Origin of the sequence: Corallococcus exercitus, from assembly GCF_003611585.1 — a bacterium.
GTDB lineage: Bacteria > Myxococcota > Myxococcia > Myxococcales > Myxococcaceae > Corallococcus > Corallococcus exercitus.
Map to the genome: position 1 here is coordinate 1 of NZ_RAVW01000029.1, position 41189 is coordinate 41189.

Consider the following 41189-nt stretch of genomic DNA (forward strand, 5'->3'; position numbering starts at 1 on the left):
TCCTTCACCATGCTCAGCCCGGGCGTCGCGCCTCCCCCCCCCCCGCCCCCGCCGACCGCTCCACCGCCGCGCCCATGTCGCCTCCTCGCGTTGCGCACCCGCCACCGGTGCGCGCATGAGGCCAGTATCCGAAGCCGTCTGACACCCCAGCAGGCGGCATTCCGAGCGCGTGGGACCTGTCGCGTCGGGTGCTCCGCTCGACGGGAGGGGTCGGATCCGCGCGCGTCACTTCACGTGGCACCGGACATGACAGGTCATGTGCCACGCCAAAGAAGAAGGGCCCCGCGTCCTTCGCGGGGCCCTCCGGGTGCGGCGCGCGGATCAGCTCCGGGCTACCCGGCGCACAGCACCTTCACCTCCACCTTCGTGTCGCCCACGCGCCGCAGGCACGGGCCCAGGAAGAAGAGGCGCGCGGAGCGGCCTTCTCCGGAGGGCTCGTAGCGGAAGTCGCCGTTGGCCGCCGTGCACGTCTGCACGGAGCCGTCCGCGCGCGTGACGTACACCACCGCGAGCCGCGGATCCGGCAGGTTCACCACGTCCACGCTCTGCGCCACCGTGGCCAGGTCCGCGATGTCCAGCAGCGTCTGCCGGTAGCTCGGCTTGCAGATGGAGTCCAGGTTCGCCCGGGTCGCGTCGAACGCCTGCGCCATGGCGCTCTGCCGGTAGCCGGGCCCGTAGGACGTCGGGCAGTCGACGTTGCGCACGTAGGTCGTGCTCCCCACCAGCTCCGTCGTCAGCTCCGCGCGCTTGTCCGTCAGCGCCACCGGCCCGATGGTCGCCCACAGCACCTCGCGCGACGCGCCCGTGCCGTCATGCAGCCCCTGGAAGGCCTGGTAGTACTCCGACACCGGGGTCAGCTTGTCCCCCTGCACGGTGCAGGAGTCCACGGACGTGTCCAGCCCCAGCGTCACCGGCGGCGGCCGCTGCGTGGAGCTGCAGTCCTCCTCGTCGGACACCACCACCACCAGCAGGCGGGCGCCGTCCCGGAGGAAGCCCGCGTTGCCACCCTCCGACAGCGGCCGGGTGGCCAGGGGCGAGGCGACCGCCAGCCGCACCGCCTCGAAGGGCGTCTCCTGCCCGCTGCCGGACGTGCCCTGGTTCACCAGCCGCTGGAACTTGTCCAGGAGCAGGGGATCCGTGCCCTCGATGAAGCGCTCGGCGGTGGGCTGGCCCGCTTCGTCCTTCACCGGCTGCAGGCGGCCTTCCTGATCCGGGAAGGAGCGGATGGTGTCCGTCCCGTTCGCCAGCAGCAGGCGCTGGTACACGGAGGTGGTGATGACCCCCACGCGGAAGTCCTGGGCCACGCCGCTGCCCTCCTTCAGCGCGGTCAGGAAGGCGGGCAATTCCGTCGCGATGCCCTGCTGCTCCTCCTGCATGGAGCCGGAGTTGTCGATGACGAAGAGGATGTCCGTCTTCTGGGGCGCCACCACCGGCGGAGTGGCCTCGCAGGCGTCGGGGACGGTGGATCCCGCGTCGTCCACGGGGGAGTGGCATCCGAGCGCCAGGAGCGCGGACAGCGACAGCAGGTGGGCGCAGGTGTGGAGCTTCACATCGGCCTCCAGTGCGGGGGCGCGCGCTCGCGCACCGCATCAAGCGTGAGAGGGGGCGAGCATGCCCCACCCCTTCGCCGGACGCGAGACTTCTGGGCCGTTAATAGAGGAGCGTCGTACAGCCGACGAGGCACGGAAATAACGCACATCGCGTTTGCCATGTCCGGTTTGGTTGTTACGTTGGTTCATCCGTCGCAGAAAACAACCGGATGGTTCACCGGCCCGGCCGCTTGCTGACCGGGTTCAAGCAAGGAAGAGGCCGAACTCCCATGTCTGACGAGAAGAAGAAGGGCACCGCGGCCAGCGCCATGCCCACCGCGATGGCCCCTCCGGGGCTCATCAACAAGGAAGACATCCCGCAGGTGCTGCCCATCCTGCCGCTGCGCAACAGTGTCTTCTTCCCCGGCGGTGTGCTGCCCCTGGCCGTCGGCCGCCAGAAGACCATCGCGCTGATCAAGGACGCCGTCCGTGACGACCAGGTCATCGGCGTCGTGACGCAGCGCCGCGCCGAGGAAGAGGATCCGGGCGCGTCCGACCTGTACACGATGGGCACCGTCGCCCGCATCGTGAAACTCCTGAAGATGGGCGAGGACAACTATTCGCTCGTGGTCCAGGGCCTCGCGCGCTTCCGCGTGATGGAGCTGGTGCAGGAAGCCCCCTACCTCAAGGCCCGCGTCGACGCCGTGGAGGACAAGACCTCCAGCGAGAACGTCGAAGTGGAGGCCCTGGGCATCAACCTGAAGAAGCTGGCGCGCGAGGTCATCGAGCTGATGCCCGAGCTGCCGGCCGCCGCCACGGAGCTGGTGGAGAGCATCACGCACCCGGGCCACCTGGCGGACCTCATCGCCGCCAACGTGGACGTGCCCATCGAGGAGAAGCAGGCCGTGCTGGAGACGGTCGACCTCAAGGCGCGCATGAAGCTCGTCCTGGAGCTGCTCAACCGCAAGCGCGAGATCCTCAAGCTCTCCAACAAGATCGACTCCGCCGTGAAGGGCGAGATGTCGAAGACCCAGCGCGAGTACTACCTGCGCCAGCAGCTCAAGGCGATCAAGGAAGAGCTCGGCGAGATGGGCGAGGAAGAGGAAGAGCTCGACGAGCTCCAGGAGCGCCTGAAGAAGGCCGCCCTGCCCCCTGAGGTGGAGAAGGTCGCCCAGAAGGAGCTCAACCGCCTGAAGACGATCCCGGCGGCCTCCAGCGAGTACACCGTCGCGCGCACCTACCTGGACTGGATCGCGGACCTGCCGTGGTCGAAGATCAGCGAGGACAACCTCGACATCGAGAACGCGCGCCAGCAGCTGGACAAGGATCACTTCGGCATCAAGAAGGTGAAGAAGCGCATCCTGGAGTACCTGGCCGTCCGCAAGCTGAAGAACGACATGCGCGGGCCCATCCTGTGCCTCGTCGGTCCCCCGGGCGTCGGCAAGACGTCGCTGGGCCAGAGCGTGGCCAAGGCCACCGGCCGCAAGTTCGTGCGCCTGTCCTTGGGCGGCGTGCGTGACGAGGCGGAGATCCGTGGCCACCGCCGCACCTACGTGGGCGCGCTGCCGGGCCGCTTCATCCAGAGCATGAAGAAGGCCGGGACGAAGAACCCGGTCATGATGCTGGACGAAATCGACAAGCTGGGCGCGGACTTCCGCGGCGACCCGAGCGCGGCGCTGCTGGAGGTGCTGGACCCGGAGCAGAACAGCACGTTCAGCGACCACTACCTGGACGTGGCGTTCGACCTGTCGAAGGTCATGTTCGTCGCCACGGCGAACCAGCTCGACCCCATCCCCGGTCCCTTGCGCGACCGCATGGAGATCATCGAGCTGACGGGCTACACGTTCGAGGAGAAGCAGGCCATCGCCCGCATCCACCTCGTGCCGAAGCAGCTCAAGGAGCACGGCCTCAACGGGGACCACATCGAGGTGCAGGACGAGGCCCTCCTCATCCTGACCACGTCGTACACCCGCGAGGCGGGCGTGCGTAACCTGGAGCGCCGCATCGCGGACATCTGCCGCGCGGTGGCGGTGGAGGTGGCCGGCGGCAAGCTGGAGAAGCAGGTCATCGGCGCGGAGCGCGTGAAGGAGATCCTCGGGCCCGAGACGTTCTACTCGGAGGTCGCGGAGCGCACGGAGGTTCCCGGTGTGGCGACGGGCCTCGCGTGGACCGCGGCGGGTGGCGACCTGCTCTTCATCGAAGCGACCAAGATGGCGGGCAAGGGCGGCATGACGCTCACCGGCCAGCTGGGCGACGTGATGAAGGAGTCCGCCACGGCGGCGCTGAGCTACCTGCGCAGCAAGGCGGAGTCGCTCGGCATCAACCCGAACTTCCTCGAGAAGACGGACATCCACCTGCACTTCCCCGCGGGCTCCATCCCCAAGGATGGTCCTTCGGCCGGCGTCACCATCCTGACCGCGCTCACCAGCCTGCTGACGGGCATCCGGGTGCGGCACGACACGGCGATGACGGGCGAGGCCACGCTGCGTGGCCTGGTGCTGCCGGTGGGCGGCATCAAGGAGAAGGTCCTGGCGGCGCACCGCGCGGGCATCAAGCGGGTCATCCTGCCGGAGCGTTGCCGCAAGGACCTCATCGACGTGCCGGAGCAGGCGAAGAACGAGCTGGAGTTCATCTTCGCCACGCACATGGACGACGTCCTCAAGGCCGCCCTGGAGACGTCTCCGTTCAAGGAGGGCGCCGCGATTCCGGCGACCACCACGGACGGGCCTCCGGCGGAAGTCCGGGCGTAACGCTCGACTTCAGCAGCTGAAGTGACGCGGGCAGGTTCCTTCACGGGGACCTGCCCGTCGTCTTTGCGGGCTCCCCTGCCCTGCCCGCTTCAGTGCGGGTGCAGGACGAGCGGCAGCGTGGCGGGCCCGCGCACCACCAGCGTGCGGTGCCACGTCATGGGCTCCGGGCCGGCCTGCAGGTGGCGGAAGGCGTCCAGCAGCGCCTCCAGGGCCAGCCGCCCCTCCATGCGCGCCAGCTGCGCGCCCAGGCAGAAGTGGATGCCGTGCCCGAAGGGCAGGTTCTGCGGACCGGGGCGGGACAGGTTGAAGCGGTCGCCGTCCGGGAAGTGCGCGTCGTCATGCGCGGCGGAGCCCAGGAGCACCAGCACCGGGGCCCCCTTGGGCAGGCTCACCCCGCCCAGCTCCACCGCCTCCGTGGTGAGGCGCGGCGCGGCCTGGGCGGGCGGCTCGTAGCGCAGCACCTCCTCGATGAAGGCCGGGATGCGCGAGCGGTCCGCGCGCAGCTGGGCCCAGACCTCCGGGTGATCCCGCAGCACGACGAGCGATGCGCCCAGCAGGTGCACCACCGTCTCGATGCCGCCCACCAGCAGGAGCGCCATGAAGGCGATGAGCTCGTCCCTGGACAGGGCCTCGCCGTCCACGCGGGCCTGGAGCAGCTCGCTGACCAGGTCCGTGCCGGGCGTGCGGGCGCGGGCCTCCAGCACCTCGCCGAAGTACTGGCGCAGCTCCGCCACCGCGTCGCGGGCCCGCTGCTTGCGGTCCTCCTCGTCCGGCCGGACGGTGGTGACGCCGCCGGTGATCAGGTCCGCCCACTGCTTCAGGCGCGCGGCGCGTGAAGGATCCAGGCCCAGGAGGTCGCTGATGACGGCGGCGGGGATGCGCAGGGCGTAGGGAGGCATCAGGTCCACCGGCACGCCCCGGGGCAGCTCCGCCACGGCCTGCCGGCAGATCTCCCTCACGCGGGGCTCCAGCCGGGCCATGGCCGCCGCGCCGAAGGCCTTCTGCACCAGCACCCGCAGGCGGCCGTGCTGGGGCGGATCCATGGTGAGCATGGACTCGGAGAAGGGGTTGCCGCCCAGCCAGGGCGGGTTGGTGGCCACGCGGAAGCCCTGCGAGGAGAAGCGCTGCGGGTCCTTGAGGACGCGCAGCACGTCCTCATGGCGCGACACGGCCCACATGCCACCGGGCTCCACCTGACACACGGGGGCCTCGCGGCGCATGCGGGCGTAGGTGGGATAGGGGTTGGCCTTCACTTCCGGAGACAGGAGGTTGAAGCGCTCGCTCATGCTGGGCATACGCAAGCAGCGAACGGAGCTGGCACCACCAGACGCCCCGGCACCTTGAGGTGCCTGCCACGCGAAGGAGCGGACCATGAAGTACGCCAACCTGGGACACACGGGCCTGCGGGTCTCCCGCATCTGCCTGGGCTGCATGAGCTACGGCACCCCGAAGTGGCGCCCGTGGGTGCTGGACGAGGAAGCCGCGCAGCCCTTCTTCCGCCGTGCGGTGGAGCTGGGCGTGACGTTCTTCGACACCGCGAACATGTACTCGGACGGGGTCAGCGAGGAAGTGACGGGCCGCGCGCTGCGCAAGTACGCGAAGCTGGACGAGGTGGTGCTGGCGACGAAGGTCTACTTCCCCACCGGCAGCGGCCAGAACGAGCGCGGCCTGTCGCGCAAGGCCATCACCCAGGCATGCGAGGCGAGCCTCAAGCGGCTGGGCGTGGACACCATCGACCTCTATCAAATCCACCGGATGGATCCGAACACGCCCATCGAGGAGACGCTGTCCGCGCTGGATCAGCTCGTGCGCCAGGGCAAGGTGCGCTACCTGGGCGCCAGCTCCGCGTACGCGTGGCAGTTCATGCGCGCCCTGAGCGTGTCCGAGCGCAACGGCTGGGCGCGCTTCGTGTCCATGCAGAACCACTACAACCTCGTCTACCGCGAGGAGGAGCGGGAGATGCTGCCCCTCTGCGAGGCGGAAGGGGTGGGCGTCATCCCCTGGTCGCCACTGGCGCGGGGGCTGCTCGCGGGGTCGCGCAAGTCGCTGGACGACAAGGAGGCCACGACGCGCGCGGGCTCCGACACGCTGTCGCCCATGCTCTACAACCAGCCCGGGGACTGGGACGTGGTGGAGGCGGTGAAGCAGGTGGCGGAAGCACGCAAGGCCCCGCCCGCGCAGGTGGCCCTGGCGTGGCTGTTGTCCAAGCCCGTCGTCACCGCGCCCATCATCGGGGCGACGAAGCCGGAGCACCTGGAGGACGCGGTGAAGGCCGTGAGCCTCAAGCTCACGCCCGAGGAGGTGAAGGCGCTGGAGGCCCCCTACAAGCCGCACGCGGTGCGAGGCCTGTAGGGCCGTGAAGCGGTGGACGCGCCTCAGCGCTCCTTCACGAGCGCGTCCACCTTCTTCTCCAGCGGCTTCACGTCCTCGAAGAACGAGTCCATGGAGTGCGCCGGGGCCACGCGCAGCACCGGCGGCAGCAGCGACCGGGGGAACTCCAGCGCCTCGCTGAAGGGCTCGTTGCCCAGCATCTCCGACACGTTGGTGAGCGCCAGCACGCCCACCGACGCGATGACGAGCCCGCGCACCACGCGCTTGCCCTGCCAGCGCGTCACGTAGCGCAGGTGCCAGTAGATCCCCCACCCCACCAGCCCCAGCACGGCCAACGTGCGCACGAAGCCCAGCCACGCGCCCAGCGAGAAGCTGAAGCTGAACAGCGCGAACAAGGGCGGCGCCACCGCGAAGCCCAGCAGCATCAGCGCGCCAATGGTCGCGTGCACGCGGAAGTGGAAGCTGCGGCGCGCGATGCGGCTGGCCAGGGACCATCCTCCGGCCCACAGCAGCGCCAGCCCCAGCGGCAGCACGCTGGACAGGAGCAGGTCACCCCAGTCCGTCTTCGTGAACTGGGTCACCCGCTCGGAGATGAAGGACATGGCCACCAGCGCCTGCATCGCCAGCGCGAAGGCGCGGGGCCGCTCGAAGAACCGCTCGCGCGGGGCGGCGGGGGCTTCGTTGACGACGGTGTCCTCCACCACGAAGTTGCGCGGCCGGAAGCGCAGCACCGTGTCGCCCACGGACACGCGGGTGTCCGCGGTGAGGACCAGCTCCTTGAGCGCGGCCCAGGGCTCCACGCTGAAGGTGCCGTTGACGCTGCCCACGTCGTGCAGCACCACCGCGCCGTCCTCGCGCCGCTCCAGGCGCAGGTGCTCCGAGGAGACCTTCGGGTCGTCCAGGATGATGTCGTTGGCGTAGCCGCGCCCCACCGTCACCGGCAGCCTGTCCAGCCGGTGGCGCGCCTGGACGGCGTCCCCTTCCAGCACCTCCAGGAAGATCACTTCGTCCACGACAGGCCCTCCAGGTAGCGGCGCGCCAGCTTGCGGGCGTTCTCCGCGGAGAAGCCGCCCAGCGTGAGGCTGGTGTCCACGCCGTGCGTGGCCGCGTTGAGCGTGGCCGCGCGCAGCACCAGGTCGTAGAGGCCCGGGAAGCGGCGGTAGGCGCGCAGGCAGAGCGCCGCGCGCACCGTGAGGCCCTTCACGTCCACGAACTCCGACGTGCAGCGGAAGTTGGTGACGTCCTCGCGCGTGGCGGACACCGCGTCCGGGTCCTGCGAGAAGAGCGTGCTGTAGAGCGCGGAGAAGCGCATCGCGCCCAGCTTCTGGCTCTCCACGTGCTGGTGCAGGTAGGCCACCACGCCCGTGCGGTGGCTGGAGGACAGGAAGATGTCCTCCTCGGAGGAGCACTGGTAGCTCGTCACCGTGTAGGGCGTCTCGGGGTCGTGCGGCGTGTCGCCCCAGCACTTGAGGAACGGGTTCCAGCGGCCGGGGACGCGGTACTCGCCCAGCGCCTGCTTCGGCAGGTCCGTGGCCATCAGCCGGTCGGTGATGCGCTGCTGGTTGGCCAGCAGCTGCTCCTTCACGGACGTCAGCAGCGCGGCGGAATCCGGCGGCGCCTCCTGCGCCAGCGCCCGGTCGAGCAGCGCCCGCGCGCGCGCCACCGGCACCAGGAAGCCCACCTGGTTGCCCATGGTGGCCACGTTGACGCCCACCACGCCGCCCTCGCCGCTGAGCGTGGGCCCGCCGCTCATGCCGGGGTTGATGGCGCCGGTGAAGTGCACGCGCTCGTAGAGGGCGTCGCGCACCAGGCCGTTGTAGGTGCCCTCCACGATGGTGGTGCCCAGGTCGCGCGGGTTGCCCATGGCGAACAGGCGCGTGCCCTGCGGCGGTTCGTGCTCCTCCAGCTTGAAGTAGTCGCTGACGGGCGCATCCACCTGGATGACGGCCAGGTCGCTCACCACGTCCACCGCGAGCAGGCGCACCGGCACCGTCGCGTCGCCCCGGTCCAGCTCCGCGGTGTAGTCCTCCGGGTGGAGCACCAGGTCGGAGACGACGTGGTAGTTCGTGAGGGCGTGGCCCTTCGCGCTCACGAAGAACGCGGAGCCGATGGAGGACTTCGTGCCGGAGCGGCGCTCGATGATGCGCACCTGCGCGACGCGGCCCTGGATGCGGCGGAACAGCTCATGCGTGGCCGGGGGCAGCGAGGCCACCGGCAGGGGCGGCACCACCGCGTCCGCGACACCAGCATCCGGCACCGGAAGGACGACCGGCGGGGCCGGGGACGCCGAAGGCGCCGGAGGGGCCACGGGCCCCTGCGCCAGCACGGCGACAAGGAGGAAGGAGAACATGGGCGGCGGCACCGTATCCCACCGCGAGCCCACCGGGGGACGCCGTCGTCCTCCTGTCAGGCCCTGCTACGCGGAGGCCGGCCCCTCTCCCTGCCGGCGGCGGCGCCAGGCCGCGTACGACACCAGCAGGGCCCCGGCCAGGGTGCCCGCCAGCGCCCCCGCCAGCCGCCGGGACACGACGCCCGCCACGGGGGGCTCCATGTGGAAGGTCTCCAGCGAGGCGCGCACCCGCGGGGCCATGGCGTCCCAGCGGTCGGCCGGCGCGCTGACCGTCACCACGGCGTGGCGTCCCTCGGAAGCCAGGCCCGCCACCAGCACCGTGCGCACCTGCCCCGCCTCGCGCAGCGTGCCCAGCACCTCCACCCGGGGCACCGGCCCGCCCACGCGGTCCACCCGCTCCGGCGTCAGCGCCACGCCCAGCTCGCGCTGGAAGTGCTGCATCACGGCGGTGGAGAACGCGTCGCGCTCCGAGGGACTGGCGGAGAAGCCCCCCTCCACCACCGCGATGAGGAACGTGGCCGCGTCCGGCCCCTCCCCGTCCGCCAGCGCCGCGGACAGGGCGCGCGTGCGCACGCCGTCCTCCGACACCGCGCCCGCCTGCGAGCCGGCATAGCGCTCCCAGCGCGACATGCGGAACGTGTCCGGCGGCCGGAAGCTGTAACCGTCCCGCCGCAGCTCCGTGCCCAGCGCGCCGGACAGCGACAGCCACACACCGGTAAGGACGGGCAGGAGCACGGACGGAAGGATAGCGCGAAGCACGGGAAGTCCCGGACCCCTTCGTGGCCCTGGGGCATGCGGCCCGTCGAGCGCTCCTGTTTCCGCGTGTGACATCCCGGGCGGGCAGCAGTTACTCTGCCGCGCGAGATGACCCCTGCCGTCCGGGCCGACATGGAAGCACGTGCCGACCGCGCCCTGCGCCGGGGCGAGCTCGCGGAGGCGTTCGAGCTCTTCGAGCACCTGCTCGCCGCCTTCCCGCGCGAGGAGGCGCTGGCCCTCAAGCTGGCCCACCTGCGCGACAGCCTCCAGCCGGAGGAGCTGCAGCACCTGAAGAACCGCGTCCGGGAGCCCCAGCGCCTCCCGCTGGGCCCGGCCTCCCCCATGCAGGAGGGCGAGCGCCTCTTCACGCTGGGTGACTACGTGGGCGCCGCCGCCGCGTACCGCCGGGCGCTGCAGGAGCGCCCTGGCAACGAGCTGGTGCTGGAGCGGCTGGCGGAGCTGTACCGGATGGCCCGCGAGATGCCCGTGCAGTCCCCCACGGACCGGGCCCTTCCCGCGAAGAAGGAGGACCGGCTCCAGGCCCTCCTGGACCGGCTGGCCTCCCGGCGTCGCCTCAAGCGCGACTGAGGGGTCGCCCCCGCGTCCTTGCGAGCGCGGATCCGACGTGACAGCTGATTGATGCGTTGCACCCCCCGGGGGTGGCACCTACAATCCGCACCGACGTTGCTGTCATAGTGTCGCCCGCTCCCACTGACACCCGCGTCCGACTTTCTTCGTCCCTATGGCCCGACCTCTACGACTCGGCGTCCTCACCGGTGGTGGTGATTGCCCGGGGCTCAACGCGCTCATCCGTGGCCTCGTGCGCCGGGGCGTGTACGAGTTCGGCCATTCGTTCGTGGGCATCGAGAACGGCTACATGGGGCTGGTGGAGCCGGAGCTCGTCCGCCCGCTCGGGGTGGAGGACACGCGCGGCATCCTGCCCAAGGGCGGCACCATCCTGGGCACGTCCAACAAGGCGAACCCGTTCTCCTACCCGGTGCGTGAGGGCACGGGCTGGGTGGCGCGGGACGTGTCGGATCAGGTCCTGCGCCGCTGCCAGGAGCTGCGGCTGGACGGGCTGGTGGCCATTGGCGGGGACGGCACGCTGAGCATCGCGTCCCAGCTGGCGGCCAAGGGGCTGAAGGTCGTCGGGTGTCCGAAGACCATCGACAACGACCTGTCCGGCACGGACCAGACGTTCGGCTTCGACACCGCCCGGCTCATCGTCACGGAGGCGCTGGACCGGCTGCACTCCACGGCGGAGTCGCACGACCGCGTGATGGTGGTGGAGATCATGGGCCGGCACGCGGGCTTCCTCACGCTGGACAGCGGCATCGCGGGCGGCGCGGACCTCATCCTCATCCCGGAGATCCCGTACCGGGTGACGTCCCTGCTGGACACGCTGAAGCGGAGGGCCACGCGGCGGCGCAGCTTCTCCATCATCGCCATCTCCGAAGGCGCGTATCCGGAGGGCGGCGCGCTGTCCGTGCTCGCGGAGGCCGCGGACATCCCGGGCCGGGGCGTGGTGCGGCTGGGGGGCTCCGGCAAGGTGTGCGCGGATCTGCTCGCGAGCCACATCGACGCGGAGATCCGCGTCACCGTGCTGGGGCACCTGCAGCGCGGGGGCAGCCCGAGCGCCGCGGACCGCCTGCTGGCCACGCGCTACGGCTGCAAGGTGCTGGACCTGGTGCGGGATGGAGACTGGGGCCACATGGTGGCGCTCAGGAGCAATGAGATTGTCAGCGTGCCGCTGAGCGAGTCTCGCAAGGAGCGACGGGTGGATCCGCAAGGTGAGCTGGTGCGGTTCGCGCGGAGCATGGGCATCGGGTTCGGGGACTGAGGGGAGCGCGCGCGCTAACGCCATGACGCTCGTCGGCCGCCATATCGGTCGCTATCGCATCCTGGAGGAGCTGGGCTCCGGGGGCATGAGCGTCGTGTACAAGGGCCTGGACACGGCCCTGGACCGCGAGGTCGCGGTGAAGGTGCTGCACCCGCACCTGGCCGGCAAGGACGAGTCGCGCAGGCGGCTCGCGCGCGAGGCCCGCGCGGTGGCGAAGCTGCACCACCCCAACATCCTGGAGGTGTTCGACTTCTCCTCGGCGGAGGCGCACGACGCCTTCATCGTCACCGAGTACATCCGCGGCCGGACGCTCAAGACGTACCTGGATGAAGGCCCGCTGGAGCCGCCGGAGCTGGCGGCGATGATCATCCACGAGCTGGCGGCGGCGCTGGCGCACGCGCACGAGGCGGGCGTCATCCACCGCGACCTGAAGCCGGAGAACGTCATGGTGCGCGAGGACGGGGTCCTCAAGCTCATGGACTTCGGCATCGCGCGGCTGCTCGACATCGAGGACCGGATGACGGTGACGGGCGCGCTGGTGGGCTCGCCCGCGCACATGTCGCCGGAGATCATCGAGGGCCTGGAGGCCGGCCCGGAGGCGGACGTCTTCAGCCTGGGGATCATGTTCTACGCGCTGATGACGGGCCGGCTGCCCTTCACGGCGTCGAACACCACGGCGACGCTGAAGCGCATCCTGGACGGGGCCTATGAGGACCCGCGACGCCGCGTGCCCGCGCTGTCGGACGAACTGGCGGAGATCTGCGCGACGTGCCTCCAGCGCGACCCGGCGCGGCGCTACCCCAACGCGGGGAAGCTGCGCGACGCGCTGGCGGATGCGCTCGCGGGGCTGGGATTCTCACGCGTGGGCGAGGAGCTGATCTCGTTCTTCGCGGATCCGCCGTCGTACCAGCGGCTCGCGCGCCAGCGCATCGTGGCGGCACTGCTGGAGCGCGGGGAGCGGCAGCTGGCGGAGAAGCGGACGCCGCGCGCGCTGGCGTGCCTCAACCACGTGCTCGCGCTGGACGCGACGAACGAGCGGGCGCTGGGGTTGCTGAAGGGCCTCCAGCGTCAACAGCGGCGGCGCACGTGGCGCAGGCGTGGCATCCGCGCGGGCATCGGAGCGGGCGTGGCGCTCGCGCTGGGGCTGGGCGGCTGGCAGCTGTACCGGATGAACGCGGCCGAGCCCGAGACGCCGAAGGTGGAGACGACGGGCCCGCGAACCGAAGGCACGCAGGCCGGCGGCGCGGCCACGGGTTCGCGGCTTCCGGCTGGCACTGCTGCGGCCACTGGTACGCAAGGCACGGGCAGCCCTCAAGGCTCGCCACTCGCGGGCGCCCTGAACGGCGCTCAAGGCGCGGGTGGAACGACGGGCACGCCCAACGGCACTCAGGGCACGGACGCTCCCAACGGCGCGGGTGGCACCAACGGCGCGCAGGGCACCGGCAGCCCCAGCGGTTCGCAGGGCACTGGCAGCCCCACCGGCTCGCAGGGCACCGGCAGCCCCACCGGCTCGCAGGGCACCGGCAGCCCCAACGGTTCGCAAGGTACGGGCGATGTGCCAGGCGGCTCGCAGGTCGCGAGCGCCCCGGGCACGCCCAACGGCTCACGCCCCACCGGCGCGCAGGGCACGGGCGGCACCGGCGCGGGAACCTCGAGTCGCGACGCCATCTCCCCTCCTCCCGACACCAACCCGCGCCTCCCCTCCTCCACGGATCGCACGTCGCGGCCCACGATGGTCGCCAGCCTGGACCCGCAGGACGACCCGAAGCACGTGCGCAGCGGCCGGATCCCCGTGTCCATCCTCGTGCGCCCCTACGGCTCCATCCGCGTGGACGACGGCCCCGCCGGCACGCAGCAGCTCGCGCAGCACGACGTGCACCTGTCGCCGGGCCCGCACACCATCACCGTCTCCTGCGGCTACTGCGAGGACGCCACGGAGACCATCGACGTGAAGCCGGACGGCGAGAACGTCTTCCGCCTGCGCGCCCTGCTGAAGTCCTCGCAGCTCGCGCTGGACTACCAGCCGCCGGACGCCACCGTGCGCGTGGGCGACGCGGAGCGCACCGCGCACGACAGCCTCCAGCACCCCTTCGACATCCGCTCCCCGCGGGGCCCCGCCAGCTTCCAGCACCGCGTGGAGGTGGAGATCTCCTCCCCCGGCTACAAGACCGAGAAGCGCGTCGTCCTGCTGGAGCCCGGCAAGCCCACCACCCTGCGCGGAAGCCTGGCGCCCGAATGAGTCGCGGCCCGCTCCTGCTCGTGTCCCTCCTCCTGGCCCTCCTCGGGCCCGCGTCCGCGCGCGCCCAGGTGCCCAACACCGGCGCGGATCCGGAGGTCGCGGCCCTGCGCTCGTCCTTCGAATACGGCAAGTACGCCGAGGTGCTGGAGCGCGCCGGCCAGCGCATCGACCGGGGCGACCTGCCCGAAGAGGACCTCGTGGAGCTGCACAAGCTCGCGGGCCTGTCCGCCTTCAACCTCAACAAGACCGACGAGGCCGAACGCCACCTGCGCGCCGTGCTCCGGCTGGATCCCGACTTCAGCCTGGACCCCTTCGTCGTCCCGCCCCCGGCCGTCGCCTACTTCGATGACCTGAAGAACCAGATGTCCGGCGAGCGCGACTTCCTCCGCCAGGAGCAGCGCCTGCGCCTGGAGCGCGAGAAGGCCGAACAGGAGCGCCGTGAACAGGAGCGCGTCGCCCTGGAGACGCAGCGCCGCCGCGCGGAGGAGCTGGCCCGCCAGGTCACCGTGCGCACCGTGGAGAAGCGCAACTTCCTGGTCAACTTCGTCCCCTTCGGCGCCGGCCAGTTCCAGCAGGGCCGCAACAGCATGGGCATCGTCTTCGCCGCCACCGAAGGCGCCCTGGCCATCACCAGCATCATCGCGTTCTTCGCGTACGACTCGCTCTTCGAGGAGCGGTTCGTGAACCTGGACAACGTGCTGGACGAGGACGGCCGCGCGTCCATCCCGGTGCGCTACATCCCCACGGACCGCGCGCGGCAGGCGGACACCTGGCAGCTGCTCAAGCTCGCGTCCGCCACCGGCTTCTACACCGTCTACACCCTGGGCGTGGTGGACGCCGTCTACCACCACGAGGACCAGGTGGTGAGCAGCACCACCGTGGAGTCCCGCCCCGAACCGAAGCCCTCTCCCACCGTCTCCCAGGCCGCGCCGCCGCGCGTGCGGCTGTACTCCACCCATGGTGGGCTGGGCGCCGGCTTCTCCCTCACGTTCTAGCCCCAGAAACCCAAAGTCCGCCCATGGCCAGCCTCACCGTCCGCACCCCCGATGGAAAGGTCCGCACGGTCTCCCTGCTCAAGCGCATCACCAGTCTGGGGCGGGGATCCGACAACGATGTGCCCCTGGAGGACGCCGGCGTTCCCGCCAGCGCCCTGCACGTCACCTTCGACGGCACCCGCTACGAAGTGGGCAGCCTGGGCGCCACCTTCCACGTCAACGGCAAGCGCCGCGACAACCACGCGCTGTCCACCGGCGACGTGGTCAAGGTCGGCGGCACCGAGCTGACCTTCTCCCGCGAGGACGCCCCCCGCGAGCCCATCCGCCGCGAGGTGCCCGAGCGCGAGGTGACCCTCCCCTCCGCCTCCACGGCCTCCTCCGATTCGCACACGGCGGAGCTGCCCGGCGTGGTGGGCCGTGAGCTGGTCCTCCTCAAGCGGCTCACCGCGTTCAGCGAGCGGCTCTTCGGCAGCTACGACGTGGACCGCATCCTGGAGAGCCTGCTGGACGAGGCCATCGAGGTGACGCGCGCCGACAAGGGCTTCCTCATCCTGATGGAGAGCGGCGAGCCGCGCGTGAAGGCCGCGCGCAACGTGGCCCGGGAGAACATCGAGGACGCGGTGGAGAAGCTGTCGGACTCCATCATCTCCAAGGTGGTGAAGGACCAGAAGGCCATCATCGTCGCGGACGCGCTGGACGCGCCGGAGTTCAAGGCCAGCGAGTCCGTGGTGAACCTCAAGGTCCACTCGGTCATGTGCGTGCCCGTGATGCACAAGGGCGACCTGTTCGGCGTGCTCTACGTGGGCAACGACCGGCTGGTGAACCGCTTCGAGCCCAAGAGCCTGGACATGCTCACCGTGTTCGCGGCGCAGGCGTCCCTGCTCTTGCAGAACGCGCTGCTCGTGAACGACCTGAAGCTCGACAACACGGAGCTGCGCCGCAAGCTGGAGGACCAGCGCTACGGCGACATCGTGGGCTCGTGCCAGGGCATGCGGGACGTGTACAAGCGCCTCGACAAGATCGCCCCCACGGACATCTCCGTGCTGATTACGGGCGAGACGGGCACGGGCAAGGAGCTGATTGCCCGGGAGATCCACCGCCGCTCGCCGCGCACCAAGGGCCCGTTCATCACGGTGAACTGCGGCGCCATCCCGGAGAACCTGCTGGAGAGCGAGCTGTTCGGCCACGCCAAGGGCGCCTTCACCGGCGCGGTGGCCACGCGGCCCGGCAAGTTCCAGGCGGCCATCGGCGGCACGCTGTTCCTGGACGAGATCGGCGAGATGCCGCTCCAGCTCCAGGTGAAGCTCCTGCGCGCGCTCCAGGACAAGGTCGTCTACAAGGTCGGCGAGAACCGCGGCGAGCCGGTGGACATCCGCGTGGTGGCCGCGACGAACAAGATCCTCGAGGAGGAGGTGAAGCGGAACACCTTCCGCGAGGACCTCTACTACCGCCTCAATGTCGTCACCGTGAAGCTGCCGCCCCTGCGCGAGCGCGGCGAGGACGTCATCGTCCTGGGCCGCTTCTTCCTGCAGAAGTACGCGCGCGAGTTCAACTCCAAGGCCCGCGGCTTCACGCCCGCGGCCGCCGTGTCCATGAAGAAGTACGGCTGGCCGGGCAACATCCGCGAGCTGGAGAACCGCCTGAAGAAGGCGGTGGTGCTGGCGGACAAGCCACTGCTGGGCGCGGACGACCTGGACCTCAAGCCGGAGAACCTGGAGCCCATCATGCCGCTGCTCCAGGCGAAGGAGGAGTTCCAGAAGCGCTACATCAACGAGGTGCTGGCGCGGAACAACGGCAACCGCACCAAGACGGCCAAGGACCTGGGCGTCGACCCGCGCACCATCTTCCGCCACCTGGAGAAGCTGGAGGCGGAGAAGACGGGCGGCCCCCTTCCCCCGGACGAGAACGAGGAACTGCTATAGGGTTCCCCTGGCCACGCCATGCACCGTCACGCGCCGCGACAGTCCCGGGGCATCCTCCAGCCGCTCGTGGCGGCGCTGGGACTGGCGGCCCTCGCGGCGGGCTCCGGCTGCCTCATCCCCCAGGACGAGGCGCTCCTGGAGAGCGTGCCCCAGTTCAGGAACCGGCCGCCGCGCGTCCTGGAGGAGCAGGTGGAGCCCTCCGAGCGCATCCTCCGCGCCTTCGGCGTGGGCAGCTGCACGCAGGACTTCAACGTGGTGGTGGAGGACCTGGACGTCGACGACCGCATCACCGTGGAGTGGTACGTGGACTACAACCCGTCCAACCCCACGGGCTTCTACCGGCAGATCGTCCTCGCCAACACCGGCCAGCCCCGGCGCGATGACCGCGGCACCCTGCGCATGGACCTGCGCTCGGCCAACAACCCGCTGGCCCCGCCGGGCATCCACCTGGTGGAGGCGCTGGTCACGGACCGGCACCTCACCAACCGCCAGCCGGATCCGCCCGAGGAGGTGTTCCTCGCGGACGGCGGCGTGGTGAAGAACCCGGGCTTCGTCACCTCCTACTCGTGGGTGGTGAACACGGTGGCGGGGGACTGCCAGTGAGGCGCGCGCTCGGGGCCCTGGCGGTGGCGCTCGGGCTGACCGGGTCCGGGTGCGCGTTCCTGGAGGACGAGCCTCCACCGCCCCAGCTCGTGTGCCGCTCCGACGCGGAGTGCGCCGCGGGCCAGGTGTGCTTCGTGGACGGCTGCGGCAACCCCGGCGGCGACATCGTCGTGGAGGTGCAGCCCCTGCCCAGGGCGGGCCTGCTCGCGCAGGACTTCCCGGTGGACCGGCTGCGGCCGGAGCAGAACCTGGAGCTGTTCAGCCCCGTGCGCCTGCGGGGCGAGGTGTCGCGAGGCACCGCCGCCACGGCGGATGGCGGCACGGCCCCCGTCCCCTACCGCGCCCCCATCCACCTGCTGGCCACGGGCGAGAGCCGCCTCATCCCGGGCGTCGCGCGGCGCTATGAGACGACGCTCACCCCGGACGACGGCGCGTGGGTGATGCCCGTGGGCAGCGGCGACTACACGGTGACGCTCACGCCGCTGGACACCGCGCTGCCGCCGCTGTCGCGCACCGCCTCCGTGGATCCCGCCACGGGCGGCATGGTGACGTTCGACCTGCCCACCGCGTCGCGCGTCGTGACGGTCTCGGGGACGCTGGTGCTCCAGGGCTCGCGGAAGGTGGACGCGGACATGGAGGTGCAGGCGCTGGATGAGTCGCTGCGCCCGCTGTCCCAGCGCGCTCGCGTGGCCCGCGCCACGGGCGCGTTCCAGCTGGCGCTCAGCGCGGAGGACGCCTCGCGCGACACGGTGCTCCTGCGCGCGACGCCCGTGAACGCCGGGGACCTGATGCCCTGGAAGACCTTCGTGGTGAAGCCGTCCAGCGTCCTCTCCTCCCCGCTGGAGCTGGGGGACCCCGGCCCGGCCGTGCGCGTGGAGGGCCGCGTGCTGGAGTCCAACGGCCACGCGCCCATGGCCGGCGCGCGCGTGTCGCTCCAGGGCCGCGTGGCCGGTGGCGGCACGTTCCAGGGCCTGCCGGTGCTCACGGACGCGCAGGGCCGCTATCAGCTCATGTCCCTGCCCGGCGTCGCGGAGTCCCCGCTCACGCTCGTCGTGGTGCCTCCGCCTGGCTCGCCCTCGCGCATCACGCTCCAGCCGGTGGCGGTGGCCGCGGCGGACACGGTGCCGCCGGACGTGACGTGCCCGGCGCGCAGGGTGGTCGTCGGCAGCGTGAACAACCCGGAGGGCACGGGCCCCGCGTCGGGCGTGCGCATCGTGGTGGAGCCGGTGGGCGCCCTCACCGGATGGCCGCAGCCCCCCCTGGGCTTCGAGTCGCCCCTCACCACCAACAGCGAGGGCCGCTTCGAGCTGGCCCTGGACCCGGGCGAGTACCGGCTGGACTTCCTGCCCGGGGAGAACCTGCCGCGCGTCAGCCGCTTCGTCACCGTGCCGGCCGGCGCCGACGACACGGCGCCGCTGGAGCTGGCGGCGTTCACGCTGTCGCGGGGACGTTCGTTGAGCGGCCGCATCACCCTGCCCCCGGATCCAGCGGTGGCGCCGGATGGCATCGCGGCGAACGCGTCCGTGCGCTTCTTCCGTGTGGTGACGGTGGCGGGGCGGCCGGACTCCATCCTGCTGGCGCAGACGGTGTCCGACAGCACGGGGCGCTACTCCACCGTGCTGCCCACGCGCTGAACCGCGCCGACTACCGGCCGCTGTCCATGCGGCGCGCGGTGTCGAAGGCGGCGTGCAGCGCGTCCACCGCGCCGCCCACCTCGCCCGCGTACTGCACCGCGTGGATGGTGTAGAGGTCCTGCACCCGGGTGAGGTGGCGGTACACCGAGCGCAGCTCCACGCGCGTCGGATCCCTCGACTCCAGGGCGCACTCGGACTCGGACTTGCGCACGCGCGTCAGCCAGTCGGTGCGGAAGCGCATCCACTCCTGATCGACCTTGCGGGCGGGAAGGACGTGCACGAGCTTCTCGCGCTCGGCCTCCAGGTCCTTCCAGTGCGCATCCGCGGCGTCCAGACACTCGCGCACGGTGAGGGGCGGAGTCACGGCCGGGGGCCGCTCGGGCGTCATCGCCGCGACGGAGTGCCCCACGTTCCAGATCATCCACAGCGAGAACAGCGTGGCCAGCGTGATGTGGACCCCGTACGCGGCGCCACGGTAACGGCGGAAGCGGGGGTCTTTCCGAGGGTCGGGAGCGGACACGGGGCCCAGGTCTTATGACCCTGGACCCCGGCTGGCAATCCTTCCCTTGCACACCGTCCGGAAGCGCAAAGCTCCGGACGGCGGCGGGGCTTCGGGAACTACTGGCCCGCGGGGGCCGTCTGCACGGCCGGGGCGGCCTGGGGCGCGCCAGCCGGAGCGGCGGCGGGCAGCGCGGCGGCGTCGGTGCCACCGGCGGCGGCGCGCTTCGCGGAGCTCAGGCGGCCGCGGAACTGCGACAGGTACTGGGTGGCCGGGTACGTGGCCAGCGCGTCGCGCACCGTGTCCGCCGCCTTATCGAACGCGCCCGTCTCCTGGTACGACTGGGCCAGCAGCAGCATGGCGTAGTCGCGCGTCTTGGACTTCTTGTCGCCTTCGACGAAGCGGGCCAGCAGCGGCACGGCCTTGTCGTGCTGACGCAGCTGGTTGTAGGCGGTGCCCAGGAAGAAGGACGCGTCCAGCGCGTCGGCCTCCGGCGGGTTCATGGCCAGGAAGCGCGACAGGTCCTCCACCACGGCGGACATCTCGTTCTTGCGGAAGGCGATCTTGCCGCGCTCGAAGGCGGCGTCGCCCGTCTCACGGCGCAGGATGGCGGCGCGGTCGTTGAGGGCCTGGCGCTCCAGCGAGGACAGCTTCTGCGTGTCCAGCTTCACCAGCGCGTCGATGCCCTTGAGGCGCTCGTCACCCGGCAGCGTGGTCATCATCTTGTAGACCTCGCCCGCGGCGCGCTGGGCCGCCAGGTGCGAGGTGGTGTCCGCGCGCTGCTTCTCCAGCTGCGTGGAGAGGTCCGCCACCTGCTTCTCCAGCCGCTCGCGCTCGTTGGTGTTGCTGGAGCTGCGCGCGCCGTTCACCAGGACCGCGCCACCGACCGCCAGGATTGCGAAGAGCGCGTAGGCCACCGCCGAGGAGATCCACTGCCGCTTCTGGAAGTCCTCGTGACGCTTGCCAACCGCCTTCACCTCCGCATGGAGGTTCTTCAGCAGGTTGTCCGTCTTGATGACGAGGTTGCGCGACTCGATGACCTCGCGACGGAGCTCGGAGAGTTCCTTCTCGACGTCAGTCTTCGGCTGTTCAGAGGGGGGCATGGACATCTTCCTGGGACCGGAAATGACTTCGGCCGACTCACGCATGCTAGGGGACTCTCCGGGATGAGGGGCGGGTTCTTTTGTCGCTCCCCAACAGAGCCCTCCGTGCTCACCATTCCCCGGACTCCCCGCTTCGTTCGCGCCCGCCTGCTCTCGCGCTGGAACTTTCCGCAGCGCTAGAAGTTGGTCAGCGGCCGGGACGGATCCGGCGGGAACGTATAGGTCACACCGAGCGCGAACCAGTTGCCGCCGTGGCTGAAGCTGAAGGGCCCGGCGAACTTCGCCGCGTCCGGGGACTCTACGGGGCCGCGCAGGAACGTGAAGCGGTATTCGGCGGTGAGGCCCCACTTCGCGGACAGGCGGAGCGTGGCGCCAAGCGAGCCCACCCAGGCCTGGGAGACCTTCTCCTGGAGGGCCGAGCCCTCGCGCTTCGAGGAGATGACCGTGGGCCCCGTGAGCAGGCCCGCGAAGGGCACCAGCCCCTGCGGTCCGACGTCCAGCACGCCCTGGAAGCGCAGGCCGATGAGCACGCCGTAGCTCACGGTGCTGACCTTGCGGGACACGCTGCCGTCGCCGCCGGGCTCGGTCAGGCGCAGGGTCTGCGCGGTGCCGAACAGGTCGATGCCCACCTCCACCAGGTCCGACATCGCGTACGCGAACGTGGCCGCGCCGAAGGGCGCCCCCGTGGACTCCGGCGCGCGCTCCAGGCCGTTGCCCGGCCCCTTGGTGCCATACCAGGCGTCGTACAGGGTGCCGTTGGACGTGAGCCGGTAGCCGGCCTCCACGGTGATGCGGCCCACGCCGTCCAGGTTGGTGGGGGCGCGCTCGCCCCCGGAGTCCTCGTCCTGGGCGAGGGCGGGCGCGGCGGCGAGGGCGAGGAGGAGCGGCAGACGGCGGAGCATCAAGGCGCGGAACCCGGGGCTTTCTGCCGGCACGGGCGCACACGGCCCGGTGCTACAGGCGTGTCGCACACCGTAGCCGGGGGCCCTGCCGCGTCAACTTTCCGGTTCGTTCCTCGCCGTGTCGATTTCGCGCCCTACCATTCGTCGCGCTTGTGAACCCGACGTTGAACCCGAAGTTCCAGGAGACCTCCCCATGCGCTTCATGATGATCGTCAAGGCCAACACCGACAGCGAGACCGGCCGGCTCCCCTCCACGGAGGAGCTGACCTCGATGGGCAAGTACAACGAGGAGCTGGTGAAGGCCGGCATCCTGCTCGCGGGCGAAGGGCTGCACCCCAGCTCCAAGGGCGTCCGCGTGGCGTTCTCCCCCAAGGGGACCACGGTGACGGATGGCCCCTTCTCGGAGACGAAGGAGCTGATCGCCGGCTTCTGGATCATTGAGGTGAAGTCGCGCGAGGAGGCCATCGCCTGGGCGCGCCGCATCCCCTTCCAGGGGGGCGAGGTGGAGGTGCGCCAGGTGGCGTCGGCGGAGGACTTCGCGCCCAGCGACCCCACGGGCGAGCTGCGCGCGAAGGAAGAGGCGCTGCGCGCGCAGGTCGAGGCGAAGGCCAAGGCCTGAGCCTTCAGCGAGCGCGCCGCTCCAGCTCCAGGAGCGGCATCTCCAGCACCACCACCGTGCCGTGCGTGCACGGGGGTGTGAAGTCCGCGCGATCCAACTCCCCCAGCAGCGCGCGCAGCTGCGCGTCGGTGAGCGGCGACGAGGACGCGCGGCGAGCGGCGTGACAGGCCATCACGCGCACGGCCTCCGCGAGGCTCGTGACGTCCAGCGGGGCGCTGCGCGGGGGCAGCGCGCGCGACAGGGCCTCCAGGAGCGCGCGCGGATCCACGCCCTCCAGGCCCGGGGGCACCGACTTGAGCGCGAGCGCCGTGCCGCCAAAGGGCTCCACGTCCACGCCCAGCTTGAGCAGCGCCTCGCGGCCGTCCACCAGCGCCTTCACCGCGGCGAGTGACAGGTCCACCGTGGTGCCAAACAGCGACGGCGGCGGCGCCTTCGTGTCGTCGTCCAGCCGGCGCAGGTAAGCGGTGAGGCGCGCGCGCTCCAGCGCGGCGTGCGGATCCAGCACCACGAGCGTGCCGCCGGGGCCCTCGCAGACGTGGAAGCGGCTGCCCAAAAGGCCCATGGGGCGCAGCGCCGCGAAGTAGCCCGGAGGCGGCGCCTCGTTGAGCTGCGGCTGGGCCTCGCCGAACGCGAGCGTGCGGCCCGGCACCTGCGGGCCCTGGAACGGACCGGGGAACGCGCCGCCCGGGGCCCCGCCGTTGGGCGAGAAGTAGGACGGCGTCAGCGGGCGCGCGGGAGTCGAGCCGCCAGGACCCGGGGCATCCATCGCGGTGGGCAGCGGCGCGCCCCAGGTGGCCTCCTGCGCGCGGGTGAGGAAGCGCTCCACGGCGTGCGCGTAGTGCGCGGCGTCGCGGGGCTGGGGGTTCGCGGCCTGCTGTTCGGGCGTGCCCAGCCAGGGGGCCGCGCGCAGCACGCGTGAGAGGGCGGCGCTCACCGCGTCCTGCACGCCGCGGGCGTCCGCGAAGCGCACCTCCATCTTCTGGGGGTGCACGTTGACGTCCACCGCGCGGGGCTCCACGTCGATGTGCAGCACCACCACCGGCTGGCGGCCCGCGGGCAGGAAGTCCTGGAACGCGCGCTGCACGGTGCTGATGAGGCCGCGGTCGCGGATGTAGCGGCGGTTGACGAAGGTGTAGAGGCCGCGCGCGTTGGGCAGCGTGTACTCCGGCGACGCGAGGTAGCCCGTGACGACGACGCCCAGCCGGCGCTCCTCCACCGGGAACAGGTGCGCGAAGGACGCGGGGCCCAGGGCCGCGGCGATCCGCTCGCGCGGATCATGTTCGCTGACCGGACTGGAGAACAGCTCGTTGCCCTCGTGCGAGGCGAAGAAGCCGACCTCCGGGTACGCGAGCGCCAGGCGCACCACGGCCTCCTCGCAGTGCTTGAGCTCGGTGGCGCCCTGGCGCATGAACTTGCGGCGCGCGGGCACGTTGAAGAAGAGGTCCTCCACGGTGATGACGGTGCCCACGCGGGGCGGCGCGTCCTCCACCGTCGGCGGGCCTCCGCCCTCCACGGTGACCTTGGTGCCTTCGTGCGCGTCCGGCTCCGCGGTGTGCAGCGTGAAGCGGGACACGGAGGCGATGGCGGGGATGGCCTCCCCCCGGAACCCCATGGAGTCGATGTGGAAGAGGTCGTCCAGCTCGCGCAGCTTGCTGGTGGCGTGGCGCTCCAGGCAGAGCGTGGCGTCCTCGCGGCTCATGCCGTGGCCGTCGTCGGAGATGGTGATGCGCCCCACCCCGCCGCCCTCCAGCTCCACGCGCACGGTGCGCGCGCCGGCGTCGAGCGAGTTCTCGCACAGCTCCTTCACGACGGAGGCGGGGCGTTCCACCACCTCGCCGGCGGCGATCTTGTTGATGAGCACGTCGCTCAGGCGCGCGATTCGGGACATGGCGATCAGCCACCCTCCGCGAACTGGATGACGTTGTCCAGAACATCACTGGCGCGCTCGGCTGACATTCCCGGACGGCTGGGCTAACACCCGCCCCTGCGAATGGAAGTGATCCGAGCAGGCAAGGGCCCGATGCGCATCGCGGTGACAGGCGCCAATGGCGACTACGGCAAGCTGCTCCTGCCGAGGCTGGAAGCGGACCCCGACGTGGAGAGCATCCTCGTGCTGGACACGAAGGAGCCCCAGGGGACGAGCAAGGTGGAGTTCCACCGCGTGGACCTCACCCGCTACGACGCCGAAGGGGAGCTGACCGACGCGCTCACCGAGCGCCCCGTGGACGCCCTCTTCCACCTGGCGTTCCTCTTCGGGCCCATCCTCAACGGACCGCTGGCGCACGAGTTGGAGGTCATCGGCACGATGAACGTGCTGACGGCGGTGGGCCGCGCCCGGCTGCCGAGGCTGGTGGTGCCATCGCTCACGGTGACGTACGGCGCGCGGGGCAACAATCCGGCGCTGTTGCGCGAGGGCTCCCCGCTGTTTGGCTGCCCGCACAGCCGGTTCGTGAACGACAAGGTGGAGGTCGAAGGACAGGTGCGGGCCTTCCGCGATCGGCACCCGGACACCCGCACGCTGGTGCTGCGGTTCGCCCCCCTGCTTGGCAGGAGCCTGGACAATCCGGTGACGCGGTTGCTGTCGCACTCCGTGGTGCCCACGCTTCTGGGATTCGACCCGCTGTGGCAGGCGATCCACGAGGAGGACGCGGGCCGCGCGCTGCACCTGGCGCTGCGGGCGGAGGCGGCGGGGGAATTCAACATCGTGGGGCGCGGGGTGTTGCCCCTGTCGGGGCTCATCCGCCAGGCGGGCGCGCGACCGCTCCCCCTGCCGGGGCCGTTGTTTCGTGGAGCACTTCGCGCGCTCGGGGTGGTGGGAGCGGGCACGTTGCCGGTGGCTCTGCTCGACTACATGCATTACTCCTGGGTCGCGGACGGAGAGCGCGCTGAGTCCGCGCTGGGGTTCGTGCCCCTTCACCATGTCAGGGACGCCGCGTCGGCGCTCAGAAGGAGCCAGTCATGACCAAGGGTGTCCTCGGGAATGATCCCTTCCAGCGGGGCGCCGCGCCTCGCACGGGCGAGGTGAAGGACGACGCGGCCGACCCGAAGGCCGCGAAGAAGTCCGCGAAGGGAACGAAGTCAGCGGGCAAGGCGAAGAGCGCCAAGGGCGGCGCGTCGAAGTCCGGCGCGCAGGCGAAGGCCCCCAAGGGTGGCAAGGACGCGGAGGCGAAGCAGGCCGCCGCGACGCCGAAGACGCCCGCCGCCAAGGTCCACAAGTTCGAGGCGCGCACGAACGGGCACGGGAGCGCGAAGCAAGAGCAGGACGCGCGTGAGGCGGAGCATGCGCAGGCCTCGCACGCCTCGGCAGCGAAGGATTCGCGCGAGGCCTCGCACGCGAAGCACACGCAGGACTCGCACGCCTCGGCCGCGAAGGACTCGCGCGAGGCTGAGCACTCGAAGCACTCGCACGCCTCGAGCGCGAAGCATGGGCGCACGCCCGCGAAGGACTCGCGCGAGGCCGAGCACCCGAAGCACGCCCAGGACTCACACGCCTCGACAGCGAAGGACTCGCGCGACGTCGCGCACTCGAAGCACGCACAGGACTCGCACGCCTCGGCGGCGAAGGACTCGCGCGAGGCCGAGCACGCGAAGCATTCGCACGCCTCGGCAGCGAAGGACTCGCGCGACGCCGAGAACTCGAAGCACGCCTCAGACTCGCACGCCTCGGGCGCGAAGCATGGGCGCACGCCCGCGAAGGACTCCCACGCCAGGGGCGGGACTCCGGCCGCGAAGCCCGGTGCCCACGACGCCGCGCATGCATCGGGACAGCATCCCTCCGATGAGGAGCACTCTCCGCTGCGCGAGCCCCCCACGCCGGGCCCCTCCCCCGAGCGCCGGCCGTCGCGGCCGCAGATGCTCGCGGACGAAGTGCACGGCTCGCGTCCGCAGGAGCGCACGGTGGACCGCGCCCTGACGGAGGCCATCGCCTCGGACGCGGCGGAGGCCGCCGCGAAGACGGCCGTGGACGAACTCTTCGAAGGACGCCGGGGGCCGGACCGCGACATCGAGCGCGTCCTCGCGACGGAGCTCGTCGCCGAGCTGGCCGAGTCCGCCGTGCGGCAGGTCCTGGACGACGGCAACGGCAGCCTCCCCGAGCGGGAGGTCGCCACCGCCGTTGCGACCCAGGTGGCCGAGGCCACCGCGGGCGTCGCCGTGGACGAGGTGCTGGACCGCCACGCCACCGGCCCCGAGGAGCGCGCCCTGTCCACCGCCGAGGACCGCGATGCCCGGGACCTCGACGCGGGCGACGAGGAGCCCGAGGAGGTCTGGACCGCCGACGCCTGGCAACGCGACCCGAAGGACGTGCCTCCCCCCGAGAACACCGAGGAGGTCTGGACCGCGGACGCGTGGAGCCGCGACCCGGACGGCATGGCCGCTCCGGACGGCCCCGAAGAGGAAGACGACTTCGTCAGCGGCGTGGAGCGCGTCGAGGAGAACGGCGTGCACATCTCCGTCTCCATCATCGAGGGCGCCGCCCCGACGGACGTGGAGCCGGAGGTGGAGCTGCCCGACGAGTCGCACGACGAGCTGCCCCCCAGCCGCCGGCCCCTGTCGCTCGTGAGCGACCCAGGGGAAGAGCCCCTCCCGGAGGCCCCGGAACGGGGTGAGCCCGCCTTCAATCATCGGGAGGAGCCCGCGCCGGCCGCGGGCTTCGCGGGCCGCGCGGCGGGCATGTTCTCCCTGGCGAAGGAGATCGCCGGCCAGGCGCTCGCGAGCGAAGGCCTGGGCCGCGCCGTCGGCGCCATGCACGGCCTGATGGAGGCCGTGCGCACCAGCCTGGGCACCGGCGGCGGCAGCCGGCTGGATGACTACGGCAAGGACGCGGGGCTGGTGGAGAACCTCCAGCCCGTCCTGGACTTCCTCTACGAGCAGTACTGGCGCGTCTCCGTGGAGGGCGTGGATCAGGTGCCGCGCGGCGCCGCCATCCTCGTCGCCAACCACTCCGGCGCCCTGCCCTACGACGGCCTCGTGATGGCGCAGGCGCTCGTGCGGGAGCGCCCGGATCTGCTGGAGGCGCGCTGGCTCGTGGAGGATCAGGTCTTCCACGCGCCCATGCTCGGCACCCTCTTCAACCGCCTGGGCGCCGTGCGCGCCTCGCCGGAGAACGCGCTGCGGCTGCTCGACGAACGCCGGCCGCTCGTCGTCTTCCCGGAGGGCTACCAGGGCGCGAGCAAGCCGTTCGCGGAGCGCTACCGCCTCAAGCGCTTCGGCCGTGGCGGCTTCGTGAAGCTGGCCCTGCGCACGGGCGCACCCATCGTCCCGGTGGCCATCGTCGGCGCGGAGGAGACATCCCCGCTGCTGGGCCGCCTCCCCGGGGGCTTCCTCGGCTTCCCGTCGCTGCCGCTCACCGCGCCCGGCCCGCTGCCCGCCAAGTGGACCATCCGCTTCGGCGAGCCGCTGACCATGGAGGGCCTGGCGCCGGAGGCCGCGGACGACCTGGGCGAGGTGCAGCGCCTCACGGAGCTCACCCGCGAGTCCATCCAGAGCATGCTCCAGGCCCTGCTGCGCGAGCGCCGCTCCGTGTTCGCGGGCTGAGCCGCGGTCCCTCGGGGTCCCCCGGGGGCGTCAGCCGCAGACGCGGTTGCGCCCCTGGTTCTTCGCCTCGAAGAGGTGCTCGTCCGCGGCGCGCACCAGCTCCGCGGGCTCGCGGTGGTGCGGCTCCAGCGTGGCCACGCCCACCGACAGCGTGACGGGGATGACCTGCTTGTCGAACTCGAAGCGCTGCCGCTCCACCAGCTTGCGCACCTTCTCCGCGAGCTGACGGGCGCCGGACAGGTTGATCTCCGGCAGGAGCAGTGCGAACTCCTCGCCGCCGTAGCGGGCGAAGACGTCCTCGCGCCGGATGCGCGTGCGCACCGTGGACGCCAGCTGCTTGAGCACCGAGTCCCCGGCGAGGTGCCCGTAGGTGTCGTTCACTTCCTTGAAGCGATCCAGGTCGAGCATCACCAGCGACAGCACGCGCTCGTAGCGGCGGCTGCGGGAGATCTCCCGGTCCAGCTGCTCGTCGAAGTAGCGGCGGTTGTAGATCTGCGTCAGGCCGTCCATCGTGGTCAGCCGGTAGATCTCGTCGTGGTACGCCGCCTCGATGTTGCCGCCCGCGATGAACTTGAAGATGGTGCGGCCAATCTTCACCAGGTCGCCGTTCTGCAGCGACCGCGCCGACGCGGCGACGTCGTCGTTGACGAACGTGCCGTTGGTGGACCCCAGGTCCTCGATGCGCACGCCCTTGGTGGTGTTGGTGATCCGCGCGTGGTTGCGGCTCACCGCCTCCTGATCAATCTGGATGTCCGCCTTGGACGACCGGCCGATCAGCGTCTCCTCACGCGCCAGGTCGTACTTGCGGCCCAGATCCAGGCCGTAGATGACCACCAGCGCCGCGTCCAGGTTGACGGGGCGCTCGGAGATCTTCGAGATGACGGTGACGACCGTCTCCTTCTGGCCCATGACGGAGGCAAACGTATCACCGCGCAATTCGCGAAAGCGAATTCACGGCCGGAACGAGTGCCCCTCCAGGTCGTAGAACCCCTGACACCCCGGCACGTCAGGGCACCCGCACCGTGCGCACGGCGCTGACGGCCGGCCGCAGCGGCAGGCCGAGCGGATCCACCAGCGACGCCACCAGCGTCACCTCCGGCCCGGAGCAGGCGGCGGGCAGTGTGAGCGCCACCTCGCCCGACCGCGTGGCCCCATCACCGCGCACCAGCACGCCATCGCAGCCCGGGCCGCCATCGCGCACGGTGAGCAGCACGCTCCCCTCGTCGCCGTTGGCGGTCTCCTTCCCTACCCGGAAGCCGTCCACCCGCACGCGCACGGTGGCGCCGCGCGAGAGCAACGCGCCCTCCGCGGGCTCCAGCCACGTCACCTGGGGCCGCCCGTAGTTCAGCGTGGACGCGGCGCGCACCGCCGCGACGAGCGGCTCGGGCGCCAGGCCCCCGGACTCCGCCAGCGCGGAGAGGTTCAGGGACCTGCCCTCGGGCGTGGCCACGGCCAGCGCCTCCACCGACAGCGACGCGCGCGAGCCCCCGGTGTCCCCCTGGAACGTGCGGTCCTCCAGGCCCGAGGGAGGCACGGGCAGGCGCACGCCGCTGACGGAGCGGCGGCCATCCACCCACACCGTCCAGCGCCGTCCCGCCGCGTTGGTGAACGTCGCGCGCACGAGCGTCGCGCCGGGCACCGTGGCGTCCATGCGCCACTCGCGCGGCAGCAGGCCGTGCCACAGCGCCGTGTCGGGGTTGTAGTGGGCGCCCTCGGGGATGCCGAGGAACGCGTCGGCGAGGGTCACCGGCTCCGCGCCCTCCGGATCAAAGTGGGGCGCATCCAGGGGTGCCATCACCGCGCTCGTGGCCAGGCCCATGGGCTCCTCGCCGCCCAGCGTCCCCGACGACGCGAGCGCGAGCAGCCGGTACGCCTGTCCCTCCAGGCCGTGATGGGCCGGCGCCATGCGCACGCGCACGAAGCCCGGCGAGGCGAGCCCCGGCTGCGTGTCCGTGTTCGGATCCACCGGGTTGACGTTGACGGCGGCGCCCAGGCCCAGCGGCACGGTGCCGCGTCCGGGAGCCGCCACCGAGCCCACCACCAGGACGCGCCCCAGGTAGCCGTCGCGGAAGCGCGGAAGCGGCGGGACGCGGGCCACGAACGGGAAGGCCAGCGGCACCTGCCGGAAGTCCAGGGGCAGGATTGGCGCCTGGACCGTCGGCTCCCCTGGATTGGAGGAGCGCAGGGCGAACTGCACGTCGCGCGAGACGGCGGACGAGAACCGCCCCGACGGCGGCAGCGCGCGCGCCAGGAGCAGCAGCGGATCCGTGCCCGGATCCATCATCCCCGCCGGCAGCTGGCCGGACAGCACCTGCGCGGTGAGGGCCCAGAGCGTGCGCGTGCCGCAGCCCCCCACGCGCGTGGCCGCGTCCGGATTCGCCACGTCCGGGAGCGCCGCGTCGCACACCCCGGCGATGCCCGGCACGTCCACGGCTTCCGGCGCGAGGACGCCCAGCCCGTTCACCCAGACGTTGGCGGGCACCTGGAACTGGCGCATCGCCCCGCCCAACGTGAGGTCCACGTCCCGGTCGGGTCCCTGCACCTGCGCGGGGGCCGCCTCCGAAAGGAGTCCCGGCACGGACAGCCCCGCCATCCCCAGCGACAGCGCCCCGTTCGCGACCACGGGCGCGGGGGTGGTGAACCGGACGTGCACGCCGCCCACGCGGTCCACCGGGTTGCGGCGCAGGGGCAGCCGCAGGTCGCGCGAGCCGCCCATGTCGTAGTTCGCCACGGTGAGGTAGCCGAAGTCCGGGTGGAAGACGGACAGCGTCGAATCGCTCCGGGCCGCGAGCACCGCCACGCCCTGCGCGTCCGTCGACGCGCGCGCCGTCTCGCTGCCCAGCGCGTCCGCCACCACCACCGAGGCCGCCTCGACGGGATGCCCCGTGAGCGCGTCCGTCACCACCACCCGCACCTGCCCTTCGGCCGTGTGCGGCGGCAGCACGGTGACGCTCGCGCGGCACGAGACCGGGCCCACCCGGGCCTCCACCGCCTCCACCTCCGTGCCCACCGAATCCAGCGTGAACGTGGCCCCGGAACCGGTGCCGCCGCCCTTCACGCGCGCCGACACGGCGGACCAGGTGAGGCCATCGCGCAGGACGACCGGCTCGCCGCGAGCATCGGACACCCAGGCCTCGAAGCGCAGGCTGGTGCCCACGGGCGCGACGACGCGCTCCGGGACCACGCGGCAGGCCACGGCGGCGGACGGCGGCGGGGGCGGACGGCAGGCACCGTCGCGGCACACGTCCTGGTCGTCGCAGCCGTCATCTCCGGTGCACAGGGCGGGCACGCAGCGGCTGGCGTCACAGCGGCAGCCCAGCGCCTGCGACTCGCACGCGGCGATGGCGTTCAGCTCCCCGCGGCGCCTCACGGAACAGTCGAGGTCCGTGCGGCACGCGGGCTCACAGCGCGACAGGGCGGTGTTGCAGAAGAACAGCGCCGGATCCGCGCAGTCCTGATCCACCGTGCAGGCATCGTCCGCCCACCCGCCCTGGATGAATGGCGCGTCCAGGTCGGACATCCCGCAGCCCATGGCGCACGCCAGCAGGCATGCGAGCACGAGGCCGGGGGACCGGACCGGAAGGGGGATGTGACGCATGGGAACTCCGAGGGGGACCGGCCTTGCCCCGACCTTACAGGGGGAAAGGCCGTGACGCGACCGGGATGGCACCGGGGCCGCTTCCATGGACCGCCGGAAACCGGGGCGCTGGACGCAATCGGCCGGGCGGGCAGGCAAAGTGTGGGTTGGCATCCGGCGCCAGGGGTTCCAGAATCGCCCGACGATGGCGCGCAGCGAACCGAAGACCTTGGAGAGCCTGTTGCCCCGCGTGCTGGCGCGTCTGGCGGGTGAGTCGGGCCGCGCGTCGTCGCTGATGCCGCTCTGGGTCGCCGCCGCGGGAGAGAACATCGCGAGGCACAGCCGCCCGCACCAGCTGGAAGGCACCACGCTGGTCATCTCCGTGGAGAGCGCCGAGTGGGCTCAGGTCCTCACCCGGCAGGCGGACTCCCTCTGCGAGCGGCTCAACGAGAAGCTGGGCCCCGGCACCGTGAAGGCGCTCACGTTCCAGCTGGAGTCGCGATGAAGGGCGTGCTCCTGGGACTGCTGCTCGCGGGAGTGTCCGTCCCTCCAGGCCCCGCGTCCGCCGCGACGCCGCCTCCGCAGGTGGCCTCCGTCTCCGCCCCGGACCCGGGGGGCCAGGACCGCCCGCCGCTCGTCGTGGAGGAGACGCCCCAGGCCCAGGAGGCCCGGGCCCGGCTGCACGTCCAGCGCGAGTTCGAGCGCGTGGGCCGGCGTGCTCCCACGAGCGACAAGGCGCTGGAGACCGCGGCCCGGAGGCTCGCGCGCGAGGCCCTGACCGGGTTCACCACGGGCGCCCCGGACCTGCGCACGCTGACGGAGGCGGTCAGCGACGCGGGCGCCGCGGATCCGTCCCCCAAGGTGCTGGTCATCCGCGCCTGGGTGCACGCGCACGCCATTGAAACGTTCCTCGCCCGCACGGACTTCAACGACGAGCGCGTGAGCCACTACGGCGTGGGCATCGCCTTCCTGGGCGAGCGCGCCGCGCTGGTGCTGCTCACCGCGGACCGCAAGGCGGAGGTGCTCCCCTTCCCCCGGACGCTCGCCAGGGCCGGGACGGAGAAGCGCGTGTGCGGCCGCCTCATCCCGCCGCTGCGAAGCCCGCAGGTCTTCGTCACCCGGCCGGATGGCGAGGTGGACGCCGTGGCCCTGAGCCGCGCGCCCTCCGGCACCAACGGCTTCTGCGCCCTGGTGACCTTCGAGACGCCCGGCGCCTACACCGTGGAGATGGTGGGCCAGGGGAACGCGGGGCCGGAGGTGGCGTCGCTGTTCCTGGTGCAGGTGGGCGCCCGGGCCGCGCGCGGTGAGCAGGAAGCGCAGCGCGAGCCCACCACGCTGGCCGAGGCCCGCACCGCCCTCTACGAGCGCATCAACACCCTGCGCCGTGCGCACCAACTGCCGGAGCTCACGCCGGACCCGACGCTGGAGGACGTGTCGCTGCGCTACAGCACGCGCATGGCCACGGAGGGCTTCTTCGCCCACATCGCGCCGGACGGCTCCACGCTCACGCGCCGGCTCCCGGAGGGCACGCGCTACGTGCGCGCCGGAGAGAACCTGGGGCTGGCGGCCGGTCCGCTCGCGGCGCACTTCGGCATCGAGCACAGCCCTGGCCACCGCAAGAACCTGATGGACCCTGCGTTCCGCTTCGTGGGCGTGGGCGTGGCGTTCCAGAAGGTGGACGGCCGCGACCAGGCCATCGTCACGGAGGTCTTCACCGCGGCCTCGCCCGGCGCGGCGCTCCCGGCGGACCCGGTGTCGGACGTCTACGAGGCCCTCTCCCGGCACCGCGCCACGCTCAAGCTGCCGCCCCTGGTGCGCAGCGAGGCGCTGGAGCAGCTGGCGCGCGAACACGCCCGCCGCGCGCTGGCGCAGGACGAGCCGACCGCGGGAGACGGCGACCCGTCCCCCCTGCACGAGCGGGTGTTCACCGCGCTGCCGGATGCGGGCACCGCGTCGGTGGACTTCTTCGTCGTGGGAGACCCGGGCGCCGTGCCGGAGTCGCGCAGCCTGGCCACCGCCACCAACACCCGCGTGGGCGTGGGACTGGTGCGGGGCAACTCCAAGCGCTTCGGCCAGGGTCAGTACTGGGTGGCTGTCATCTACGCCGCGGTCCCCTGAAGCGGTGGCTTCGGGAGGAGCTGCCACGCGGACTCCGGCCACGTCCGGACTTCGGGCGTGGCCGGGTACAAGTTCGCGCGGGCCCGGTGACCTGGGCCCATGTCAGACGTCCTTGTTAGACAGGACGGCGCTGCGTGGCGTACGCCTCCAGCCCCATCTGCGGAGGAGCGAGGTTGGCGTACATCGGGCACTTCATGCACGTGAACGACTGCCAGCCGCGACGGACGGCCTCATCGAGGCAGTTGTCGTAGTGGTTGCAGTTCAGGTTGCGATGCGTCTCGACGCCTGCCCGCTTCGGGCCGGCTTCGGGATTGATGGTCTGCGGCAGATCGGACGGACACGGCTTCATGGAGCCTCCCCTATGAGCTGTTTCCCCCCCCGAGGTCTGTGAACGAGCAGTGCTACCGACGACAGGTGTTCCTGACACGACGGCGGTCCGGAGTAGCGCTCAACGGCGGCGCAACGTAAGGATTCCCTTCGGATAGCGCAACGGGCCGACCAGCCCGTGGGCGCGGGATCTAGGACTTGTCGGGCCGACTGTCAAACCGACCCCCGCCCACCTGGTGGGGAATGTCGACTGCAAACCTCTCGTTCCGAAGCCGCAAGGCCGCGAAGTGAAAGGAAGAATCCCATGAGTTGGACCGGCTGGGTGGCGGGTTGGGTGACGGGGGTGGCGCTGGGGCAGTCCCCGGCGACGCTGGAGGCCGTCCGCCTGCACCGGTCCGACGCGGCGGCGCTCGCCCAGGCGGAGCTCGTCGCCTGCGAAAAGGCGAAATGCCCGGACGCGGGCCGCCTGGGCCTGCTCGCCGGGACGCTCGTGCTCTCCGACGGGGACGCGGCCCAGGCCCGGGACCTGCTCACCCGCCACACGCCCCCCGCGCCCCTGGAGGCCTTCCACGCCTTCTACCTGGGCCAGGCGCGCTTCTACGCGGGCGATCCCAATGGCGCGGCGAAGGACTTCGAGCGGGCCCTGGAGAAGGCCTCCCCGGCCCTGGCCGTGCGTGCGCGCGCCCGGCTGGGGGAGTCGCTCCTGGACGCACACCGGCCCAAGGACGCGGCCCCGGTGCTGGAGTCGGCGGCGGCGGCGCAGCCCACCCCGGAGCTGCTCTTCCAGCGCGCCCAGGCCCGCGCGGCCACCGGCAACGCGGCGGGGCTGAGGGCGGACCTGAAGACCGTGGCGCTGCGCTTCCCCACCCACCCCTACGCGGACGAGGCGCTGGCGCGGCTGGCCGCGCTGAAGCCCTCGGTGAAGCTCACCCTGCCCGAGCACCTCCAGCGCGTCCGGGAGTTCCTCTCCGACGGCGCGCCGGAGCGGGCCGAGGAGGAGCTGGCGACGGCGGAGAAGCGCTCGCTGGTGAAGGGCGCGCCCGCGCAGGCGCAGGTGGCGCTGCTGCGCGCGCAGGTGCTCTTCGCGCGTGGCAAGCGGGAGGAGGCGGAGAAGGCGCTCGCGGTGGCGCGCAAGGGGCCGCCGGACATCGCCGCGGAGGCCGCGCTGGTGGTGGCGCGCCGGGCGCTGCGCTCGGACGACAACGAGAAGGCGCGCAAGTTGATGGCGGCGCTGGACAAGGCCTATCCGTCCCAGGCGGCCGGCGAGGAAGGCGCGTTCTTCGCCGCGTGGCTGGATTTGCAGGGCGGCCGCTTCGAGGACGCGGCGAAGTCCTTCGCGGACTACGAGAAGCGCTACAAGGGCTCGCGCCGCCGCGACGAGGCGATGTGGTTCCGCGCCCTCTCGCACATCCGGCTGGAGCAGTACGCGAAGGCGCGCCAGGCGCTGGACGACCTGGTGACGGCCTATCCGAAGACGAGCATGGCGCCGCAGGCGCGCTACTGGATGGCGCGCACGGAGGAGCTGGGCGGCGGCAAGCCCGCGACGGTGGGGCCGGGCTACGAGGCCGTCATCAGCGCGGCGCCGGCGTCGTTCTACGCGCTGCTCGCCACGGAGCGGCTGCGCGAGCTGGGGCGCACGCCGCCCGCGGCCTTCCCGCAGCCTCCGAAGCAGCTCACCCTCCCCCGCCCGCCGGAGCTGGAGCTGGCGGTGGCGCTCACGCGCGCGGGCCTGTTCCGGGACGCGGCGGACGAGGTGCAGTCGCGCGTGTCGGGCCTGCGCACCGCGGACCAGGCGTTGCCGTTCGCGCACGCGCTGCTGCAGCTGGGCGAGTTCGGCCACGCGCACGTGGTGGCGGCGCGCTACCTGTGGGGCCGGGCCTTCGGGGCCAAGGCGCCGGACGCGCTGGCCGCGTTCTACCCGCGAGCGTTCGCGCAGGCGGTGGAGACGGAGGCCACGCGGCAGGCGCTGGATCCATTCCTCGTGTGGGCCATCATGCGGCGGGAGAGCGCCTTCCGCCCGGAGGTGATGAGCGCGGCGGACGCGCGTGGGCTCATGCAGATCATCCCGCCCACGGCGACGGAGATCGCCCAGAAGATGGCGGAGCCCGCGCCCGCCCCGGCGGACCTGTTCGCTCCGGAGCGCAACATCCGCTACGGCGCGTGGTACCTGGCGCAGCTGATGAAGCGCTTCGCGCACCCGGCGCTCGCGGCGGCGGCCTACAACGCGGGCCCCAAGGCGGCGGTGCGCTGGACGCAGGAGCGAGGCACCCTCCCGCTGGACCTCTTCGTGGAGTCCATCCCCTACCGGGAGACGCGCGGCTACGTGAAGCAGGTGGTGGCGGACCTGTACCTCTACCACCGCTTCTACGAGAAGGACGGCACCCAGGCCCGGCTGGCCATGACGGTGCCCGCGCCCTCCACGGACGGCGTCACCTTCTGACGAGGCGGTGAAGGCTCAGGCGCCGCGCCAGCACGGGCGGCGCAGGCGCTTCGGCGCGAACGGGCCGCTGCCGATACTCGCGAAGCGCGCGGGCCTCAGGTGCCGCGCGCGGCCCGGCGGCGCTCGATTTCGTGCTCCAGCGACTGGACCACCTCCGACAGCGGCATGCTGCTGGAGTCCACGTGCACCGCGTCCTCGGCGGGCTTCAGGGGCGCCACCTCGCGCCCGGAGTCCGCGGCATCGCGGCGCGTCTGGTCCGTGAGGACGGCCTCCAGGCTGCTGTCCACGCCCTTCTGGAACAGCTCCTCGAAGCGGCGGCGCGCCCGCACCTCCGGGTCCGCCGCGAGGAAGAACTTCACGTCCGCGTCGGGGAACACCACCGTGCCGATGTCCCGGCCCTCCAGGATGGCACCCGACGGCGCCTCCAGCGCCAGCCGCCGCTGGAGCGCCAGCAGCCCCGCACGCACCACCGGCCGCCCCGACACCTGCGACGCGCCCATGGAGATGGGCGGCGTGCGGATCTCCCCGGACACGTCCTCACCGCCCAGGAAGACGTGGTTCTCCTCGCCCACCACCTGGAAGTGGATGCGCACGCGCCCAAGCAGCTCGCCCAGCTTCGCGTCGTCGTCGAACGCGATGCCCTCGCGCGTGGCCATCAGCGCCACGCAGCGATAGATGGCGCCCGTGTCCACCAGCGCGAAGTTCAGCCGCCGCGCCAGCAGCTTCGACACGGAGGACTTCCCTGCCCCGGCCGGCCCGTCGATGGCGACGATGAACGGACGCGCGCTCATGCCAGGACCTCCTTCAGCGCGGCCACGCACCGGGCGTTCTCCTGGGGCGTGCCCACGGAGATGCGCAGGCAGTTCGGGTGGCCGTTGCCCGCCATGGGCCGCACGATGACGCCCCGGCGCAGCAGCTGCTCGTACACCGCGGCGCCCGGACGGTGGCAGTCCACGAACACGAAGTTCGCGTGGCTCTCCGTCAGCGTGAGCCCCAGCTTCGGCAGCTCCTCCCCGAAGTAGCGCAGCCCCACGCGGTTGTTCTCACGCGTGCGCTCCACGTGCTCCGTGTCCTCCAGCGCCGCCATACCCGCCGCCTGCGCCACCGTCGTCAGGTTGAACGGCATGCGCGTGCGGTGCACGTAGCCCGCGAGCTTCGCGTCCATCACCGCCGAGCCCAACCGGATGCCGGCGAGCCCGTGGATCTTGCTGAACGTGCGCAGCCCCACGAGGTTCGGATACGTGTGGAACAGCTCCACCGCGCTCGCGTAGTCGGGCCAGTCCACGAACTCCGCGTAGGCCTCGTCGTGGACGACGAGCACGTCCTTCGGCACCGCCTGGAGGAACGTCTCCAGGTCCTTGCGCCCGAACGTGGTGCCCGTGGGGTTGTCCGGGTTGGCCAGGAACACCATGCGCGTGCGCGGCGTGACGGCGCGGGCCATGGCCTCCAGGTTGTAGCGGAAGCCCTCGCGCATGGGCACTTCCACGAACGCACGGCCGTGCGCCTGCGCGGAGATGCGGTACGCGGGGAACGAGCCCTTGCACAGGAGGATCTCCTCCTCCGGCGTCGTGAACGTGCGGATGAGCAGCTCAATCAGCTCGTTGGATCCGCTGCCCAGCACCACTTCCTCTGGCTTCACGCCCAGGTGCGCGGCGAGCCGGCGCACCAGGTGGAAGCTCGTGGCGTCCGGGTACAGGTTCACCTGGCCAGCGGCGTTGCGCATGGCCTCCACCGCGCGGGGCGACGGGCCCAGCGGGTTCTCGTTGGAGGCCAGCTTGATGACGCCGGTGAGGCCGTACTCGCGCTCGGTCTCCTCGATGGGCTTGCCGGGGACGTAGGCCTTGAGCGTCTCGACGTAGGGAGGAACGAGCGGTCGCATGTGATGGGAACCCTTACTTGCCGGAGAACATGCCGAGCGCGCGGAACTTGTCGTAGCGGTCGCGCACCAGCGCGTCCGGCGACAGCTCCGCCAGCTGGCCCAGGTGCTTGCGCAGCGTCTTGCCCAGAGACTCGGCCGCCTTGGCCGCGTCGCGGTGCGCCCCGCCCGGAGGCTCGGGAATCACCTCGTCGATGATCTTCATCTCCAGCAGGTCCTGCGCGGTGGGACGCATCGCGTCCGCGGCCTTGTCCGCCTTCGTCGCGTCGCGGAAGAGGATGGAGGCGCAGCCCTCCGGGGAGATGACGGAGTAGACGCTGTTCTGGAACATGAGCACGCGGTTGCCCACGCCGATGGCCAGCGCGCCGCCGGAGCCGCCCTCGCCCACCACGGTGGAGATGATGGGCACGCGCAGCCGGCTCATGACCTCCAGGTTCACGGCGATGGCCTCCGCCTGGCCTCGCTCCTCCGCGCCGATGCCCGGGTACGCGCCCGGCGTGTCCACGAAGGTGAGGATGGGCTTCTCCATCCGCTCGGCCAGCTCCATCAGCCGGCGCGCCTTGCGGTAGCCCTCCGGGCGCGGCATGCCGAAGTTGCGCGCCATGTTCTCCTTGGTGTTGCGCCCCTTCTGATGGCCGATGAGCATCACCGTCTTGCCATCGAAGCGAGCGAAGCCGCCGACGATGGACGGGTCCTCGCCGAAGTGCCGGTCGCCGCACATCTCGAAGAAGTCCGTGAACAGGTACTGGACGTAGTCCAGGAAGTACGGACGCGAGCTGTGGCGCGACAGCTGCACCACCTGCCAGCGGGTCAGGTCGCTGAAGATCTCCGCCTGGAGCTTCTTCGCCTTCTTCTCCAGCTTGGAGATCTCCGAGGAGAAATCCGCCGTGCCGGTGGTGGAGAGGGCCTTCAGCTCCTCGATCTTCTTTTCCAGCTCGATGAGCGGGCGCTCGAAGTCGAGCGCGTAGCCAATGCCGGTTGCCATGGCGCCGAACTAGCACCAGGGTTGAGGCCTTTCAACGCGCAAGCGGTTACGCACCCCTGGAATGTTCCGGGGAGCCGCCCGTCTGGAGCCACATGGTCCTCGCCCTCTCCCTGCTGGCCCTGACCCTGTCCGCCGCCCCGGCCACGCCCCCTTCCGGCCGGGCCCTCAACACCCAGGGGTTCCGCCTCTACCAGTCCGGCCGCTACCCGGAGGCCCTGGAGAAGTTCCAGGCGGCCGCCCAGGCCACCCCGGACTACGCCCTGGCCCACTACAACGCCGCCGCCACCCTGGGCCTCCTGCGCAAGCAGGGCAAGGTGTGCGAGTACAGCGCCCACCGCGACGTCATCGTGGAGAAGCTGGCCACCGCCGTGCGCCTGGACCCGCGCCGCCTCCAGCGGGCGAAGGAGGACCGGGACCTGGACGTCATCCGGGACACACTCGGCTGGCAGAAGCTGCTGGGCCGCACCCCCCAGAAGGAGGCCGACGTGCCAGGCCTCCTGAGGGCGGTGTCCTGGTACGGCCCCGGCGTGGGCGTCTACGGCACCACCCGCGCCCTCAAGTTCCAGGACGGCGGGCGCGTGGAGCTGTGGAGGAAGGACATCAACGACTCCGGCAAGCCGAAGGAGTCGCGCACCCAGGGCACGTACACCGTCCGGGGCCGCACGGTGGAGGTGAAGCTCCCCGGAACCGCCGCGCCCGTCACCGGCACCCTCACCGAGGCGGGCGCCCTCACCTTCCCGGAGCCCCTGGGCGGCTTCACCGACAGCCCGTCGGAGTGCGACGCCTGACGTGGCGGGGCGTGAAGTGACGACCCGTTCACGCCTACACGCCTCCAGGGAGCGCCGCCCTGGCGCGCCTGCCTGCCGGTGCCCACCTTCCCGCTGTAGCGGAGGGGGAAAGCAGTGCACCGACTCAACGCAAGACACTGGGGCCTGGTCGCCATCGTCGCGGCATCGCCCTTCGTCCTCGCCTTCGTGCTGGGCGCCGCGGCCCCCCAGCTCTTGGAGCCGGTGCTGGGCACCCCGGTCGGCGGGCTGAGCTGGGGGCTGGCCACGGTGCTGGGGCTCGTCGGCGGCGCCCTCTTCGCGCGCATCCTCGCGGCCCTGCAGCGCCCGCGCATCCAGGCGTCCCCGGTGCTGCGCCTCCTGGGCACGGTGGGCGGGGCCAGCGTGGTGGTGAGCCTGTGCATCGTGCCGGCGGTGGCGCTGATGCTCGTGGGGCCGGCCTGGGTGCTCCAGCAGCATCTGGAGGTGCCGGCGGCCCCGACGGTGCGCTCGCTCAAGGCGAGCGCCGTGGACCTGCTGGGCCAGGCGCGCCGGGCGTATCCCCACCGGCTGCCCCTGTCCCTGCTCTTGCCGGGCCCCCACTAGGCGCCCGGCGTCTCCAACGTCAGGCCGCCTTGATCTTCGCCGGCGGCGCGGACAGCGCATACCACGCGGTGCGGAACGCCTTGAGCTCGCGAAGCCCCGCGGGGTGACGGCCCAGCGCGGGCGCCATCGTCACGGGCAGGCCGATCTTCTTCTCCATGGCCTTGGCCGCGTTGAGCTCCAGCTTGCGGCGGTTCTCGCACTTCTCGCAGGTGGACTTGGGGCCCACGCGGTTGACGAGCACCCGCTCCACCTGGAGCTTCTTCTCCTTGAGGTACTCCACCAGCCGCTCCGTGCGGGACGCAGCCAGGTCCTCGCCGCGCGTGACGACGACGAAGCGCGACTCGCTGGGGGACGCCAGCGCGTCCTCGAAGCGCTTCACGTGCTTGAGCATCGCCGCCAGGTCATCCGCCAGCTCGCCCAGGCCCTTGGCCCGGTGCTTGTTGAGGATGCCGTGCAGCGCGCCCAGCCACGTCTTCGCCGTGTCCGCCAGCTCCACCACGCGCACGTTCGTCACCTGCGGCGACGAGTCCACCACGATGCGCTTGAAGCGCTCCTGCACCAGCGCGTCCGTGAGGACGGACATGGCCGCCAGCTCGTCGATGCCCGGGGGCGCGCACTCCAGCAGGTTGCGCAGGTAGAGCAGATCCGCCGGCACGTCGTTGCCCGCCTTGGGCGCGCCCTCGAAGGCCTTCTCCGCCTTCTCCTTCAGCCGCTTGCGCAGGGCATTGAACCAGCCCGCCATGTCCAGCTCGCGCGCGTACAGGCCCTTGGTGCCCTTCACCTGCGTTTCGGTGTCCGTCAGGCGGCTCTGCAGCACGTCCGACAGCGAGTGCGCGGGGTCCGTGGAGATGAGGAGCACCGGCCCCTCCTTCTCCGTCAGCGTCACCGC

The 41189-nt window shown here is 71.7% G+C and carries 33 protein-coding genes; 17 read left to right on the forward strand and 16 right to left on the reverse strand.

Annotated elements, in window-relative coordinates; genetic code table 11:
* Positions 1–332: 332 nt before the first annotated feature.
* Positions 333–1550, reverse strand: a complete 1218-nt coding sequence (locus D7W79_RS06150; protein WP_120524397.1) for a vWA domain-containing protein — start codon at positions 1548–1550, stop codon at positions 333–335.
* A gap of 269 nt (positions 1551–1819) precedes the next feature.
* Here D7W79_RS06150 and lon point away from each other — a divergent pair, with 269 nt between their 5' ends.
* Positions 1820–4279, forward strand: coding sequence for an endopeptidase La (gene lon / locus D7W79_RS06155; RefSeq protein WP_120524398.1), 2460 nt, complete (start codon positions 1820–1822; stop codon positions 4277–4279).
* Between the two features lie 89 nt (positions 4280–4368).
* Here lon and D7W79_RS06160 read toward each other — a convergent pair whose 3' ends face one another.
* Positions 4369–5565, reverse strand: coding sequence for a cytochrome P450 (locus D7W79_RS06160; protein ID WP_120524425.1), 1197 nt, complete (start codon positions 5563–5565; stop codon positions 4369–4371).
* 85 nt (positions 5566–5650) lie between these two features.
* Between D7W79_RS06160 and D7W79_RS06165 the strand changes: the two genes are divergently transcribed.
* A complete protein-coding gene (locus D7W79_RS06165) occupies positions 5651–6631 on the forward strand; it encodes an aldo/keto reductase (protein ID WP_120524399.1) in 981 nt (326 codons plus the stop codon).
* A gap of 23 nt (positions 6632–6654) precedes the next feature.
* On the opposite strand, the gene D7W79_RS06170 is transcribed toward D7W79_RS06165, so the two are convergent.
* From D7W79_RS06170 to D7W79_RS06180, 3 genes are all read right to left on the reverse strand, one after another.
* Positions 6655–7623: an FHA domain-containing protein gene (locus D7W79_RS06170; protein WP_120524400.1), complete on the reverse strand. Its 969-nt coding sequence runs from the start codon at positions 7621–7623 to the stop codon at positions 6655–6657.
* Positions 7611–8960, reverse strand: coding sequence for a S1 family peptidase (locus D7W79_RS06175; RefSeq protein ID WP_120524426.1), 1350 nt, complete (start codon positions 8958–8960; stop codon positions 7611–7613). Before D7W79_RS06175 ends, D7W79_RS06170 begins: the two co-directional genes overlap by 13 nt.
* 66 nt (positions 8961–9026) lie before the next feature.
* A complete protein-coding gene (locus D7W79_RS06180; protein WP_120524401.1) occupies positions 9027–9695 on the reverse strand; it encodes a hypothetical protein in 669 nt (222 codons plus the stop codon).
* Positions 9696–9824: 129 nt separating this feature from the next.
* Between D7W79_RS06180 and D7W79_RS06185 the strand changes: the two genes are divergently transcribed.
* The 7 genes from D7W79_RS06185 (at position 9825) to D7W79_RS06215 (ending at position 18949) form a co-directional block, all read left to right on the forward strand.
* Positions 9825–10304, forward strand: coding sequence for a tetratricopeptide repeat protein (locus D7W79_RS06185; RefSeq protein WP_120524402.1), 480 nt, complete (start codon positions 9825–9827; stop codon positions 10302–10304).
* Positions 10305–10458: 154 nt separating this feature from the next.
* Positions 10459–11556: a 6-phosphofructokinase gene (locus D7W79_RS06190; protein WP_120524403.1), complete on the forward strand. Its 1098-nt coding sequence runs from the start codon at positions 10459–10461 to the stop codon at positions 11554–11556.
* 22 nt (positions 11557–11578) lie between these two features.
* Positions 11579–13795 carry a serine/threonine-protein kinase gene (locus tag D7W79_RS06195; protein ID WP_120524404.1) on the forward strand — a complete coding sequence of 739 codons (2217 nt, stop codon included), beginning with the start codon at positions 11579–11581 and terminating at the stop codon, positions 13793–13795.
* A complete protein-coding gene (locus tag D7W79_RS06200) occupies positions 13792–14790 on the forward strand; it encodes a tetratricopeptide repeat protein (protein ID WP_120524405.1) in 999 nt (332 codons plus the stop codon). Before D7W79_RS06195 ends, D7W79_RS06200 begins: the two co-directional genes overlap by 4 nt.
* 23 nt (positions 14791–14813) lie before the next feature.
* The gene (locus D7W79_RS06205) at positions 14814–16712 is read left to right on the forward strand and encodes a sigma 54-interacting transcriptional regulator (protein ID WP_120524406.1); all 1899 of its coding nucleotides are present in this window, start codon (positions 14814–14816) and stop codon (positions 16710–16712) included.
* A gap of 18 nt (positions 16713–16730) precedes the next feature.
* Positions 16731–17315 carry a hypothetical protein gene (locus D7W79_RS06210; RefSeq protein WP_120524407.1) on the forward strand — a complete coding sequence of 195 codons (585 nt, stop codon included), beginning with the start codon at positions 16731–16733 and terminating at the stop codon, positions 17313–17315.
* Positions 17312–18949 carry a peptidase associated/transthyretin-like domain-containing protein gene (locus D7W79_RS06215; protein WP_244221619.1) on the forward strand — a complete coding sequence of 546 codons (1638 nt, stop codon included), beginning with the start codon at positions 17312–17314 and terminating at the stop codon, positions 18947–18949. Before D7W79_RS06210 ends, D7W79_RS06215 begins: the two co-directional genes overlap by 4 nt.
* Positions 18950–18959: 10 nt before the next feature.
* Here the strand turns inward: D7W79_RS06215 and D7W79_RS06220 are convergent, their stop codons facing one another.
* From D7W79_RS06220 to D7W79_RS06230, 3 genes are all read right to left on the reverse strand, one after another.
* Positions 18960–19469 (reverse strand): hypothetical protein, encoded by a 510-nt coding sequence (locus D7W79_RS06220; RefSeq protein ID WP_171432913.1) that lies wholly within the window; start codon positions 19467–19469, stop codon positions 18960–18962.
* A 98-nt stretch (positions 19470–19567) separates the two neighbouring features.
* On the reverse strand, positions 19568–20551 hold the full coding sequence (locus tag D7W79_RS06225; protein WP_120524410.1) for a tetratricopeptide repeat protein: 984 nt from the start codon (positions 20549–20551) through the stop codon (positions 19568–19570).
* A 176-nt stretch (positions 20552–20727) separates the two neighbouring features.
* Positions 20728–21453: a hypothetical protein gene (locus tag D7W79_RS06230; protein WP_120524411.1), complete on the reverse strand. Its 726-nt coding sequence runs from the start codon at positions 21451–21453 to the stop codon at positions 20728–20730.
* 193 nt (positions 21454–21646) lie between these two features.
* On the opposite strand from D7W79_RS06230, the gene D7W79_RS06235 reads away from it, so the two are divergent.
* Positions 21647–22072, forward strand: coding sequence for a YciI family protein (locus tag D7W79_RS06235; RefSeq protein WP_120524412.1), 426 nt, complete (start codon positions 21647–21649; stop codon positions 22070–22072).
* Positions 22073–22076: 4 nt separating this feature from the next.
* On the opposite strand, the gene mutL is transcribed toward D7W79_RS06235, so the two are convergent.
* On the reverse strand, positions 22077–23960 hold the full coding sequence (gene mutL / locus D7W79_RS06240; RefSeq protein WP_120524413.1) for a DNA mismatch repair endonuclease MutL: 1884 nt from the start codon (positions 23958–23960) through the stop codon (positions 22077–22079).
* Positions 23961–24062: 102 nt separating this feature from the next.
* Here mutL and D7W79_RS06245 point away from each other — a divergent pair, with 102 nt between their 5' ends.
* Entirely contained in the window at positions 24063–25034 is a 972-nt protein-coding gene (locus tag D7W79_RS06245) for an SDR family oxidoreductase (protein WP_120524414.1), read from the forward strand.
* Positions 25031–27607 (forward strand): lysophospholipid acyltransferase family protein, encoded by a 2577-nt coding sequence (locus D7W79_RS06250; RefSeq protein ID WP_244221620.1) that lies wholly within the window; start codon positions 25031–25033, stop codon positions 27605–27607. The genes D7W79_RS06245 and D7W79_RS06250 overlap by 4 nt, the downstream gene beginning before the upstream one ends.
* A 30-nt stretch (positions 27608–27637) precedes the next feature.
* On the opposite strand, the gene D7W79_RS06255 is transcribed toward D7W79_RS06250, so the two are convergent.
* A complete protein-coding gene (locus tag D7W79_RS06255; protein ID WP_120524415.1) occupies positions 27638–28516 on the reverse strand; it encodes a GGDEF domain-containing protein in 879 nt (292 codons plus the stop codon).
* A gap of 97 nt (positions 28517–28613) precedes the next feature.
* Positions 28614–31205 (reverse strand): carboxypeptidase regulatory-like domain-containing protein, encoded by a 2592-nt coding sequence (locus D7W79_RS06260; protein ID WP_120524416.1) that lies wholly within the window; start codon positions 31203–31205, stop codon positions 28614–28616.
* Positions 31206–31389: 184 nt separating this feature from the next.
* On the opposite strand from D7W79_RS06260, the gene D7W79_RS06265 reads away from it, so the two are divergent.
* Both D7W79_RS06265 and D7W79_RS06270 read left to right on the forward strand, forming a co-directional pair.
* A complete protein-coding gene (locus tag D7W79_RS06265) occupies positions 31390–31689 on the forward strand; it encodes a DciA family protein (RefSeq protein ID WP_120524417.1) in 300 nt (99 codons plus the stop codon).
* The gene (locus D7W79_RS06270; protein WP_120524418.1) at positions 31686–33302 is read left to right on the forward strand and encodes a CAP domain-containing protein; all 1617 of its coding nucleotides are present in this window, start codon (positions 31686–31688) and stop codon (positions 33300–33302) included. Before D7W79_RS06265 ends, D7W79_RS06270 begins: the two co-directional genes overlap by 4 nt.
* A gap of 115 nt (positions 33303–33417) precedes the next feature.
* Here D7W79_RS06270 and D7W79_RS06275 read toward each other — a convergent pair whose 3' ends face one another.
* Complete coding sequence (locus tag D7W79_RS06275; protein ID WP_014396719.1) at positions 33418–33651, reverse strand: hypothetical protein; 234 nt, start codon at positions 33649–33651, stop codon at positions 33418–33420.
* Between the two features lie 282 nt (positions 33652–33933).
* Between D7W79_RS06275 and D7W79_RS06280 the strand changes: the two genes are divergently transcribed.
* Positions 33934–36069 (forward strand): lytic transglycosylase domain-containing protein, encoded by a 2136-nt coding sequence (locus tag D7W79_RS06280; protein ID WP_120524419.1) that lies wholly within the window; start codon positions 33934–33936, stop codon positions 36067–36069.
* Between the two features lie 95 nt (positions 36070–36164).
* On the opposite strand, the gene cmk is transcribed toward D7W79_RS06280, so the two are convergent.
* Genes cmk through D7W79_RS06295 form a run of 3 tightly spaced genes read right to left on the reverse strand, consistent with a single transcriptional unit; the run spans position 36165 to position 38930 of the window.
* Positions 36165–36860, reverse strand: a complete 696-nt coding sequence (gene cmk / locus D7W79_RS06285; protein WP_120524420.1) for a (d)CMP kinase — start codon at positions 36858–36860, stop codon at positions 36165–36167.
* Entirely contained in the window at positions 36857–37948 is a 1092-nt protein-coding gene (gene hisC, locus D7W79_RS06290; protein WP_120524421.1) for a histidinol-phosphate transaminase, read from the reverse strand. Before hisC ends, cmk begins: the two co-directional genes overlap by 4 nt.
* 13 nt (positions 37949–37961) lie before the next feature.
* Positions 37962–38930 (reverse strand): acetyl-CoA carboxylase carboxyltransferase subunit alpha, encoded by a 969-nt coding sequence (locus D7W79_RS06295; RefSeq protein WP_120524422.1) that lies wholly within the window; start codon positions 38928–38930, stop codon positions 37962–37964.
* A 92-nt stretch (positions 38931–39022) separates the two neighbouring features.
* Here D7W79_RS06295 and D7W79_RS06300 point away from each other — a divergent pair, with 92 nt between their 5' ends.
* Positions 39023–39718: a tetratricopeptide repeat protein gene (locus tag D7W79_RS06300; RefSeq protein ID WP_120524423.1), complete on the forward strand. Its 696-nt coding sequence runs from the start codon at positions 39023–39025 to the stop codon at positions 39716–39718.
* Between the two features lie 114 nt (positions 39719–39832).
* Complete coding sequence (locus tag D7W79_RS06305) at positions 39833–40300, forward strand: hypothetical protein (protein ID WP_120524424.1); 468 nt, start codon at positions 39833–39835, stop codon at positions 40298–40300.
* 19 nt (positions 40301–40319) lie between these two features.
* Here D7W79_RS06305 and D7W79_RS06310 read toward each other — a convergent pair.
* A partial coding sequence (locus D7W79_RS06310) for an ArsA family ATPase (RefSeq protein WP_276375061.1) occupies positions 40320–41189 on the reverse strand: 870 nt, incomplete at its 5' end.

Bases quoted from the DNA above. Each gene is read 5' to 3' on its own strand.
- lon (WP_120524398.1), top strand. From the start codon at position 1,820: ATGTCTGACGAGAAGAAGAAGGGCACCGCGGCCAGCGCCATGCCCACC.
- D7W79_RS06160 (WP_120524425.1), bottom strand. From the start codon at position 5,565: ATGAGCGAGCGCTTCAACCTCCTGTCTCCGGAAGTGAAGGCCAACCCC.
- D7W79_RS06165 (WP_120524399.1), top strand. From the start codon at position 5,651: ATGAAGTACGCCAACCTGGGACACACGGGCCTGCGGGTCTCCCGCATC.
- D7W79_RS06175 (WP_120524426.1), bottom strand. From the start codon at position 8,960: ATGTTCTCCTTCCTCCTTGTCGCCGTGCTGGCGCAGGGGCCCGTGGCC.
- D7W79_RS06185 (WP_120524402.1), top strand. From the start codon at position 9,825: ATGACCCCTGCCGTCCGGGCCGACATGGAAGCACGTGCCGACCGCGCC.
- D7W79_RS06190 (WP_120524403.1), top strand. From the start codon at position 10,459: ATGGCCCGACCTCTACGACTCGGCGTCCTCACCGGTGGTGGTGATTGC.
- D7W79_RS06195 (WP_120524404.1), top strand. From the start codon at position 11,579: ATGACGCTCGTCGGCCGCCATATCGGTCGCTATCGCATCCTGGAGGAG.
- D7W79_RS06200 (WP_120524405.1), top strand. From the start codon at position 13,792: ATGAGTCGCGGCCCGCTCCTGCTCGTGTCCCTCCTCCTGGCCCTCCTC.
- D7W79_RS06205 (WP_120524406.1), top strand. From the start codon at position 14,814: ATGGCCAGCCTCACCGTCCGCACCCCCGATGGAAAGGTCCGCACGGTC.
- D7W79_RS06210 (WP_120524407.1), top strand. From the start codon at position 16,731: ATGCACCGTCACGCGCCGCGACAGTCCCGGGGCATCCTCCAGCCGCTC.
- D7W79_RS06225 (WP_120524410.1), bottom strand. From the start codon at position 20,551: ATGCCCCCCTCTGAACAGCCGAAGACTGACGTCGAGAAGGAACTCTCC.
- D7W79_RS06230 (WP_120524411.1), bottom strand. From the start codon at position 21,453: ATGCTCCGCCGTCTGCCGCTCCTCCTCGCCCTCGCCGCCGCGCCCGCC.
- D7W79_RS06235 (WP_120524412.1), top strand. From the start codon at position 21,647: ATGCGCTTCATGATGATCGTCAAGGCCAACACCGACAGCGAGACCGGC.
- mutL (WP_120524413.1), bottom strand. From the start codon at position 23,960: ATGTCCCGAATCGCGCGCCTGAGCGACGTGCTCATCAACAAGATCGCC.
- D7W79_RS06245 (WP_120524414.1), top strand. From the start codon at position 24,063: ATGGAAGTGATCCGAGCAGGCAAGGGCCCGATGCGCATCGCGGTGACA.
- D7W79_RS06250 (WP_244221620.1), top strand. From the start codon at position 25,031: ATGACCAAGGGTGTCCTCGGGAATGATCCCTTCCAGCGGGGCGCCGCG.
- D7W79_RS06255 (WP_120524415.1), bottom strand. From the start codon at position 28,516: ATGGGCCAGAAGGAGACGGTCGTCACCGTCATCTCGAAGATCTCCGAG.
- D7W79_RS06260 (WP_120524416.1), bottom strand. From the start codon at position 31,205: ATGCGTCACATCCCCCTTCCGGTCCGGTCCCCCGGCCTCGTGCTCGCA.
- D7W79_RS06265 (WP_120524417.1), top strand. From the start codon at position 31,390: ATGGCGCGCAGCGAACCGAAGACCTTGGAGAGCCTGTTGCCCCGCGTG.
- D7W79_RS06270 (WP_120524418.1), top strand. From the start codon at position 31,686: ATGAAGGGCGTGCTCCTGGGACTGCTGCTCGCGGGAGTGTCCGTCCCT.
- D7W79_RS06275 (WP_014396719.1), bottom strand. From the start codon at position 33,651: ATGAAGCCGTGTCCGTCCGATCTGCCGCAGACCATCAATCCCGAAGCC.
- D7W79_RS06280 (WP_120524419.1), top strand. From the start codon at position 33,934: ATGAGTTGGACCGGCTGGGTGGCGGGTTGGGTGACGGGGGTGGCGCTG.
- cmk (WP_120524420.1), bottom strand. From the start codon at position 36,860: ATGAGCGCGCGTCCGTTCATCGTCGCCATCGACGGGCCGGCCGGGGCA.
- hisC (WP_120524421.1), bottom strand. From the start codon at position 37,948: ATGCGACCGCTCGTTCCTCCCTACGTCGAGACGCTCAAGGCCTACGTC.
- D7W79_RS06295 (WP_120524422.1), bottom strand. From the start codon at position 38,930: ATGGCAACCGGCATTGGCTACGCGCTCGACTTCGAGCGCCCGCTCATC.
- D7W79_RS06300 (WP_120524423.1), top strand. From the start codon at position 39,023: ATGGTCCTCGCCCTCTCCCTGCTGGCCCTGACCCTGTCCGCCGCCCCG.